Annotated in this window: 54 protein-coding genes (1 of these 54 cut by a window edge); 26 read left to right on the forward strand and 28 right to left on the reverse strand. The window is 70.5% G+C overall.

The genetic code is table 11. The features are described 5' to 3' along the window. Window positions 1-40: 40 nt before the first annotated feature. The 3 genes from JYK18_RS12345 (at window position 41) to JYK18_RS12355 (ending at window position 5644) form a co-directional block, all read left to right on the forward strand. Complete coding sequence (locus tag JYK18_RS12345; RefSeq protein ID WP_206802215.1) at window positions 41-1258, forward strand: MFS transporter; 1218 nt, start codon at window positions 41-43, stop codon at window positions 1256-1258. A gap of 89 nt (window positions 1259-1347) precedes the next feature. Then, window positions 1348-3399: a PhoX family phosphatase gene (locus tag JYK18_RS12350; protein WP_206802216.1), complete on the forward strand. Its 2052-nt coding sequence runs from the start codon at window positions 1348-1350 to the stop codon at window positions 3397-3399. Window positions 3400-3562: 163 nt separating this feature from the next. Then, entirely contained in the window at window positions 3563-5644 is a 2082-nt protein-coding gene (locus JYK18_RS12355) for a PhoX family phosphatase (RefSeq protein ID WP_206802217.1), read from the forward strand. 67 nt (window positions 5645-5711) lie between these two features. On the opposite strand, the gene JYK18_RS12360 is transcribed toward JYK18_RS12355, so the two are convergent. Then, on the reverse strand, window positions 5712-6452 hold the full coding sequence (locus tag JYK18_RS12360) for an ABC transporter permease (protein ID WP_206802218.1): 741 nt from the start codon (window positions 6450-6452) through the stop codon (window positions 5712-5714). 12 nt (window positions 6453-6464) lie between these two features. Continuing rightward, window positions 6465-7409 (reverse strand): ATP-binding cassette domain-containing protein, encoded by a 945-nt coding sequence (locus JYK18_RS12365; protein WP_206802219.1) that lies wholly within the window; start codon window positions 7407-7409, stop codon window positions 6465-6467. Window positions 7410-7564: 155 nt separating this feature from the next. On the opposite strand from JYK18_RS12365, the gene JYK18_RS12370 reads away from it, so the two are divergent. Further along, a complete protein-coding gene (locus JYK18_RS12370) occupies window positions 7565-7999 on the forward strand; it encodes a MarR family winged helix-turn-helix transcriptional regulator (protein ID WP_228004454.1) in 435 nt (144 codons plus the stop codon). Between the two features lie 27 nt (window positions 8000-8026). Here JYK18_RS12370 and JYK18_RS12375 read toward each other — a convergent pair whose 3' ends face one another. Then, window positions 8027-9343: an MFS transporter gene (locus tag JYK18_RS12375; RefSeq protein ID WP_206802220.1), complete on the reverse strand. Its 1317-nt coding sequence runs from the start codon at window positions 9341-9343 to the stop codon at window positions 8027-8029. A gap of 58 nt (window positions 9344-9401) precedes the next feature. On the opposite strand from JYK18_RS12375, the gene JYK18_RS12380 reads away from it, so the two are divergent. Then, window positions 9402-10085 (forward strand): SDR family oxidoreductase, encoded by a 684-nt coding sequence (locus JYK18_RS12380; RefSeq protein WP_206802221.1) that lies wholly within the window; start codon window positions 9402-9404, stop codon window positions 10083-10085. On the opposite strand, the gene JYK18_RS12385 is transcribed toward JYK18_RS12380, so the two are convergent. Then, entirely contained in the window at window positions 10057-10281 is a 225-nt protein-coding gene (locus JYK18_RS12385; RefSeq protein WP_206802222.1) for a hypothetical protein, read from the reverse strand. The two genes, JYK18_RS12380 and JYK18_RS12385, sit on opposite strands and share 29 nt — an antisense overlap. 114 nt (window positions 10282-10395) lie before the next feature. Here JYK18_RS12385 and JYK18_RS12390 point away from each other — a divergent pair, with 114 nt between their 5' ends. Then, window positions 10396-11478, forward strand: a complete 1083-nt coding sequence (locus JYK18_RS12390) for a histidine kinase (RefSeq protein WP_307795882.1) — start codon at window positions 10396-10398, stop codon at window positions 11476-11478. After that, entirely contained in the window at window positions 11466-12125 is a 660-nt protein-coding gene (locus JYK18_RS12395; RefSeq protein ID WP_206802223.1) for a response regulator transcription factor, read from the forward strand. Before JYK18_RS12390 ends, JYK18_RS12395 begins: the two co-directional genes overlap by 13 nt. On the opposite strand, the gene JYK18_RS12400 is transcribed toward JYK18_RS12395, so the two are convergent. Together JYK18_RS12400 and JYK18_RS12405 are read right to left on the reverse strand one after the other, a co-directional pair. Continuing rightward, complete coding sequence (locus JYK18_RS12400) at window positions 12122-12526, reverse strand: SRPBCC domain-containing protein (protein ID WP_206802224.1); 405 nt, start codon at window positions 12524-12526, stop codon at window positions 12122-12124. The two genes, JYK18_RS12395 and JYK18_RS12400, sit on opposite strands and share 4 nt — an antisense overlap. Next, window positions 12523-12915 carry a RidA family protein gene (locus JYK18_RS12405; protein ID WP_206802225.1) on the reverse strand — a complete coding sequence of 131 codons (393 nt, stop codon included), beginning with the start codon at window positions 12913-12915 and terminating at the stop codon, window positions 12523-12525. The genes JYK18_RS12400 and JYK18_RS12405 overlap by 4 nt, the downstream gene beginning before the upstream one ends. A gap of 63 nt (window positions 12916-12978) precedes the next feature. Between JYK18_RS12405 and JYK18_RS12410 the strand changes: the two genes are divergently transcribed. After that, window positions 12979-13914, forward strand: coding sequence for a YafY family protein (locus JYK18_RS12410; RefSeq protein WP_206802226.1), 936 nt, complete (start codon window positions 12979-12981; stop codon window positions 13912-13914). On the opposite strand, the gene JYK18_RS12415 is transcribed toward JYK18_RS12410, so the two are convergent. The 3 genes from JYK18_RS12415 to JYK18_RS12425 are packed head-to-tail and all read right to left on the reverse strand — an operon-like array spanning window position 13889 to window position 17625. Continuing rightward, the gene (locus JYK18_RS12415) at window positions 13889-15193 is read right to left on the reverse strand and encodes an amidohydrolase family protein (RefSeq protein ID WP_206802227.1); all 1305 of its coding nucleotides are present in this window, start codon (window positions 15191-15193) and stop codon (window positions 13889-13891) included. The genes JYK18_RS12410 and JYK18_RS12415 overlap by 26 nt on opposite strands. 21 nt (window positions 15194-15214) lie before the next feature. Next, window positions 15215-15868, reverse strand: coding sequence for a response regulator transcription factor (locus tag JYK18_RS12420; RefSeq protein ID WP_206802228.1), 654 nt, complete (start codon window positions 15866-15868; stop codon window positions 15215-15217). Next, window positions 15865-17625: a sensor histidine kinase gene (locus JYK18_RS12425; protein WP_307795883.1), complete on the reverse strand. Its 1761-nt coding sequence runs from the start codon at window positions 17623-17625 to the stop codon at window positions 15865-15867. Before JYK18_RS12425 ends, JYK18_RS12420 begins: the two co-directional genes overlap by 4 nt. Window positions 17626-17804: 179 nt before the next feature. Here JYK18_RS12425 and JYK18_RS12430 point away from each other — a divergent pair, with 179 nt between their 5' ends. Then, the gene (locus JYK18_RS12430) at window positions 17805-18506 is read left to right on the forward strand and encodes an ABC transporter ATP-binding protein (RefSeq protein WP_206802229.1); all 702 of its coding nucleotides are present in this window, start codon (window positions 17805-17807) and stop codon (window positions 18504-18506) included. Further along, window positions 18503-20722, forward strand: a complete 2220-nt coding sequence (locus JYK18_RS12435) for an FtsX-like permease family protein (protein WP_206802230.1) — start codon at window positions 18503-18505, stop codon at window positions 20720-20722. The genes JYK18_RS12430 and JYK18_RS12435 overlap by 4 nt, the downstream gene beginning before the upstream one ends. 61 nt (window positions 20723-20783) lie before the next feature. Here the strand turns inward: JYK18_RS12435 and trmB are convergent, their stop codons facing one another. The 6 genes from trmB to JYK18_RS12465 form a co-directional block, all read right to left on the reverse strand. Beyond that, window positions 20784-21479 (reverse strand): tRNA (guanosine(46)-N7)-methyltransferase TrmB, encoded by a 696-nt coding sequence (gene trmB, locus JYK18_RS12440; RefSeq protein WP_206802231.1) that lies wholly within the window; start codon window positions 21477-21479, stop codon window positions 20784-20786. 185 nt (window positions 21480-21664) lie between these two features. Continuing rightward, complete coding sequence (locus JYK18_RS12445) at window positions 21665-22159, reverse strand: hypothetical protein (RefSeq protein WP_206804189.1); 495 nt, start codon at window positions 22157-22159, stop codon at window positions 21665-21667. 399 nt (window positions 22160-22558) lie between these two features. After that, a complete protein-coding gene (locus JYK18_RS12450) occupies window positions 22559-23326 on the reverse strand; it encodes a hypothetical protein (protein ID WP_206802232.1) in 768 nt (255 codons plus the stop codon). Between the two features lie 25 nt (window positions 23327-23351). Next, window positions 23352-24293: an ATP-binding cassette domain-containing protein gene (locus JYK18_RS12455; protein WP_206802233.1), complete on the reverse strand. Its 942-nt coding sequence runs from the start codon at window positions 24291-24293 to the stop codon at window positions 23352-23354. 167 nt (window positions 24294-24460) lie between these two features. Then, window positions 24461-25117 carry a response regulator transcription factor gene (locus JYK18_RS12460; RefSeq protein ID WP_206802234.1) on the reverse strand — a complete coding sequence of 219 codons (657 nt, stop codon included), beginning with the start codon at window positions 25115-25117 and terminating at the stop codon, window positions 24461-24463. Continuing rightward, the gene (locus JYK18_RS12465; protein WP_206802235.1) at window positions 25114-26304 is read right to left on the reverse strand and encodes a sensor histidine kinase; all 1191 of its coding nucleotides are present in this window, start codon (window positions 26302-26304) and stop codon (window positions 25114-25116) included. The genes JYK18_RS12460 and JYK18_RS12465 overlap by 4 nt, the downstream gene beginning before the upstream one ends. A gap of 165 nt (window positions 26305-26469) precedes the next feature. Between JYK18_RS12465 and JYK18_RS12470 the strand changes: the two genes are divergently transcribed. Then, window positions 26470-28050, forward strand: a complete 1581-nt coding sequence (locus JYK18_RS12470) for a dynamin family protein (protein ID WP_206802236.1) — start codon at window positions 26470-26472, stop codon at window positions 28048-28050. Here JYK18_RS12470 and JYK18_RS12475 read toward each other — a convergent pair. Beyond that, window positions 28010-29194 carry an FAD-dependent monooxygenase gene (locus tag JYK18_RS12475; protein WP_206802237.1) on the reverse strand — a complete coding sequence of 395 codons (1185 nt, stop codon included), beginning with the start codon at window positions 29192-29194 and terminating at the stop codon, window positions 28010-28012. The two genes, JYK18_RS12470 and JYK18_RS12475, sit on opposite strands and share 41 nt — an antisense overlap. A 93-nt stretch (window positions 29195-29287) precedes the next feature. Here JYK18_RS12475 and JYK18_RS12480 point away from each other — a divergent pair, with 93 nt between their 5' ends. From JYK18_RS12480 to JYK18_RS12520, 9 genes are all read left to right on the forward strand, one after another. Continuing rightward, complete coding sequence (locus JYK18_RS12480) at window positions 29288-29986, forward strand: TetR/AcrR family transcriptional regulator (RefSeq protein ID WP_206802238.1); 699 nt, start codon at window positions 29288-29290, stop codon at window positions 29984-29986. Window positions 29987-30036: 50 nt separating this feature from the next. Beyond that, on the forward strand, window positions 30037-30516 hold the full coding sequence (grpE, locus tag JYK18_RS12485) for a nucleotide exchange factor GrpE (RefSeq protein WP_206802239.1): 480 nt from the start codon (window positions 30037-30039) through the stop codon (window positions 30514-30516). A gap of 14 nt (window positions 30517-30530) precedes the next feature. Then, window positions 30531-32387 carry a dynamin family protein gene (locus tag JYK18_RS12490; RefSeq protein ID WP_206802240.1) on the forward strand — a complete coding sequence of 619 codons (1857 nt, stop codon included), beginning with the start codon at window positions 30531-30533 and terminating at the stop codon, window positions 32385-32387. Next, on the forward strand, window positions 32384-32893 hold the full coding sequence (locus JYK18_RS46630; RefSeq protein ID WP_242579075.1) for a hypothetical protein: 510 nt from the start codon (window positions 32384-32386) through the stop codon (window positions 32891-32893). Before JYK18_RS12490 ends, JYK18_RS46630 begins: the two co-directional genes overlap by 4 nt. Before the next feature lie 107 nt (window positions 32894-33000). After that, window positions 33001-33705: a DUF6802 family protein gene (locus tag JYK18_RS12500; protein ID WP_206802241.1), complete on the forward strand. Its 705-nt coding sequence runs from the start codon at window positions 33001-33003 to the stop codon at window positions 33703-33705. Between the two features lie 500 nt (window positions 33706-34205). Then, a complete protein-coding gene (locus JYK18_RS12505; protein ID WP_206802242.1) occupies window positions 34206-36029 on the forward strand; it encodes a phosphoenolpyruvate carboxykinase (GTP) in 1824 nt (607 codons plus the stop codon). A gap of 157 nt (window positions 36030-36186) precedes the next feature. After that, complete coding sequence (locus JYK18_RS12510; protein WP_206802243.1) at window positions 36187-36801, forward strand: ABC transporter ATP-binding protein; 615 nt, start codon at window positions 36187-36189, stop codon at window positions 36799-36801. A gap of 7 nt (window positions 36802-36808) precedes the next feature. Continuing rightward, window positions 36809-38155, forward strand: a complete 1347-nt coding sequence (locus JYK18_RS12515; protein WP_206802244.1) for a hypothetical protein — start codon at window positions 36809-36811, stop codon at window positions 38153-38155. A 39-nt stretch (window positions 38156-38194) separates the two neighbouring features. Then, window positions 38195-38785, forward strand: coding sequence for an EndoU domain-containing protein (locus tag JYK18_RS12520; RefSeq protein ID WP_206802245.1), 591 nt, complete (start codon window positions 38195-38197; stop codon window positions 38783-38785). A 14-nt stretch (window positions 38786-38799) separates the two neighbouring features. Here the strand turns inward: JYK18_RS12520 and JYK18_RS12525 are convergent, their stop codons facing one another. After that, window positions 38800-39066, reverse strand: coding sequence for a helix-turn-helix domain-containing protein (locus JYK18_RS12525; protein ID WP_206802246.1), 267 nt, complete (start codon window positions 39064-39066; stop codon window positions 38800-38802). Window positions 39067-39243: 177 nt separating this feature from the next. On the opposite strand from JYK18_RS12525, the gene JYK18_RS12530 reads away from it, so the two are divergent. Further along, a complete protein-coding gene (locus tag JYK18_RS12530; protein WP_206802247.1) occupies window positions 39244-39405 on the forward strand; it encodes a hypothetical protein in 162 nt (53 codons plus the stop codon). 7 nt (window positions 39406-39412) lie between these two features. Here the strand turns inward: JYK18_RS12530 and JYK18_RS12535 are convergent, their stop codons facing one another. Together JYK18_RS12535 and JYK18_RS12540 are read right to left on the reverse strand one after the other, a co-directional pair. Further along, a complete protein-coding gene (locus JYK18_RS12535; protein WP_206802248.1) occupies window positions 39413-41029 on the reverse strand; it encodes an alpha/beta hydrolase in 1617 nt (538 codons plus the stop codon). A gap of 133 nt (window positions 41030-41162) precedes the next feature. Beyond that, entirely contained in the window at window positions 41163-42041 is an 879-nt protein-coding gene (locus tag JYK18_RS12540) for a septum formation family protein (protein ID WP_206802249.1), read from the reverse strand. Between the two features lie 170 nt (window positions 42042-42211). Between JYK18_RS12540 and JYK18_RS12545 the strand changes: the two genes are divergently transcribed. Both JYK18_RS12545 and mctP read left to right on the forward strand, forming a co-directional pair. Further along, a complete protein-coding gene (locus JYK18_RS12545; protein WP_206802250.1) occupies window positions 42212-42493 on the forward strand; it encodes a DUF3311 domain-containing protein in 282 nt (93 codons plus the stop codon). Next, window positions 42490-44133 carry a monocarboxylate uptake permease MctP gene (mctP, locus tag JYK18_RS12550; RefSeq protein WP_206802251.1) on the forward strand — a complete coding sequence of 548 codons (1644 nt, stop codon included), beginning with the start codon at window positions 42490-42492 and terminating at the stop codon, window positions 44131-44133. The genes JYK18_RS12545 and mctP overlap by 4 nt, the downstream gene beginning before the upstream one ends. Here the strand turns inward: mctP and JYK18_RS12555 are convergent. From JYK18_RS12555 to JYK18_RS12590, 8 genes are all read right to left on the reverse strand, one after another. Beyond that, a complete protein-coding gene (locus JYK18_RS12555) occupies window positions 44130-44738 on the reverse strand; it encodes a hypothetical protein (RefSeq protein ID WP_206802252.1) in 609 nt (202 codons plus the stop codon). The two genes, mctP and JYK18_RS12555, sit on opposite strands and share 4 nt — an antisense overlap. 31 nt (window positions 44739-44769) lie before the next feature. Further along, window positions 44770-45972, reverse strand: a complete 1203-nt coding sequence (locus tag JYK18_RS12560) for an RNA polymerase sigma factor (RefSeq protein ID WP_206802253.1) — start codon at window positions 45970-45972, stop codon at window positions 44770-44772. Further along, window positions 45969-46325, reverse strand: coding sequence for a YciI family protein (locus JYK18_RS12565; protein ID WP_206802254.1), 357 nt, complete (start codon window positions 46323-46325; stop codon window positions 45969-45971). The genes JYK18_RS12560 and JYK18_RS12565 overlap by 4 nt, the downstream gene beginning before the upstream one ends. Window positions 46326-46392: 67 nt before the next feature. Next, window positions 46393-47340, reverse strand: coding sequence for a bifunctional helix-turn-helix transcriptional regulator/GNAT family N-acetyltransferase (locus tag JYK18_RS12570; RefSeq protein ID WP_206802255.1), 948 nt, complete (start codon window positions 47338-47340; stop codon window positions 46393-46395). 330 nt (window positions 47341-47670) lie between these two features. After that, window positions 47671-47820, reverse strand: coding sequence for a hypothetical protein (locus tag JYK18_RS12575; protein WP_020669193.1), 150 nt, complete (start codon window positions 47818-47820; stop codon window positions 47671-47673). Between the two features lie 255 nt (window positions 47821-48075). Next, window positions 48076-49272: an ATP-binding protein gene (locus JYK18_RS12580; RefSeq protein WP_206802256.1), complete on the reverse strand. Its 1197-nt coding sequence runs from the start codon at window positions 49270-49272 to the stop codon at window positions 48076-48078. 223 nt (window positions 49273-49495) lie between these two features. Next, the gene (locus tag JYK18_RS12585) at window positions 49496-50242 is read right to left on the reverse strand and encodes a MerR family transcriptional regulator (protein WP_206802257.1); all 747 of its coding nucleotides are present in this window, start codon (window positions 50240-50242) and stop codon (window positions 49496-49498) included. Between the two features lie 71 nt (window positions 50243-50313). Continuing rightward, a complete protein-coding gene (locus tag JYK18_RS12590; RefSeq protein ID WP_206802258.1) occupies window positions 50314-51522 on the reverse strand; it encodes a GNAT family N-acetyltransferase in 1209 nt (402 codons plus the stop codon). 59 nt (window positions 51523-51581) lie between these two features. Between JYK18_RS12590 and JYK18_RS12595 the strand changes: the two genes are divergently transcribed. After that, window positions 51582-52619 carry a glycerophosphodiester phosphodiesterase family protein gene (locus tag JYK18_RS12595; RefSeq protein ID WP_206802259.1) on the forward strand — a complete coding sequence of 346 codons (1038 nt, stop codon included), beginning with the start codon at window positions 51582-51584 and terminating at the stop codon, window positions 52617-52619. A gap of 112 nt (window positions 52620-52731) precedes the next feature. Next, entirely contained in the window at window positions 52732-53301 is a 570-nt protein-coding gene (locus JYK18_RS12600) for a DoxX family protein (protein ID WP_206802260.1), read from the forward strand. 66 nt (window positions 53302-53367) lie between these two features. On the opposite strand, the gene JYK18_RS12605 is transcribed toward JYK18_RS12600, so the two are convergent. Continuing rightward, window positions 53368-54657: an acetyl-CoA C-acetyltransferase gene (locus JYK18_RS12605; RefSeq protein WP_206802261.1), complete on the reverse strand. Its 1290-nt coding sequence runs from the start codon at window positions 54655-54657 to the stop codon at window positions 53368-53370. Window positions 54658-54755: 98 nt separating this feature from the next. Here JYK18_RS12605 and JYK18_RS12610 point away from each other — a divergent pair, with 98 nt between their 5' ends. Next, window positions 54756-56009, forward strand: the 5' portion of a protein-coding gene (locus JYK18_RS12610; protein WP_206802262.1) for a 3-oxoacyl-ACP reductase. It continues 84 nt past the right edge of the window; 1254 of the gene's 1338 nt are visible here — the first part of the coding sequence; the start codon lies at window positions 54756-54758; its stop codon lies off the right edge, out of view.

Genomic DNA, 56009 nt, shown 5'->3' on the forward strand with positions numbered 1-56009 from the left:
TGGCTAAGTAATACCGTCGTGAGGAGGAGGCAACGCGCGGATGAGCGCCGGAAACCACGGGAGTCTGCTGGCCGCGATCAAGGGACAGCCCAAGCAGGTCTGGATCACCGCGTTCGCCGCGGTCATCGCCTTCATGGGGATCGGGCTGGTCGACCCGATCCTGCTCTCCATCGCCGAGGGCCTGCGCGCTTCCCCGTCCGAGGTGACCCTGCTGTTCTCCTCCTACCTGGGCGTGCAGGTGGTGGCGATGCTGTTCACCGGCGCGATGAGCGCGCGGTTCGGGGCCAAGCGGACCGTGCTCACCGGGCTCACGCTGATCGTGGTGGCCACCGCCCTGTGCGCGGCCGCCGGGTCGATCGAGCAGCTGGTCGGGCTGCGCGCGGTCTGGGGCCTCGGCAACGCCTTCTTCATCGCCACCGCGCTCTCGGTGATCGTCGGCGCGGCCACCGGCGGGCAGGCGGGCGCGATCCTGCTCTACGAGGCCGCGCTGGGCGTGGGCCTGTCGGTCGGGCCGCTGCTGGGCGCGCTGCTCGGCAACATCTCGTGGCGCGGCCCGTTCCTCGGCACCGCGGTGCTGATGGCCGGTGCGCTGGTGCTGTGCTCGCTGTTCCTCAAGAGCGACAAGGACGAACAGCGTCCGCGCGTCCGCCTGCTCGACCCGATCCGCGCGCTCGGGCACGGCGGTCTCCTGCGGACCTCGATCGGTTCGGCGCTCTACACCGCCGCGTTCTTCGCCGTGCTCGCGTGGTCCCCGTTCGTGCTGGAGTGGAGCGCGATCGCGGTCGGGCTGGTGTTCTGCGGCTGGGGCCTGTGCGTGGCGGTGGCCGGGGTGGTCTTCGCCCCGAAGCTGGCGGCCAAGCTCGGTGAACGGCACGCGACCGTGGTGGCCGTGCTGGCCTACGCGGTGCTGCTGGCGGTGATGATGGTGCCGAGCAAGCCGGTGCTGGTGGTCGCGATCATCGCCTCCGGCCTGGTGTCCGGCCTGCTGAACACGCTGTTCACCGGGACCGCGATGTCGGTCAGCGACGCGCCGCGGCCGGTGGCCAGCGCGGGGTACAATTTCCTCCGCTGGATGGGTGGCGCGGTCGCGGCCACCGTGGTCGGGCACGTGGCCGAGTGGTTCGGTTCGCCGCAGGCGCCGTTCCTGGCCGCCGCCGTCCTCTGTGTACTGGCGGGCGGGCTGCTGGCGATCAAGCAGCGCACCCCGGACTCGCACCGGGTCCCGGCCACCGCGGCACTGGTCGGGGAAGAATTCTGATGAACGACAGGTGAACAACCGACCAACGGAGGGATGGCCTCCGTTGGCCGGTTGGCCTAGCGTCGGACCCCCGAACCTGGAGGTCCGCGTTGAAGTTCCTGCCGTTGCTCACCGGCCACTCACCCAGCCGCGCGGCCGTCACCTGCACCTACCGCTGCGGGGACGCCTGCTTCCACGAAGTGCCCAACACCTCGGCGAACCCCACCTTCGCCGACGTGCTGGCCGAGGTCAGCCGCCGAGGCGCGCTGAAGGCGGGCGCGGTGGTCGCGCTGGCCACCGGCGGGCTGGCGGCCACGGCCGCCCCCGCGCTCGCCGCTCCCGATCAGGAGCAGGGCCGCCCCAAGCCGCCCCCCGGCCTGGACTTCCAGCGGGTCGAACCGAACACTTTGGACGCCGTGGTGGTGCCGGAGGGCTACGAACAGGGCATCGTGATCCGCTGGGGCGACCCGGTGCTGCCGGGCGCGCCCGCCTGGGACATCACGAAGCAGACCGGCGACGCGCAGGCCAAGCAGTTCGGTTACAACTGCGACTTCGCCGCGCTCCTGCCGTTCGACCACGCCGGCCTCGCGTCGCTGCTGGTGACGAACCACGAGTACACCACCGAGACGCACATGTTCCCCGGCTACGACGAGGACAACCCGACCGAGGAACAGGTCAAGGTGGCCTGGGCGGCACACGGGCTGACCGTGGTCCTGGTGACCCGGACGCCGTGGAGCGGGCAGTTCAAGCCCCAGCTGTCGCGGTTCAACCGGCGCATCACGCTGCACACGCCGTTCAAGGTGACCGGCCCGGCCGCGGGCAGCGACCTGCTCAAGACCTCCGCCGACCCGACCGGCACGGTGGTGTTCGGCACGATGAACAACTGCGCCGGCGGGGTCACGCCGTGGGGCACCATCCTGTCCGGCGAGGAGAACGTCAACCAGTACTTCGCCAACGCCGACCTGGTGGCCGACGAGCAGACCAGGAAGCGGCTCGCGCGCTACGGCATCAAGGGCACCGAGACCGTGCGGAAGTGGGAGCGCTTCGACTCCCGGTTCGACCTGACCCAGCAGGTCAACGAGGCGAACCGGTTCGGCTGGGTGATCGAGCTGGACCCGCACGACCCGGGGAGCACGCCGGTCAAGCACACCCACCTCGGCCGGTTCAAGCACGAGACGGCGAACATCCGGATCGCCGATGACGGCCGCGTGGTCGCCTACTCCGGTGACGACGAGCGCTTCGAGTACATCTACAAGTTCATCTCGAACGGCAAGGTCAAGAAGGGCGACAGCACGCACGCCCGCCGCCACAACATGACCCTGCTCGACGACGGCACGCTGTACGTCGGCCGGTTCACCGGTGACTCCCCGGCCGCCGAGATCGACGGCACCGGGAAGCTGCCCAGCGACGGCGAGTTCGACGGCAGCGGCGAGTGGATCCCGCTGGCCGCGGGCAACAGGTCCTTTGTGGACGGCATGACCGCCGAAGAGGTGTACGTGTTCACCCGGGAGGCGGCGGACAAGGTCGGCGCCACCAAGATGGACCGGCCCGAGGACATCCAGGCGCACCCGAAGACCGGCCGGATCTACTGCGCGCTGAGCAACAACGTCGAGCGCGGGAACCCCGGCAAGGAGGGCGCCACCGAGCCGAACCCGCGGCTGAACAACAAGCACGGCCAGGTGCTGGAGTTCGAGGAGGCGGGCGGCGACGCGCTGGCGCTCAAGTTCAGCTGGCGGCTGTTCCTGGTCTGCGGGGACCCGTCGGCGCCGGACACCTACTTCGCCGGGTTCCCGAAGGACCAGGTCTCGCCGATCTCCAGCCCGGACAACGTGGCCTTCGACCGGCACGGCAACCTGTGGATCTCCACCGACTCCGCCGGAGCGCTCGGCATCAACGACGGGCTCTACGGCGTTCCGCTGGACGGCAAGCAGCGCGGCAACCTCAAGCTGTTCCTGACCGTGCCGAAGGGTGCCGAGACCTGCGGCCCGATCGTCGGCGACAAGGTAGTCACTGTCTGTGTTCAGCACCCCGGTGAAGTGGACGGCGCGAGTGCCGACAACCCCGCCTCGCACTGGCCCGACGGCGGTTCCAGCGTGCCGAGGCCCTCGGTGGTGGCGGTCTGGAAGCCCGGGCGGCACGGTCTGTCCGATATCGGCGGTTGACCTCGGTTCACGGTGAATGACCTGGTCAACGTGGGGTGGCGCACGTTCTTGCGGGCGGTGCGCCACCCCGTGTTCGGGCGCTGTTCACCTTGAAGTCGGAGCGGGCTCTCCTTGGTCGCTTAACGTCACGGCGTTCCCCTGACTGGACCACCATGGAGGCACCGTGTCCGTCGAGCCCCAGCGGCTCCTGCCGTTGCTCACCTCGCACCCCGGCGGCCGCTCGTCGGTCACCTGTGAGTACCGCTGCGGCAACGCCTGCGCGCACCCCGAACCGAACACCTCCGACAACGAGTACTTCGGCGACGTCGCGAAGAACGTGCTTTCGCGCCGTGGCGCGCTGAAGGCCAGCGCGGTGATGGCCGCGGCCGCCGGCGGGTTCGCCGCGCTGTCCGGCACCGCCGCCGCTGCCCCGGTCGAAGCGCAGGGGCGCGGCAAGCCGTCGAAGAAGGTACCCGGCACCGACTTCGACCCGGTCCCGCCGAACACCAACGACGCGGTCACCATCCCGCCCGGTTACGACCAGAACGTGGTCATCCGCTGGGGCGACGCGGTGGTGCCCGGCGCGCCGAAGTTCGACTTCAACAAGCAGACCGCGGCCGCGCAGGAGAAGCAGTTCGGCTACAACAACGACTTCGTCGGGCTGATCCCGCAGGACCCGCTGGGCATCGCGAACCTGCTCGTGGCCAACCACGAGTACACCACCGAGGTGCACATGTTCCCGGTGGACCAGTACGACCCGAACAACCCGACCGAGGAGCAGGTCAAGATCGCCTGGGCGGCGCACGGCCTGTCCGTGGTGCAGGCGCTGCGCGACCCGGTCCGCGGTGGCCTGCGCGTGGTGCCCAGCTCGTTCAACCGGCGCATCACGCTGAACACCGAGTTCGAGGTGCGCGGCCCGGCCGCCGGTTCGCAGTTCCTGAAGACCTCCGCCGACCCGTCGGGCAAGGTGGTCCGCGGCACGCAGAACAACTGCGCGGGCAGCGTGACCCCTTGGGGCACCGTGCTTTCCGGTGAGGAGAACGTCAACCAGTACTTCGCCAACGCCGGTGCGGTGACCGACCCGGTGCAGGCCGCGCGGCTCAAGCGCTACGGCTTCTCCGGCGCCGCGAGCACCCGCAAGTGGGAGCGGTTCGACAAGCGCTGGGACGTGACCAAGGAGCCGAACGAGCCGAACCGCTTCGGCTGGGTGGTCGAGATCGACCCGCACGACCCGCACTCGACGCCGATCAAGCACACGCACCTCGGCCGGTTCAAGCACGAGGGCGCCGCGATCAAGATCGCCGAAGACGGCCGCGTGGTCGCCTACTCCGGTGACGACGAGCGCTTCGAGTACATCTACAAGTACGTGTCGAACGGCAAGTTCAAGAAGGGCAACAGCGCACACGCCCGCCGCCACAACTCGAGCCTGCTCGACGACGGCACGCTGTACGTCGGCCGGTTCACCGGCGACTCCCCGGCCGCCGAGATCGACGGCACCGGCAAGCTCCCGGCCGACGGCGAGTTCGACGGCACCGGCGAGTGGATCCCGCTGGCCGCCGGCAACAAGTCCTTTGTGGACGGCTTCACCGCCGAGGAGGTGTACGTCTTCACCCGGCAGGCCGCGGACAAGGTGCTGCCGACGAAGATGGACCGCCCGGAGGACATCGAGCCGAACCCGGTCAACGGCCGCGTCTACTGCGCGCTGACCAACAACTCCGACCGCGGTGCCGCGGGCAAGGGCGGCCCGGACGAGGCCAACCCGCGCAACGGCAACCGCAACGGCCACGTGATCGAGTTCGAGGAGGTCGGCAGCGCCACGGCGACCAAGTTCAACTGGCGCCTGCTGCTGGTCTGCGGTGACCCGAAGACGGCCGACACCTACTTCGGCGGGTTCGACAAGTCGCAGGTCTCGCCGATCTCGTGCCCGGACAACGTGGCCTTCGACCCGCACGGCAACCTGTGGATCTCCACCGACGGCAACGCGCTCGGTTCGCACGACGGGCTGTTCTCGGTGCCGGTGACCGGTCCGGAGCGCGGCAAGGTGCAGCAGTTCCTCTCGGTGCCGACCGGCGCGGAGACCTGCGGCCCGGTGGTCACCGAGAACCTGGTGCTGGTCGCCGTGCAGCACCCCGGGGAGAACGCGCCCAACTCGGGCAGCCCCACCTCGCACTGGCCCGACGGCGGCACCACCCAGCCGCGCCCGGCCATCGTGTCGGTGTGGCGCAAGCGGGACCGCCACCTCCCCGGCAAGATCGGCATCCGCTGACCCAGCCCAATGCTATGAGTGGGGCATTACTTGCAATGAACGCTAGTAATGCCCCACTCCTAGCGTTCTATTCGGTCGCCTTCCGCATGGTCGTGGTGCCCAGGTAGAGGCCGAGCGCGGCGATGGCCACCACCGCCACCGTCCCGTGCAGCACCGCGGCACTGGCCAGTTCACCACGGAACAGGGCCCGTTCGGCATCGACCACATAGGACAGCGGGTTGATCCTGGCCACCGCGGTCAGCCAGCCCGGTGCGCCCTCGATCGGCAGCAGCACCCCGGAAAGCAGCAGCAGCGGGAAGACCACCGTCTGGTGGATCGCCCAGAACAGCGACTCCTGCTTGCGCACCGCGATCGCCAGCGCGAACGACAGCGCCCCCATGCCGACGCCGAGCACCGCCAGCAACGCCAGTCCGGCGAGCACGCCCGCCGGGTGGAGGGTGAACCCCAGCGGTAGCACCACCAGGGTGATCAGCACCGCCTGCACCAGCAGCAGCACCACCTCCTTGAGCACCCGGCCGAGCAGCATCGCGGGCCGGCTGACCGGGGTGACCAGCAGCCGCTCCAGCGAGCCGCCGCCGCGTTCCAGCAGCAGCCCGAAGCCGGACGCCATGGTGCCGAACAACGCGAGCATCACCAGGATGCCCGGCACGAACCACTGCCACGGCGAACCGTCGCCGGGCAGCAGCGGGCCGAACAGCAGCAGGAACACCAGCGGCTGCACCATGGTGATCACCAGCCCCCACGGGCTGAGCAGGTTCGGTTTGATCTCCCGGCCGAAGACCACGCCGGTGTGGGTGAGCAGGTTCATCGGCAGAACTCCTTACGCGGCGTCGGATTCACGGAGGCTGCGGCCGGTCAGGCCGAGGAACACGTCGTCCAGGGTCGGGCGGCGCAGGTCGGCCGAGCGCACGGTGATCCCGTCCCGGTACAGCTCCCGCAGGAACCGGGGCAGCGCGGCGGTCGCCTGCCCGGCCAGCCGGACGGTCACCACGTTCCCGTCGACCAGCACCTCCTTGGCCGGCGGCGCCAGTTCCGCCGCCCGCGCCGGTTCGTCGACCACCACGGTGATCAGGTCACCGGCCAGGTTCGCCTTGAGGTTCTCCGCGGTGTCGTCGGCGATCACGCGGCCGTGGTCGATCACCAGCACCCGCTCGGCCATCGCGTCGGCCTCGTCGAGGTAGTGCGTGGTGAGGAAGATCGTGGTGCCGAACTCCCGGCGCAGCCGCAGGATGTGCTCCCACAGATTGGCCCGGTTCTGCGGGTCGAGCCCGGACGAGGGTTCGTCCATGAACAACAGCTTCGGCCGGTGGATCAGGCCGAGCGCGATGTCGAGCCGACGCCGCTGGCCGCCGGAAAGCGTGTTGGCGTAACGCTTCCCGAGTGCCTCCAGGTCGAGCATGGCGAGCAGTTCCCCGGCTCGCTTCCTGGCTTCCGCCCGGCTCAGGCCGTAGCAGCGGCCCTGGCTGAACAACTCGTCGGCGACCCGGAAGTAGTCACCGGAGCTCTTGCCCTGGCCGATGTACCCGATCCGTTCGCGCGCGGCGCCCGGATCGGTGCGGATGTCGAACCCCGCCACCTTCGCGGTGCCCGCTGTCGGCGGCAGCAGGGTGGTGAGCAGGCGCAGGCTGGTGGACTTGCCGGCGCCGTTCGGACCGAGGAAGGCGACCAGCTCGCCATCCTCGACGTCCAGGTCCAGTCCGTTCACGGCTGCCACGGTCTCCTTCTTGACCCGGAAATGCCTGGTCAGACCGCGGGCATGGATCATCGTTACTCCCTTGCTCAAATTTGAGCTGCCCGATTCGCGGGCAGCGCGAGACCGATCTCGGTAGGGGATTTGCCGGATTTGAAGCTCAAGAAGCTTAAATCGAATACGTCGGAAAACGTCAGGAGCCTTGACAGTCGACGTTTATTGTGAGCACCGTGAAGCCACCCATCCCGTACCTGCTCGCCTACGCGCACACGGTCGCGTCGCGGCAGGCGGCCGAGCGCCTGCGCCGGTTCGGGCTGACCGCGCGGCAGTTCGGCGTGCTCGTCCAGCTGCAGCTGGAACCGGAGCTGACCATGGCGGAGCTCGCGCGGCAGTTCGGCGTCAGCCGCCAGTCACTGCACGAGATGGTCGGTGAACTGGAGGACGCCGGGCACCTCTACCGGGTGCCCGGCGCCACCGGGCGGACCGTGCGGCTGGTGCTGACCGAGGGCACCGAGCGGCTGCTCGCCGCCGCCGAAGGACCGATGATGCTGGCCGAACGCGATCTCGTCGCCGGGTTGTCCGCCCGTGAAACCGAGGCGCTGCGCGGGCTGCTGCAGAAACTGATGGCCCGCGCCACCGACGACGAAAGCTGGCTCAGCTACTGAAGCTGTCGAGCTCGATCGCCTGCCCAGTCACTGAAGGGTCTCCCGCTTGATCCGCTTGCCCAGCACGATCGCCACGCCGGCGGCGGCGATCATGCACAACCCGACCGCCCACAGCCCGGTTTTCTGGCTCCCGGTGGCGTCCTTGAGCCAGCCGGTGATGTAGGGCGCGGCGAACCCGCTGATGTTGCCCAGCGAGTTGATCATCGCGATACCGCCCGCCGCCGCGGCGCCGGAGAGGAAGGTCGACGGCAGCGCCCAGAAGGTGGGCAGCGCCGAGCAGACCCCGGTGGCGCAGATGGTCACCGCGACCATCGCCAGCACCGGGTTGCCCAGGTACAGCGCCACCGGGATGGCCGCACCACCGACCAGCATCGGGATCGCCACGTGCCAGGTGCGCTCGCCGGTCCGGTCGCCGTGGCGGGCCCACAGCACCATCACCACCGCGCCGATCACGTACGGGATGGCGGTGATCAGCCCGGTTTCGGTGATCGAGAACTGCACGCCGAACTGCTGCTTGAACCCGCTGATGATGGTCGGCAGGAAGAAGCCGAGCGCGTAGAGGCCGTAGGCGATGCCGAAGTAGACGAACGCCAGCATCAGGATGCGCGGGTGGGTCAGCGCCTTCCGCAACGGCCAGTGGTGCTTCTGCTCGGTGCTCTCCTTCTCCGCGGCCAAAGTGGACGAAAGCCAGTCGCGCTCGCTCTCGGTCAGCCACTTGGCCTTCTCCGGGCGGTCGGTCAGGTAGAACCAGGTGACGAAGGCCAGCAGGATCGCGGGCACGCCCTCGACCAGGAACATGAACCGCCAGCCGGACAGGCCGAACACCCCGTCGCCGCCGGAGATCAGCAGGCCGGAGACGGTCGCGCCGACCGCCGAGCTGATCGGCACCGCGGCCATGAACATGGCCACCGCCTTCGCGCGCTGCGCGGCGGGGAACCAGAAGGTCAGGTACAGGATGATGCCGGGGAAGAAGCCCGCCTCGGCCACGCCGAGCAGGAACCGCAGGATGACCAGCGTGGTCGCGTTCGGCACGAACGCCATCACGGTGGCCACCACGCCCCAGGTGATCATGATCCGGGCCATCCAGCGGCGGGCGCCGAACCGGTGCAGCGCCAGGTTGCTCGGTACCTCCAGCAGCAGGTACCCGAGGAAGAAGATGCCCGAGGCGAACCCGAACACGGTGGCGGTGAGCCCGAGCTCCTCGTTCATCCCGTTCGGCGCGGCGAAGCCGATGTTGACCCGGTCGAGGTAGTTCACGAAGTACAGCAGGCAGAGGAACGGCATCAGCCGCAGCGCCACCTTGCGGAGCACGCGGTCGCCCGGATCGGTCTTCGTCGACTTCATGATCGACCATCACAGGCCCGTCTCGCCCGTGAGTCAAGAGGCTCCTACCGTGGGGCCCATGACAGATCTGCCGCTCGCCTTGGTCACCGGCGCTTCACGGGGCATCGGCGCCGCCGTCGCGCACGCGCTCGAACCCACCCACCAGGTACTGCTCGGCGGTCGTGACGCCGCCGCGCTCGCCGAACGCGCGGCCGAACTGCCCGGCTCGCGACCGTGGCCGGTCGACCTGGGCGACTTCCACGCCATGCGGGACGCCGTCGAGGGCATCGACCGGCTCGACGTGCTGGTGCACTCCGCCGGGGTCGCCGATCTCGGCACGGTCGAGCAGGCCACCGCCGAGGACTGGCGGCGCAACTACGAGGTGAACGTGGTGGCCGTCGCCGAGCTGACCCGCCTGCTGCTGCCCGCGCTGCGGGCGGCGAAGGGGCACGTGGTGGTGATCAACTCCGGCGCCGGGCTCACCGCGCGGCCGGGCTGGGGACCGTACGCGGCCAGCAAGTTCGCCGCGCGTGCCTTCGCCGACGTCCTGCGCGCCGAGGAGGAGCCGAACGGCCTCCGCGTCACGTCCGTCCACCCCGGACGGACCGACACCGACATGCAGCGCGCGATCGTGGCCGGCGAGGGCAACGAGTACGACCCCGACAAGTACCTGCGGCCCGACTCGGTGGCGATGGCGGTGCTGGCCGCGGTGTCCGCGAGCCCGGACGCGCACCTCACCGAAGTCGTCGTGCGCCCGCGATGACCACCACGCCGACCACGCCGACCAGCAGGTTCGCGAAGACCTCGTAACCACGCAGCAGCTCGATGTGCGGGAAGACGTACCGGTTGAAAGCGTTCAGGAACGGGCCCAGGATCGGCTGGTAGGCGAGGTGGTCGATGGTGCCGCTGATGCCCATCAGCACCAGCAGCCCGCCGACGGTTTCCACCGGTTTGCGCATGACCACGACGCTAGGGAACGGGCCGCCGTGCCCGGCTCCGCCGAAGGTACCGGCACGAGCGACTTCGGTACCGGATCCGGCCGCTCGCGCGGGAAACCTGGGTAGGTTCCGTGCGTGAGCACCCCCCGGAGCCGCCGCGACTGGATCGTGGACAGCGCGTTGTTCGTGCTGGCCGCGGCGTTCGGGCTGTGGCTGGCCACGGCGCGGACGCAGTGGTGGCCGATGCCGGAACCGGCGTGGCTGTTCGTCCTCGACCAGATCGCCGGTGCGCTCGGGTGCGCCGCGTTGTGGTTCCGCCGCCGCTGGCCGGTGCGGCTGGCGGTGGTGCTGATCGCGCTGTCGACGTTCTCCGAACTGATCGCCGGGGCGGCGATGGCGGCGTTGTTCACCGTTGCCGTGCACCGCCCGCCGCGGGTCACCGGGCTGCTGTTCGCCGGCGGCCTGGTCGCCGCGATCGGCTTCCAGTTGCTGCGGCCCGATCCGGACGCGCCCGCGTACCTGATGCTGGCCTTCGGCCTGGTGGTGCAGAGCGCGGTGGTCGGCTGGGGCCTGGCCATCCACCACCGGCGGAACCTGCTGGTCTCGTTGCAGGAACGGGCGGTCCGCGCGGCGCGGGAGGAGATCGCCCGCGAGATGCACGACGTGCTCGGCCACCGGCTTTCGCTGCTCAGCGTGCACGCGGGCGCGCTGGAGTACCGGCCGGACGCGCCCGCCGAGGAGATCGCGCGGGCGGCCAAGGTGATCCGGGAAAGCTCGCACCAGGCGCTGCAGGACCTGCGCGAGGTGATCGGCGTGCTGCGCGCGCCGGTGGATGAGCGACCACAGCCGGGGGTCGGCGACCTGACCGCGCTGGTGGACGAATCGCGGCTCGCGGGCATGCGCGTCGAGTTCAGCCGGGAACTCACCGGCGAGCCGCCGGACACGCTCGGCCGGGCCGCCTACCGGATCGTCCAGGAGAGCCTGACCAACGCGCGCAAGCACGCGCCCGGCGCGGTCGTCGAGATCGAAGTGGACGGTGCGCCCGGCGACGGCCTGCGCGTCGAGGTGCGCAACGCGTCGACGGGCGGGCCGGTCGGGGACGGCCAGGGGCTCATCGGCCTGACCGAACGCGCGGCGCTGGCCGGCGGGCGGCTCAGCCACGGACCGGACGCCGCCGGTGACTGGCGGGTCTCGGCCTGGCTACCGTGGCCGCCGTGATCCGGGTTCTGCTCGTCGACGACGATCCGCTGGTGCGCGCCGGGCTGCGCCTGATGCTCGGCGGTGCCGAAGACCTGGCCGTGGTGGCCGAAGCCGGGGACGGCACCGAGGTGCTCCAGTTGGTCGAGGCGCACCGGCCCGACGTCGTGCTGATGGACATCCGGATGCCCGCGATGGACGGGCTCACCGCCACCGAGGCGCTGCGCGCCCGGCCGTCGGCGCCGGAGGTGCTGGTGCTGACCACCTTCGACGCCGATCACCACGTGCTGCGTGCGTTGCGGGCCGGGGCCGCCGGATTCCTGCTCAAGGACACCCCGCCGGGCGAGATCGTGGCCGCGGTCCGCCAGGTGGCGCGGGGCCACCCGGTGCTGTCGCCGACGGTGACCCGGCGCCTGATGGACCGGGTCGCCGAGTCCGATGTGGACCGTCGCCGGGCCGGGGCGGTGAAGCGGCTGGCCCGGTTGAACGAGCGCGAGCGCGAGGTCGCCGTCGAGGTCGGGCGCGGCCGGTCCAACGCGGAGATCAGCGGGACGCTGCACCTCGGCGTGTCCACGGTGAAAACGCACGTCTCGGCGATCCTGACCAAGCTCGACCTGAACAACCGCGTGCAGATCGCGCTGCTGGTGCACGACGCCGGCCTGCTCTAACGGTCGAGGGCCGCCACGATTTCGGTGACCACGGCCTTCCAGTGCGTCCGCTGCTGCTCGCGCTCGGTCGCGTCGGCCAGTCGTTCCTGGTGCACGCCGAGCCGCGCGCGGCCCTCACCGGCGGAGGTCACCGTGAGCTGGAGTGTGGTGTTGTGTGTCCAGCCTGACGGCCGCCAGGTGAGCCGGAGGCGGTCGAGTTCGCGGAAGCTGCGCACCTCGCCCTGGACCCCGGCCTCGGTCTCGTACTCGGTCCCGCGCGCGATCGTGACGCCCTCGCCGAGCCAGATCGCCACGCCCTCCGGTGAGGTGATGAAGTCCCACACCACGGCGACCGGGTGGTCCACCGTCTTCGACACGCCGATCTGCCAGCCCGCGTCGCGCGTGCGCCCGACCGGGCTCATCGGGTCACCGCCGCGACCGCGCTGACCTCGAGCAACGCGCCGGGCACGGCCAGCCCGGCCACCCGCGTGACCACCACCGGCGGGGTGGCACCGGCCAGTTCGGCGGCCGCGACCGGATAGGCGGCGCCCAGGTCGACGCCGTCGGTCAGCATGATCGAGAGCATCACCAGATCCTGCACGGTGGCGCCGCCCGCGGCCAGCGCGGTGTGCAGGTTCCGCATGGTCTGCCGGGTCTGGGCGGCGGGGTCGTTCCCGCCGACGAGCTTGCCTTCGCCGTCGACGGCGTTCTGGCCGCCGACGTAGACGGTGGTCGCGCCGGGCGGCACCACGGCGACGTGGGTGAACGCGGGCGACCGGACGAGTCCCTCGGGACGGAGCAGCTGAGTCATGAACCCAGTCTGCGTCGCTACCCGGACAACTACTGTCAGGGTTTCCCGGCAGAATCTCCCTCCATGAGCACCACGAATCGGCGGCTCGAGACGCTCGCGCTGCTCCAGGCGCATCCCGGCATTTCCGCTCCGAAGCTCGCGGAGCGGCTCGGCGTCACCGAGCGGACCGCCCGCCGTGACGTCGCCCAGCTGCGCGAACTCGGTTACCGCATCGACGGGGAGGCGGGCCGGGACGGCGGTTACCGGCTGGCGTCCGGGCGCACCATGCCGCCGCTGCTGCTCGACGCCGACGAGGTCGCGGCCGTCGCGGTCGGCCTGCGCACGGCGATCGCCGTCGACGGGCTCGAAACCGCGGCGACCACGGCACTGGCCAAGCTGACCCAGGTGGTGCCGTCACGCTGGCGGGCCCGGCTCACCGCGCTCGCCGACGTTCAGGCGCAACCCGCGCACTCACGCCGCCGGGCCGGACGCGACGTACTCGTCCCGCTCGCCCTCGCCTGCCGGGCACACGAAGCCGTCCGCATCCGTCATTCCGGGAAACCCGTCGATGTGCAGCCACACCGCCTGGTCGCGTTGCGCAACAACTGGTACCTCGTCGCCTGCCCGCGCGAAGCCGACCGCTGGCGCACCTACGCGCTCGACCGCATCGAGCAGGTCCAGCCGCTGGGCACGCGGTACGCGGTCCCCGAACCACCCGAAGACCCCGGTGCGTTCGTCTCCGACGCGCTCGCGCACGGGCCGTGGCGCCATCGCGTCCGCGCGCGGGTGCACACCTCGCCCGACCTGGTCCACGAACTGGTCGACCCCAGCGTGGCCGCGGTCGTCGAGATCGACGACACCGAATGCGAGCTGCACTTCGGCACCGACGACCTCGACTGGGCGGCCCGCTGGCTCGCCTACCTCAACCTGGACCTGGACGTGCTCGAACCGGCCGAACTCACGGGACGGCTGCACGCGCTCGGCGAGTGGCTGCTCAGCGCAAGCGAGCCGAGGTCGTAGCCACCGCCGCCTGCGCCTCGGCACGGTCCACTTTGGTCGATTCGCCGTCGGCGACGACCTGCTCACCGGCCACCCACACCTCGCGCACGCGCCGCGAACCCGCGCCCCACACCAGGTTCGCCAGCAACTGCGAGTCCGGCACGTCGAGCCCGGTGGCGAACGCCGGGTCGTCCAGGTCGACGTGCACCAGATCCGCCCAGCGCCCGGCCTCCAGCGCGCCGATGTCCGAGCGGCCCAGCGCCTCGGCCCCACCGCGGGTGGCGAGCAGCAGCGCGTCCGCCGCGCTCAACGCGGTCGAATCCCCGGTCGCCAGCCGCGACATCATCGCCGAGAGCTGCACCTCTTCCCACAGGTCCAGGTCGTCGTTGCTGGCCGGGCCATCGGTGCCGAGGCCGACCGGCACCTTCGCCGCCCGCAGCTCGGCCAGCCGCGCGATGCCGGAGGCGAGCTTCGCGTTCGAACCCGGGCAGTGCGCCACCCCGACCCCGTGCCCGGCGAACAACGCGATGTCCTCATCGGACAGGTGGATCGCGTGCGCGGCGACCATCCTGGTGTCCAGCAGGCCCACCTTGGCCAGCAGCTTCGGCACCGAACCGTGCTCCGCGCGCTGCTTCTCGTCCTCGGCGCGGGCCTCGGCCACGTGGATCTGCACCAGCGCGTCGCGGTGCACGGCCGATTCGGCGGTCAGCCGCAGCGCCTCCTCGGGCAGCGTGTACGCCGAATGCGGGCCGTAGCTGATCTCGATGCGCTCACCGGGGCCGAAGCGCAGGCCGTCGGTGTCGATCCAGGCGTCGATCTCGGCCAGCTGCCCGCGCCAGTCCATCCCGGGCAGGTCCATGATCGGCGCGCCGATCGACACCCTGGCCCCGGTGGCCAGCACCGCGTCGGCCAGCTGGTCGCCGTGGAAGTACATCTCGGCGCTGGTGGTGACGCCGTGCCGGAGCATCTCGACCGAGCCCAGCAGCATGCCGGTGCGGATGTCCGCCGGGCGCAGCCGCGCCTCGGCCGGCCAGATGACCTCGCTGAGCCAGCGCAACAGCGGCAGGTCCGAGCCCATGCCGCGCAGCAGCACCATCGGGCTGTGCGCGTGCGTGTTGACCAGTCCGGGCAGCAGGATGCCGGTCAGCTCGGTGCGCGGCGCGTCGCTCTCCGGCGCGGTGGCGGCGGGGCCGCAGTGGGTGATCCGCCCGTCGTCGCCGACGTCGACCACCGCATCGCGCAGCACGGAACAGGCCGGATCGGACGGCAGGACGACGGGAGCGTGGAAACGACGGCGCATCGCGGGATTCTAGACGGTGGTTCAGTCGTCCATGAGACCGGAACGCCACGCCCAGGCGGCGGTCTCCACCCGGTTGCGCGCGCCGATCTTGCTCTGCACCGAAGCCAGGTGCGTTTTGACCGTGGACAGCGACAGGAACAGCTCGGTGCCGATCTCGGTGTTGGTCAACCCGCGGGCGGCCGCCTTCGTCACGTCGATTTCGCGCGCGGTCAGCGACTCCGACGGCGGATCGATCTGCTTCCGCGCCGGTTTGCTGTCGAAGTGCTTGAGCAGGCGGACGGTGATCTGCGGCGAGACCAGCGCGTCGCCGCGGTCGGCCGCGCGCACCGCCTCGATCAGCAGCGCGGGCCCGGCGTCCTTGAGCAGGAAGCCGCTGGCGCCGTTGCGCAACGCGGTGTGCACGTACTCGTCGAGGTCGAAGGTGGTCACCACGACCACCTTCAGCGGGTCCGCCACCTCCGGCCCGGCGAGCTGCTTGGTCACCGCCAGCCCGTCCAGCTCCGGCATGCGGATGTCGAGCAGGCAGACGTCCGGCCGCAGTTCGCGGGCCTGGCGCACGGCGTCCACGCCGTTCGCCACGTCGGCCACCACCTCGATGTCGTCCTGCGCGTCGAGGATCATGCGGAACCCCATCCGCACCATTTCCTGATCGTCGGCGATCAGCACCCGGATCATTCCGCTCCCTGTTGAGCCGCCAGTGGCAACCACGCCTCGACCAGCCAGCCGCCTTCCGGCGCCCGGCCCGCCGACAGCCTGCCGTGCAGCAGCGCGACCCGTTCGCGCATGCCGACCAGACCGTATCCGCCGGAGATCTGCGCGCCGCGCTGGCTCTCCCCGCGCCCGTTGTCACTGACCCGGATGTGCAGTTCGCCCTGCTCCTCGCGCACCGAAACCCAGGCGACGCTGGCGCCGGCGGCGTGCTTGCCGATGTTCGTCAGCGACTCCTGCACCAGCCGCAGCGCCGACCGCGCGACCTCCTGCGGCAGGTTGTCCGGCAGGTTCAGCTCGATCTTGGTGAACACCCCGTGGTTCGCCGCCTCGACCATCTTGTGCAGGTCGGCGGCCAGGCTCATGGTGGCCTGCTCGCTGAAATCGGTGGCGCCCGCGGGGTTGTCGCCGCGCATGCTGCGCACCAGCCGTCGCATGGCCGCCAGCGCCTCGGTGCCCGCGCTCTCGATGCGGTCCATCGCCTCCACCGCGATCTGCGGGTTCTTCCCGGCGACCATCTTCGCGGCCTGCGCCTGCACCACGATCCCGGTCACGTGGTGGGCGACCACGTCGTGCAGTTCCCTGGCCAGCGCCATCCGCTCGGCGGTCTGCGCGTCGGTGACCGCGGACTGCACCACCTGCTTGCGCTCGGAGTCGCGGGACCGCAGGAACAACCCGGTCGCGATGGAGATGCCGAGCACCAGGAAGGCGGACAGGATGTGCGGCTGGAGGTCGTCGAAGTCGAGGGTGGGGCCGTCGCGCCGGACGTTGGCCATCGCGCTGAGCGCGACCGCGCCGGAGAGCACCAGGATCGACGGCCAGGCCCGGGCGGTGGTGGTGTGCCGGATCAGCAGCACCACCATCACCGCACCGGCACCGACCTGCCCGATCGGCACCCCACCGGCGAGCACGTAACTGGAGTGGTCGCGCAGCACCAGGCGGGTGGCCACGGCGGAGACCAGCATCAGCCCGGCCAGCACGTACGCCGAGAGCACCGGCCGCCGCTTCCCCACCATCGCCAGCGCGCCCGCGGCCAGCGAGCAGAGCAGGGTCGGCGCGGCCCGCGGGCCCACGCTGACCGCCTCGCCGAGTTCCATGAACAACAGCACCGACAGCAGGCCGACCAGCGGCCACTGCCCGCTGAACAGGTCGCCGAGCTTGCTCTTGCGCTGCTGCTGCGCCGGGCTCCTGGCGCCGATGCCGAACAGCACCGCGGCGAACAGCAGGCCGGCGCCGAACAACCCGTTCCGGCCGTCGGCCAGCGTGCTGACCGGATCGTTGTTCGCCCGGGCGGCGATCCCCAGCAGACAGGCCACGACCAGGGAGAACGTCCCCGCGAAGGCCACCCCGGGATGGGCCGCGCGGACCACGAAGATGACCAGCTCGACCCCGGCGACGATCTCCGCGAACGAGAGGTTCTCCAGCACCGTCGAGTAGGTCGGCACCCCGGCCAGGTTCAACACCAGCGACGAGCACACCAGCACCAGCGCCCCGGTGAACGCCGCGGCCACCGGCTGCGTGCGGGCCCAGATCGCGCAGGCGGCCATCAGCACGATGCCCGGCACGATGGCCAGGTCGTGGAAGCGCGGCCCCACGTTGTCGAAGGCGGCCGAGCCGATGACGGCGACGTCGCAGAGGACGGCCGCGAGCAGCACGATGCCGGGCACACCGAGCCACCGCAGGAAGCCGGTGACGCGCACGGCGAGCTGGTCGAGGGTGGGCACGGAAGCGACGGTAGAGGATCGCGCGCGGTGCGCACCTTGGCCGCCTGGCCATCTCCCCCTCGGCCGATCGGCCGAGGTTCGCCGAGCGGGCTGTGGCCGTCTGCCCGAAGTACCGGGACCACCGGCTGGGCGAGTCTTCTCGGCAACGACGAAGGTCCGAGAAACCAGGGAGAAATCCGGTGCAGAATCCACAGTGGACGAACGACGGCGCACCCGTGCTGTCCGGCCGCGGGCTGGTGAAGCGCTACGGCGCCCAGTACGCGCTGGCCGGGGTGGACATCGACGTCCACGCCGGGGAGGCGATCGCCATCGTCGGGCCGTCCGGCTCCGGCAAGACCTCGCTGCTGCACGTGCTGGCCGGCATCCTCAAGGCCGACGACGGCGCGATCCACCTCGGCGGCCAGCGGGTGGACCAGCTCAGCGAGACCAAGCGCAGCGAGCTGCGGCGCACGGAGTTCGGCTTCGTGTTCCAGTCGGGCATGCTGGTCGCCGAGCTGACCGCCGAGGAGAACGCGGCGCTGCCGCAGCTGCTCGCCGGGGCCGGGCGCAAGGAGGCGGTGACCGCCGCCCGCGGCTGGCTGGCCCGGCTCGGCCTGGCGGGCAAGGAGCAGCGGCGCCCGGGTGAGCTGTCCGGTGGTGAGGCGCAGCGCGTGGCGATCGCCCGCGCCCTCGCGCACCGGCCGAAGGTGATCTTCGCCGACGAGCCGACCGGCGCGCTGGACACCCGGACCGGCCGCGACACGATGAGCGCCCTGCTGGCCACCGCGCACGAGACCGGGGCCGCGGTGATCGTGGTGACGCACGACCGCGAGCTGGCCGAGTCGATGCCGCGCACGGTGGCCATCCGCGACGGCCGGATCGACGTGCGGGTCGCGGCATGAACCCGTTCCAGATGGCCGTGCGCGTGCTGCGCGGCGACCGGCGGACGCGGGTCTCGGCGATCCTCACCGGCGTCGGGGTGGCCGTGGCGACCGCGCTGGTCCTGCTGCTGATCGGGCTGCCGTTCGGCACCCAGGCGCGGGCCGAGCGCGCGCTGTGGCAGCAGCAGGTGTTCAGCGAGCAGGCCGACGGCGTGGCGAACCTGTCCAAGGCGATCTCGCAGGACTACTTCGAGGGCAGGGAGATCACCCGCGTCGACGTGGCGCAGCTGTCGCAAGTGGACAAACTGCCGCCGGGGATCGACCGGCTGCCCGGTCCCGGCGAGGCGCTGGTGTCGCCGGAACTGGCCCAGCTGATGGACTCGCGGATGGCCTCGCAGCTGTCCGACCGCTTCGGCACCGGGCAGCGGGGGCTGCTCGGCGAGGAGTCGCTCGCCTTCCCGGAGCAGCTGGTCGCGCTGGTCGGGCACGCGCCGGAGGAGATGCCGCAGAACGCGATGCCGGTTCAGGGCTTCCCGACGACCGGTGCGGAACCGGATCCGCTGCTGCAACTGCTCTCCGGTGTCGGCGTGGTGGTGCTGCTGGTGCCGAGCCTGGTGCTGGTCGCGTCCTCGGCCCGGCTGACCGCCGCCCGCCGTGAGCAGCGGCTGGCGGCGCTCCGGCTGGCCGGGGCCACGCCGAAGCAGGTGATCGGCATGGTCGCCGCCGAAACCGCGCTCGCCTCGGTGGCCGGTGCGGTGCTCGGCCTGGCGGTGAGCCCGCTGGTGAACCTGCTGGCCACGGTGGTCCCGTGGGCGGGCGGCACCTGGCAGGCCGACGACTTCGCGCTGCCGCTCCCGCTGAGCATCGGCATCGCGGTGGCCCTGCCCGCGCTGGTGCTGCTGGCCGCGGTCGCCGGGATGCGGCGGGTGGTCACCGCCCCGCTCGGCGCCACCGGCGGGCACACCAAGAAGCCGCTGCACTGGTGGCGCCTGCTCGCGCTGCCCGCGGCCGGCCTGTTCTTCTTCTTCGCCATCTCGACCGCCAAGGAGAACGGCGGCGTGCTGATCGTGCTCGGCGGGTTGTTCGTGCTGGTCGGCTCGGCGGCGGTGATCGGGCCGTGGGTGACCTCGGCGGTCGGCGGCATCTTCGTCCGGGTGTGGCGGAAACCGGCCGGCCTGCTCGCCGGGCGGCGGCTGCGCGACGACCCGAAGGGCGCCTACCGGGCGTCGGCTGGTGTGGTGCTGGCGGTGTTCGCCGGTTCGATGGCGCTGACCCTGCTGCCGAGCCTCGAATCGCTGGCCGGTGGCGGCCGTTCCTTCCACGATTCGGTGCTCTACCTGGACTCCGACGCGGCGGGTGTGCAGCAGATCGCGGACAAGGCGAACGGCGAGCTGGCGCGCTACGGCGTGCCGGAGCGGGTCACCCCCATTCCGCAGGTGTCGCTGGGGACCTCGCCGGACAGCGGCCGGTACGCGCTGGTGCTCGACTGCCAGAACGCGCGCAGCCTGCTGCGGTTCGACCCCGGCACCTGCGACGGCAAGCCCGCCGTCTACTCGGCGACGCCGATGGATCTGACCGGCTTGCAGGTGTCCGACGGGCAGAGCGCGGGCAAGCCGCTGCCCGATGGCACGGTCTCGCGGTCGGTCGCGGCGCGGGGTGACGACCGGTTCAGCTCGGTGTTCATCGACCCGTCGGCGGTGCCCGAGGGCGTGCAGGCGCAGTACTACACGCTGGCCGCGCCGACCACCCCGGCAACCCGCGAGGTGGTGCGAACGGCACTGGTCAACGCGGCCGCCGGAACGCAGATCAACAGCCGTGAGCTGATCCTGGGCAACCAGCAGATCGAACTGGCCGACCTGCGCCGGGTCACGGTGATCGGGCTGGTCGCGGCCGGCGTGCTCGCCGGGTGCAGCGCGGCGATCGCCACCGCGGGCTCGGTGATGGACCGGCGGCGCACCTTCGGCGCGCTGATCGCGGCCGGTACCCCGGTGCGCACGCTGGCCAGGGCCCTGCGGACGGAGGCGGCGCTGCCCGCGCTCGTCGCCACGATCGGCGCCGGGGTGGTCGGCGCGATCGTCGGACTCGGCCTGTTCAGCATGGTCGACGACGGGCCGGTGGTGTTCAGCCCGTGGATCCTGGCGCCGGTGGCGCTGGGCGCGCTGGTCGCCGTACTGGCCGCTTCGGTGTGCACCCCGGCCCTGAACCGGGTGCGCGCCGAACCCCTCGCCGACGAGTGAGGGATTGCTATGAGTGGGGCATTACTTGCGTTGATTGCAAGTAATGCCCCACTCATAGCGTTCAGCGGCGTTCGAAGATCAGGTCGTGGCTGATCCGGTTCTCCTCGACCGCGCGGTTCTCGAACTTGGTCACCGGGCGCCAGTCGGGCCGCGGCGCCCAGCCGTCGTAGCGGTTCACCAGGGTCGGCTCGGCCGAGCAGACCTCGAGCATCTGCTCGGCGTAGTTCTCCCAGTCGGTCGCCAGGTGCAGCGTGCCGCCCGGCTCGAGCCGCGAGGCCACCAGCGCGACGAAGTCCGGCTGCACCAGGCGCCGCTTGTGGTGGCGCTTCTTCGGCCACGGGTCCGGGAAGAAGATGCGCACCCCGTGCAGCGAATCCGCCGGGACGTGCTTCGTCAGCAGGACGACCGCGTCGCCGTTGATCAGGCGCAGGTTCTCCACGCCCAGCTTTTCGGCACGCAGCATCAGCTGGCCGAGGCCAGGCTCGTACACCTCGACGGCGACGTAGTTCAGCTCCGGTGCGGCCGCGGCGAGCTGCGACGTGGTCTCGCCCATGCCGGAACCGATCTCCAGCAGGACCGGCGCCGACCGGCCGAACCACGCGTCGAAGTCGACCGGTCCCTCGTCCAGTTCGGCCACCTTGCGCCCGAGCGAGGGCCAGTGCTCTTCCCACGCGCGTTGCTGCCCGACGGTCATCCGGCCGCCGCGCTGCACGTAACTGACCACGCTGCGCAACCGCGGCTGGTGTTCGCTTTCCACCCGGCAAACTTAGAGGGCGCGCGAACAGGGCGTGGCGGCGCCCGTCGCGCCGAGGCGGTCCCTGGCGGCACCGCGCCGACATCGAAGTACGGTCCAGTACGGCGATGCCTGCGCGGCACCGCCAGGAACCACCTCGATCACGACGGCCATCCACCGACCCTCTTCGCGCGCCCTCTAACTGCCGGTCAGCGCACCGCTTCGAACTCCCCCAGCCGGGCGCGCAGCCCGGCCAGCCCGGACACCGCGATCGGGTTCGGCGTGGGGCCGCTGTGCGCGGGCAGCACGTCGATCCAGCCGGGGTGCCGGTCGGTGTTCAGGATGGTCGTCGGGATCCGGTGCCCGGCGGAGCCGCCCTCCGAGGGCATGAACTCCCAGTACCCGGACTCACCGTCGGCCGCCCAGGGCACGTATTCCCAGCCGGGGCGGCGGCTGAGCAGCTGGGCGATGCGGTCCTCCACCCGGAAGCCGCTCTCCCGCGAGTCCAGTTCACCGGCCACCACCGCACGCAGCCACCAGGGCGCGGGGACCACGTCCCCGCCGGCCGCGGTGGCGCGGTACAGCGCGAGCACCTGGTCCTCCGGACCGCGGTGCACCCACGCACGCCGGATGTCGGACGGTTTGCCTGCCCCCGCCACGATGCGGGGCAATTCGATCGCCTGCGACCATTCGAGGCCCACCATCGGCTCGAGCCGGGGCTGGGGTGAGGCCGGTCGCTGGGCGGGGATGCTGCCTTCGACTCCTCGATCGGTTTCCACCACCGTCAAGGGTCACCTCCGTAGAGTTCCGTGACGGGTTCACTATTGAAAATGCCTGGTCAGCGGCCGGATGTCCGCTTTCTGTGAGCGAACCCACAGCGCTTTTACGTGGTCTTAACCCGGCTGCGCGCAGTAGTGCGTGTTCAGTATGTCGTTGAGATCTTGGAATTCGTTACTACCCGTTTACGGCGTCATCCGGTGATCTTTTTTTCCGCACACGAAAGGACCCGAGTCGCCCCCCGAACGGCGACCCGGGTCCCTTCCCCCGATCCGGTCTGCGCACCCCCGTGCCGCGGAGCCGGATTTTTTCCCCTGTAGAGGTCTTTACGCGTCCCGCTTCTTCGCCGTGGCGATGGCGATCACCAGCATGATCACCGCGAAGCCGGCGAAGTAGGCCAGTGCCCACCCCGGGCTCAGCGTCGAGGACGACAGCGGCGGGCCCGCCTCGGCGCCCAGCGCGCCGTTGGCCGAACCGTCCCCGGTGACGAACTTGTGCGCCACGTTGAACGGCATCCACTTGTGGATGTCGTCGCCGACCGACGGGATCAGCGGGACCAGGCCCTCGACCGCGAGGTTGTAGATCAGCAGCAGCGAGATCGCGCCGGCGCTGTGGCGGATCAGGATGCCGACGGCCACCGCGACCACCGCGGCCAGCGCGAACACCGGGCCGATGCCGGCCACGTTGATCCACTCGGCGGTGGTGTTCAGCGCCAGGTCGGCCTCGGGCTGCAGCAGGTTCGCGATGCCCCAGGAGCCGAACCCGGCGATCTCCCCGACCACCAGCGCCAGCAGCGCGACCACCACGGTCTTCGCCAGCAGCGCCGAACCGCGGTGCGGCACCGCCTGGAAGGTGGTGCGGATGGTGCCGAAGCGGTACTCGGTGGTGACCGCCAGCGCGGCCAGCACCATCACCACGGCCAGGCCGAAGGTGTACCCGAACTCGGCGCTGCCCACCGTGACGAACTCGATGTTCTCGGTGGTGCCGGTGATCAGCGCGGCGAACCCGATGGTGACGACCAGCGTGATCAGCGCGCACCACCACGGTGAACGCGTGGTGAACAACTTGATGCGCTCGACTGCGAGCAGAGTCATGGCTATCCCCGAATCCTCGAAAAAGTCACTGACCGCTCGGCGCGAGCACCTGCGCCGCCTCGGTCTCCAGTCCGGTGTGGTACTCCACGGAGTCCCCGGTGATCTGCATGAACGCCTGCTCCAGCGAGCCCTGCAGCGGGCTCAGCTCGTGCAGCACCAGATTGTGCTGGGCGGCGATCTCGCCGATCTTCGCACTGTCCAAATCGGACACGATGAGCGCGCCGTCGTCCTCGGTCACCTGCGCGCTGGCGTTGACCAGCAGCTGGCCCAGCTGGCCCTGCTGCGGGCTGCGCACCTTCACCGTGTTCTCCGACGCCCGCGCCACGAAGTCCTTTGTGGAGCTCTGCGAGATCAGCTTCCCCTTACCGATCACCACCAGCTCGCTGGCGGTCAGCGCCATTTCGGAGAGCAGGTGGCTGGAGACGAAGACCGTGCGGCCCTCGTCGGCCAGCCGGTGCATGAACTTGCGGATCCAGAGGATGCCCTCCGGGTCGAGGCCGTTGACCGGCTCGTCGAACAGCAGCACCTCGGGGTCGCCGAGCAGGGCGGCGGCGATGCCCAGCCGCTGCGACATGCCGAGCGAGAAACCGCCGGCGCGCTTGCCGGCCACCGAGGTCAGGCCGACGGTGTCGAGCACCTCGTCCACCCGGCTCGCGGGGATCTTGTTCGACTTCGCCATCCACGCCAGGTGCGCGCGGGCGGAGCGGTTCGGGTGCACCCACTTGGCGTCCAGCAGCGCGCCGACCGTCCTCAGTGGATTCTTCAGCTCGTGGTAGCGCTTGCCCCCGATGCGCACGCGGCCCGCGGTCGGGTTGTCCAGCCCCAGCATCATCCGCATGGTGGTGGACTTCCCGGCGCCGTTCGGGCCCAGGAAGCCGGTCACCCGCCCGGCGGTCACGCTGAACGACAACTGGTCGACGGCGAGCGTCTTCCCGTACCTCTTGGTGAGGCCTTCTGCCTCGATCATGTCTCCTCCTCGGCAGCGGATCGCCGGATGCGAGACCCATCGTTTCCCGGCGCCGCACCGTCGCGCGTCATCCCTGGGAGCCAACTTCCCACCCGACTGCAGTCGTAGCTTGGCCTGCCCGGAGGTAGTAGGCGATCGGTGATCCCCCTGAGGGGACCCTGAATTCGCTAAGAAACACCCGGACGGGTCAGGCCGGTCTCGTACGCGAGCACCACCGCCTGCACCCGGTCGCGGAGATCGAGTTTCGCCAGAATGCGCCCGACGTGCGTTTTCACCGTGGCCTCGGACAGGAAGAGGGCCTCGGCGATCTCGGTGTTGGACATTCCCTTGGCGATCAAGACCAAAACCTCGCGCTCCCGTTCGGTGAGCACGTTCAGCACGGAGGCGTCCCGCAACGGCGCGCCCCCGGTGCCGACGAAGCGGTCCAGCAGCCGCCGCGTCACCGACGGCGACACCACGGCCTCCCCGCCGGCCACCGACCGCAACGCGGAGACCAGGTGGTCCGGCGGGGTGTCCTTGAGCAGGAAGCCGCTGGCCCCGCCGCGCAACGCGGCGTAGACGTACTCGTCCAGGTCGAAGGTGGTCATCACGAGCACGCGCGCGGTCCCGGCGTCGACGATCAGCTTGGTCGCCTCGACCCCGTCGAGCACCGGCATGCGGACGTCCATCAGCACCACGTCGGGCCGCAGTTCCGCGGCCAGGCGCGCGGCCTCCTCGCCGTTGCCCGCCTCACCGACCACGTCGATGTCGGGCTGGGCGCCGAGCACCATGCGGAAGCCGACGCGCATCAGTTCCTGGTCGTCGACCAGCACCACCCGGATCACGAGTCCAACCTAACCGGCAGCGTGGCGTGCACCCGCCAGCCACCACCCGGCCGGGGGCCGACCTCCAGCTTGCCGCCGAGCACGTTCGCCCGTTCGCGCATGCCGATCAGCCCGTTGCCGCCGGGCAGCTGGGCGGTCATGGCCGGTGCGCCCGTCGCCGCCGTGGCGCCTCGAGCCGGTACCGGCACCGGCCGCACGCCGTTGCCGTTGTCGGTCACCTCGATCCGCACGCCGTCGGCCTGGCGGTGCACCTTGACCACCGCCTTCGCGCCGGGGCCGCCGTGCTTGAGCGTGTTCGTCAGCGACTCCTGCACGATCCGGTAGACGCCGAGCGACACCCCGGCGGGCAGGTCGTCGAAGTTCTCGTCGACCTCCACCTCGACCGGTACCCCGGCGGCGCCGACCCGCTGGGCCAGTTCGGTCAGCGAGCTGGCGTTGGGCTGCGGCACCCGCGGTTCGTTCTCGGCGTCCTCGTTGCGCAGCACGTCCAGCAGCCGCCGCAGCTCGGCGAGCGCGCCGCGGCCGGTCTCGGAGATGGTCTGCACCGCGCGCTCGGCCAGGTCCGGGTTGGATCGGATGGCGTAGGAGGCGCCGTCGGCCTGCACCACGATCACGCTGACCGCGTGCGCGACCACGTCGTGCAGTTCGCGCGCGATCCGGCCGCGTTCGTTGGCCACCGCGATCCGGGTGGCCTGGTCTCGTTCGGTCTCCAGCAGGTGCAACCTGGCCTCCACTTCCGCGTGGTACGCGCGCCGCGCCCCGACGAACTCGCCCAGCAGCCAGCAGAAGGCGTAGGCGAGCACGACCAGGATGAGGTTGATCATCAACTCGTCGGTGCGCTGCACGAACAGCTGGATCGTGCTGGCCGCCATGGTGATCAGCAGGTACAGCGCGCCGTGGCGCCGTCCCGCGTAGACGACCAGGGTGTAGACCGCGATCATGCCGGCGAAGAACCCGGCGATGCCCAGTTCGAGCCCGCCGTGCACGGTGCCGATCAGCAGTGCCGCGTAACCCGCCCACACCGGCCGCTTGCGCCGGAACACCACCGGCAGCACGACCAGGAAGTCCACCGGCACGGTGACGTACCACGGGTGGACCGCCAGCCCGGTTTCCTCGCTGGCCGACACCACGAAGAGCAGCAGGTCGAACAACAACAGCAACAGGGCTATGCAGCTGTCCCCGACCATCGGGTGTTTCCGTAACCAGAGACTGAGCCGGCGCACGGAATCAAGCGTAGGTCCGCTGGCCGGAAGGCCGCGTCGCCCGCCGGGACCACCTTCGATGCGACCGCAGGATGACGGGCATGATTACCCCCGACGGCAGTCAGCCCGCGGCATCGGGGAGGGAAGCGCGTGACGGCACCGGCGGAACAGGGTGGGCGCCTCGCGGGGCCCCTGTCCACCTCGGTCGGCAACCTCTGCCACCGGCTGCAGTCCCAGGTCTCCGCGCGCACCGCGGCCGGGTTCGCCGAGGTGATGCGCCGGCTCGGCGCGCCACTGCAGGTGGCCGTGGCCGGCCGGATCAAGTCGGGGAAGTCCACCCTGGTCAACGCGCTGATCGGGCGCCGGGTGGCGCCGACCGACGTGGGCGAGTGCACCCGGTTGGTCACCCGCTTCCAGTACGGCACGGTGGACCGGGTCGAGGTGGTCTTCCTCGACGGCCGCAAGCAGGTGCTCCCGTTCGCGCCGGACGGCAGCATCCCGGCCGAGCTGGGCGTGAACATCGACGAGGTGTCGCACCTGGAGGCGTACCTGACCAACGCCGTGCTCCAGGGCATGACGGTGATCGACACCCCCGGCCTCGGCTCGCTCGACGCCGCGTCGGTGTCGCGCACCGAGGAGCTGCTCGGCGCGGCCAAGCACCGCAAGGGCGAGGACGGCGACGAGGAGGGTTCCGACGAACTCGACGACACCTCCCGCAACGCCGTCGCCGGGGCCGAGGCCGTGCTCTACGTGGTCACCCAGGGCGTGCGTGCCGACGACCAGCAGGCGCTGGCCGCCTTCACCGCCGCCACGGCCAGCCGCGAGGCGGGCCCGGTGAACGCGATCGCGGTGCTCAACAAGGCCGACACGATCGCGCCCGAGTCGGTGGACGGCGCCGGTGACGACGTGTGGAAGGCGGCGACCATGCTCGCCGAGAAGCAGGCCGCCACGCTGAAGCCGCGGGTGGCCGACGTGCTGCCGGTGATCGGCCTGCTCGCCGAGTCCGCCGAGTCGGGTGCCTTCACCTCCGCCGACGCCGACGCGCTCCGCCAGCTCTCCGAGGTCGACGGCGCCTCGCTGGAGACCATGCTGATCTCCGCGGACATCTTCACCACCTGGGAGTGCGACGTCCCGTCCGGCATCCGGCTGCGGTTGCTGGAGAAGCTCGACCTCTACGGCATCCGCAGCGCGATCGACGCGATCCGCGCCGAACCGGAGCTCACCGCGGGCGCGTTGCGGCGCAAGCTGCTCGACGCCTCCGGCCTGGCCGCGGTCCGCGCCCGGCTGGCGATGGTGTTCGCCGCCCGCGCCGACGGCATCAAGGCCGCCGCCGCGCTCGCCTCGGTGACCGCGCTGGCGCACGCCTCCGGTGACCCGGCCGAACGCCAGCGCGTGCACGACGCGATCGAGGTGCTGCTCGCCAAGCCGGAGGCGCACCAGCTGCGCCTGCTGGAGGCGCTGACCCTGGTCGCCTCCGGCGCGGTCGACATGCCGGAGGACCTGGCCGAGGAGGTGCTGCGGGTCGGCAGCAACGCCGACATCGGCGCGCAGCTGGGCATGCCCGGCCGTCCCCGGCCGGAACTGGCGGCCTACGCGCTCGAACGCGCGGGCTGGTGGCGGTCGTTCGCCTCCTTCGGCGCGACCCCGGCGCAGAGCCGGGTCGCGCACGTGGTGCACCGGGCGTACTTCCTCATCTGGCAGCAGATACGGACCGATAGTCCGGCAGGCTGACGTTCTGGCTGATCTCCTCGCCCGCCTTGAGCATCAGCTTCATCAGCAGCTTGTTGCTCATCGACTTGTCCCGCAGCCAGATGGCGAAGGCGGAGCTCGGGGCGAAGAACCGGCCGGTGCGATCGCCGCCCTGCTGGCACGCCGTGGCGAAGTCCCGCAGCAGGTCCTCGTAGCGGGTGAAGGCGGTGCGGTGGTCGGACCTGGCCAGTTCCCCGGCCAGCACGTAGGCCGCGACCATCGCCGTCCCGGTGCCCATGCCGCCGAGGGTGGCCCCGCACGCGGCGTCGCCGATCAGCCCGATCCGGCCGGTCGACCAGGAAGGCACGTCGGCGCGGCTGATCGAATCGAAGTACAGCTGCTCCGCCGCGGGGAGCGTGGCCACGATCTCCGGCACCCGCCAGCCCATCCCGGCCAGCCCCTCGGTGATGAGCCGTTTCTGCTGGTCGACGTCCCGCCGGTGGTACGTCAGCTCCGGTGACGCGAACACCACGTAGGCCCCGGCCATCGCCGGGTCCAGGTGGTCGATTCCCACCCCCGCGTACTTGCCGGGGGCGGTGTGCCCGAGCGAGGTCTCGCCCAGCCAGGACGGGGTCGGCAGCTCCCAGCCCGCGACGTAGTACCCGAGGTGGCTGACGAACCGCTCCTCCGGCCCGAAGGCCAGCCCGCGCACGTTCGAGTGCAGCCCGTCCGCGCCGATGACCAGGTCGAAGGTGCGTTCGAGCCCGCTTTCGAAGGTCACCTCCACGGCGTCGCCGGTGTCGGTCAGCGAGCTGATGGAGTCGCCGAAGACGTACTCGGTGGTGTTCGCGCTGTGCTCGCGCAGGATCGTGGACAGGTCGGAGCGCCGGATCTCCACCGCGCCACCGGCGAACTCGATCGGCAGCTCCAGCCGCACCCGGCCGCGCTTGTCGACGAACCGCGACGGCATGCCGCCGGTCTGCCGCTCGCGGATCTTCTCGAGCACGCCCATCCGCTCCAGCACGGTCAGGTGCGCTTCCCCGCGGAAGTCCACCGCGTACCCGCCCTCGCGCGGGGCCGGGGCCACCTCCACCACGGTCGGCCGGAAGCCGTAGTGGCCCAGCCAGTAGGCCAGTGCCGGTCCGGCCACGCTCGCGCCGGAGATCAGCACGTTCTTGCCGCTCATCTCGTCCCCCAAAACAGTATCCCATGGAAACAGTTATTACTGTGTACAGTGGAAGCAGTTTTGTTGGCAAGTCCTTTTTCGCGAGGAGCACCCGTGACGGTGATCGACGGCGTGGCCGGCGCGAAGCTGCTGTGGGAGCCCCGCACCCCCGGCGCCCGCGGCCCGAAACCGGTGCTCAGCGTGGATCGGATCGTCGCGGTGGCCACCGAGTTGGCCGACGCCGAGGGCCTGGCCGCGGTGTCCATGCAGCGGATCGCCGACGAACTGGGCTTCACCAAGATGTCGCTCTACCGGCACGTGCCGGGCAAGGCCGACCTGGTCGCGGTGATGACCGACCGGGCCTTCGGCGAGCCGGTCGACCTGGCCGACGGCGACTGGCGCACGCAGCTCGGCGAGTGGTGCGGGCGGATGTACGCCGCGCTCGACCGGCACCCGTGGCTGCTCGACAGCTCGCTGTGCCCGCGGGTGTGGGGGCCGTACGAGCTGGGCTGGGTCGATCGCGCGCTGGCCGCGCTCGACGGCACCGGCCTGACCGGCGCCGAACGCCTGGACGCGGTCGCCACGCTGTCCGGGCACCTGCGGGCCATCGCCGAGCAGGCCAGGAACTCGGCCACCCCGGAAGCCGATTTCTCCCGGACTCTCGGCGCGCTGATGGCCGCGCACGGCGAGCGCTTCCCGGCGATGGCCGCGGCGGTGGCGGAGTCGGCCGATGGCGGTCAGGACAACGCGCTGGCGTTCGGCCTGGAGCGAATCCTCGACGGACTTGCCGTACTCATCGACGGCCGCCGGTAGCACTGGGCTATTTTTCCCCGGACAACGTTCGGGGTGTGGGGGTGGCAGGGATGTCGTTGTGGTCCCGCAAGAACGACCGGATCGACGTGAGCGACGCCGACGACGAGCCGACCAGCAAGATCGCCGCGACCAGCCTCGCCGAAATCATCGAGTCCGTGGACGGAACCGCCGCGCGGCCCGCCGCGTCGGAACCCGATGTGGAGCCCGTAGGAGTGATCGTGCCCGGCGGGGACGTGGACCAGGCGTCCGTCGAACGGCAAACGCTGATCCAGCTGTGCCTGTACGCGCTGGACCGCGCACGCAGTGGCGGTGTGGTGGAACGCCTGGAACAGGGCCTGGCCGAGGTCGGCGTGCGGGCGTTGCGCCCGGACGGTGAGCGCTTCGACCCGGCGGTGCACGAGGCGGGCGGCGCGGTGCCGACCGAGGACCCGGCGCTGGACGGCATCGTCGCGGAGACCGAGGTGGTCGGCTTCGCCGACCGCGACCGGCTGCTTCGTGCCCCGATCGTCACCGTGTACACCCGGAAGTAGATAGCCTTTGGTGCGTGACCGCACCAGCCGCACTCGGATCCGTCGGTAAGCCCACCCTGCCCGCGCAGGTGAAGCAGGCCAGGGAAACCCTGCTGACGCTGCTGCGCGAGCTGGACCCGCAGGCCGCCAGGTGGGTGGAGGACCTGCGCAAGGCCCGGCCGAAGAAGCCCTCCGTGGTGGTCGTCGGCGAGACCAACCGCGGGAAGAGTTCCCTGGTCAACGCGCTGCTGGCGATGCCGGGCCTGTCCCCGGTCGACGCGAACGTGGCCACCGCGACCTACCTGGTCTTCGAGCACGCCGAGGCGTGGTCGGCGCAGGCCTGCTACCCCGGTCAGCTGGCCCCGGTCGGGGTCGAGATGAACGAGCTGATCCGCTGGGTGTCGGCGGGCCACGACCTGCCGGAGGGCCAGCTCCCGCCGCGCTACGTCGAGGTGAGCGGCCCGGTCCCGCTGCTCGAACGCGTGTCCATTGTGGATACCCCCGGCGTGGGCGGGCTGGACTCGATGCACGCCGAGCTGGCGATGGAGGCGGCGGCCAACGCCACCGCGCTGCTGTTCGTGGTGGACGCCTCGGCGCCGTTCACCTCCAGCGAGCTGAACTTCCTGCGCAGCATGGGCGACCGCGTCGAGACGGTGTTGTTCGCGCTGACCAAGACCGACCAGTTCCGCGGCTGGCGGCAGGTGCTCGACGCCGACCGCGAGCTGCTCCGCGAGCACGCGCCCCGCTTCGCCGATTCGGTGTTCCACCCGGTCTCGGCGCGCATGTTCGAGATGGCCGCGAAGGCACCCAACGAGCAGGCGATGACCATGCTGCGCGAGCGGTCCGGCGTGGCCGAGCTGCAGGCCGCGATGCAGGAGATGCTGGTCGGCCGGTCCGCCATGCTCGGGGAGGCGAACACGCTGCGCGCGCTGTCCAGCGCACTCGCCGAGCAGCACGCGAAGCTGCAGGGCGAGCGCCGCGCGCTGTCGGCGGGCGAGGCCGAGGCCGAGTCGCTGCGCGAACGCCGCGACCAGCTCGCCGCCGAGCGCCGGTCGTCCACCCGCGGCTGGCAGCTGCGGCTGCGCGGAGAGATCCAGCGGACCAGGGTGGAGATCGGGCACGAGGGCAACCGCCAGATGCGCGACGCCCAGTCCTACTTCCGCCAGCAGATCGACGCGGCCAAGCGCGAGCAGATCCAGGAGCTGCCCGGGCAGGTCGACGTCGCGCTGCAGACGATCTCCCAGCGCATGTCGCTGGCCCTGGCGCAGCGGCTCAACCAGGTGACCGACGTGGCGCTGGCCGAACTGTTCTCGCCGGAGGAGCTGGACGTCATCCGCGCGCAGTTCGCCAGGGCGGGCGGCCCGCCGGTGGTGCTGCGGCCGCCGGACAAGCGGCCGCCGACCGCCGAGGACAAGCTGCTGGTGTTCATGGGCGTCTCCGGCGGGGTCGGCGCGGGCAAGCTGGTGGCCGCGCCGCTGGCCGGGTTCGCCCTGTTCAACCCGGTGGTGCTGCCCGCCACCATCGTGATCGGGCTGGGCGCCGGCTGGTGGATGGCCAGGACCCGGCGGCACGCGGCGGACAAGCAGCACATGAAGCAGTGGCTGGTGGAGTCCATCGCGGACGCCCGCTCCACGCTGGACCAGCTGGTCGCCGAGCAGCTGATCGAGGCGGAGCAGCAGCTGTCGCTGGCGCTCGACGAGGCGCTCGGCCGCCGGATCGAGGCGATCGAGGCCGAGCTGAAGGAAGTCGACAAGACGATCAAGATGGGCACCCAGGAGCGCGCGAAGAAGCTCAGCCTGGTCACCAAGCGGATCACGCAGGTGAACGAGGGCCGGGAGCGCGCCGAGGGGTTCCTCTCCCGGATCCGGACGCTGAGGGACAAGACATCGTGAACCAGCCGCCGCAGCAGCCGTACTACGGACAACAGCCCTACGGTCAGCAGCCCTACGGCTATCCGCCGCAGCCGCCGCCGAAGAAGAGCCGGACCGGGTTGATCATCGGGCTGGTGGTCGGGCTGGTGGTGCTGCTCGGCGGCGGCACGGTGCTGCTGGTGGTGCTGCTGAGCGACAGCGGGACCAGCGGTGATCCGCGCGAGACCGCGCAGCAGTACGTGAACGCGGTGAACAACAAGGACGCCGAGAGCATCGTGGCGCTGAGCTGCTCGCTCGGCCCGCAGTACGTGGACGGCATCCGCGAGGAGCTGACCACCAAGGGAGTCGAGATGACCCTGTCGCCGGAGGAGGGCACCGAGTCCGCCGCCAGCGCCGGGTACTGGATCGACGGCAAGCTGGCGAACCCGGACAGCTACGAGGACGGCGAGTTGCGCTACCGTCTCAGCCTCGGCACCACCAACGACCGCTGGTGCGTGACGCTGGGGGCGCTGGGGCTGCCTTCGTAGTGACCGGCTGTTGTGCCCGGGAACCGAACCGGCCTACGGTGAGTCATAACCGCTGAAGACAACATCCTTGAACTGCCGGGGCGACTCCTGGCGAAGGGGGAATTCCCGTGTGGGTCGACGAGAGCGGTGGCACCGACACCACCGACACCGCTGCCGCGGACGAGATGACGGTGACCGTCGACGGCGAGGAGTACACCGCTGACGTCAACTTCGACATGAACGAAGACGGCGTCAACGACACCGCGACGATCGAGACCGACGACGGCGGCGTCCAGGCTTTCGTCGACACCGACGCCGATGGCGACGCCGACGAGTTCATCGAGCTGGACGCGCAGGGCGAGGTCGTCTCGCACGCGGCCTACGACGAGGCCTCCGGTGACTGGATCGATGTCAGCTCCGGCGGTACCCCCGGTGACGACACCGACCCCGGCACCCAGACCGGGAGCGAAGGCGGGATCACCGCCGACCTGCCCGAGGGTGAGGTGGAGGTCGGGCCGGCCACCGTGGACACCGACAACGACGGCATCAACGACACCGCGATCGTCGAGGACTCCTCCGGCAACACGATCGGCTTCACCGACGTCGACGGCGACGGCGACGCCGATCTCGCCGTGGTGATCGACTCGAGCGGTGCCTCCACCACCTACGAGCACACCGGCGACGGCGAGTGGACCGAGACCGGCAGCTCCAACCTGGTCGACTCGGCCGCCGCCCCGACCAGCGACGCCGCCTGGGGCGGCGACGGCTCCCAGCCGGTGGAGGGGGTCGCCAAGATCGACTCCAGCACCGGCCAGTGGATCAGCCCCAACTGATCCACCCGGTTCCCGGCTCGACCGTCCTTTTCGCACCGGCCCGGCGCCCTCGTGGCGCCGGGCCGGTTGCTTTTCCGGGCCCCGCCCCGGTCTCGCGCAACTCGTGGACCACTGGTCCGCGATTCGCGGATTGCCTTGTCCTGGCAGACAATCGCGCTCCGGCGAAATCGGGCAAAACGCAGCGATAACGCGCGTTCGAGTGAGACGCAGAGCACCTTTTTCGGGTCGCGGAACCGCCCCGGACCAGGGCGGAGACAGGAAGAACTTCGCGGTTCGGCCGTTCCGGCGACAACTGAATCGATTCCCTTATCGTTCCTGTGAGAGAACCGACAGGCCACCTCTCGGTTACTCGGCGTCCATCCGGTTACTCTCCAAGAATCCCCAATCCAGCACACCGGTTCCCGCAGCCGGTGTGCGAAGCCATTCGGTCGCCGGCGAAGGAGCCCGCCCCGGACGCAAGTTCGGTGTGTGGGCTTTTTCGTCGGAGTTCAGGAGAAGAGATGACTGCAGTAGCCATCCCCGGACTCGACGCCGCCCCGACCACGCACAGCAAGGTCCTGGCGTGGGTGCGGGAGGTCGCTGAGCTGACCACGCCCGACCGAGTGGTGTGGGTGGACGGCTCCGAGGAGGAGTCCGCGCGGATCAACGCCGAACTGGTCGAGGCGGGCACCTTCGTGCCGCTCAAGGCCAAGCCCAACTCGTTCTGGGCCGCCTCCGACCCGGACGACGTCGCGCGCGTCGAGGAGCGCACGTTCATCTGTTCCGAGCGCGAGGAAGACGCCGGGCCGACGAACAACTGGGCGCACCCCGGTGAGATGAAGGCGACCATGACCGAGCTGTACCGCGGGTGCATGCGTGGTCGCACGATGTACGTCATCCCGTTCTGCATGGGCCCGCTCGGCGACGACGACCCGAAGCTCGGCATCGAGATCACCGACTTCGCCTACGTGGTCGCCTCGATGCGGGTGATGACCCGGATGGGGAAGGCGGCGCTGGACAAGTTCGTCACCGAGGACGGCACCGAGCGCGAGTTCGTGCCCGCGCTGCACTCGGTCGGCGCCCCGCTGAACCCGGGCGAGCAGGACGTGCCGTGGCCGTGCAACAAGACCAAGTACATCACCCACTTCCCCGAGGAGCGGATGATCTGGAGCTACGGCTCCGGCTACGGCGGCAACTCGCTGCTCGGCAAGAAGTGCTACTCGCTGCGCATCGCCTCGGTGATGGCCCGTGACGAGGGCTGGCTCGCCGAGCACATGCTGATCCTCAAGCTGATCTCGCCCGAGGACAAGGCGTACTACATCGCCGCGGCCTTCCCCAGCGCCTGCGGCAAGACCAATCTCGCCATGCTGCAGCCGACCATTCCCGGCTGGCGCGTGGAGACCCTCGGCGACGACATCGCCTGGATGCGCTTCGGCGAGGACGGCCGCCTCTACGCGGTCAACCCCGAGTTCGGCTTCTTCGGCGTCGCGCCGGGCACCAACTGGCACACCAACCCGAACGCCATGCGCACCATCGAGCAGGGCAACTCGGTGTTCACCAACGTCGCGCTGACCGACGACGGCGACATCTGGTGGGAGGGCATGGAGGGCACGCCCGAGCACGCCACCTCCTGGAAGCAGCAGGAGTGGACGCCGGAGTCCGACGAGAAGGCCGCCCACCCGAACTCGCGCTACTGCACGCCGATGTCGCAGTGCCCGATCCTGGCGCCGGAGTGGGACGACCCGAAGGGCGTGCCGATCTCGGCGATCCTGTTCGGCGGCCGCCGCGCCACCACGGTGCCGCTGGTCACCGAGTCGCGCGACTGGCAGCACGGCGTGTTCATGGGCGCCACCATGTCCTCGGAGAAGACCGCCGCGGCCGCGGGCAAGGTCGGCGAGGTGCGCCGCGACCCGATGGCGATGCTGCCGTTCCTCGGCTACCACGCTGCCGACTACTTCAAGCACTGGATCTCGCTGGGCAAGGAGGCCGACGCCACCAAGCTGCCGAAGATCTTCTACGTCAACTGGTTCCGCCGCGGCGACGACAAGCGCTTCCTGTGGCCGGGATTCGGCGAGAACTCGCGCGTGCTGAAGTGGGTCATCGGCCGGATCGAGGGCCAGGCCTCGGCCACCGAGACCCCGATCGGCTTCGTGCCGACCGCCGACGACCTGGACATCGAGGGCATCGAGGAGCCCAAGTCCGACGTCGAGGCCGCGCTGCGGGTGGACAACGAGGAGTGGCGCCAGGAGCTGCCGCTGATCGAGGAGTGGTTCGCGAAGATCGGCGACAAGGTGCCGTCCAACCTGCACGACGAGCTGGCTTCGCTGCGTCAGCGCCTCGGCTGAGGTACCCGAGCTGAAAACGGCCCGCCTGCTCCAGGCGGGCCGTTTTCGCGTTCCGGGGCAACCCCGTTGATTGTCGGCCTGAATAGCCCTTTTGGACATATTTTCGGCCAAAAGGGCTATTCGATTCCGACTCCAGAATCGCGAGTATGGTCGGCCCATGGGGATCATCACCGAATCCATGGGAATCCGCGTGGGCAGGCAATGGCTGTTCCGCGGGCTCGACTGCGCGGTGGGTCCAGGTGAGTGCCTCGCCCTGGTCGGCCCGAACGGCGCCGGGAAATCGAGCCTGCTGCGCGTTCTTTACGGTATGCAGGCGCCCGCCGAAGGAAGGGTCGAGGTGGCCGGGAGAATTCCCGACGAGCGCAGCGTGGAGTTCCGGCGGCAGGTTTCGGTGCTGCTGGACGATTCCGACGTGTTCGCCGAACTGACCCCGGTGCAGCACATCGAACTGCTCGCCGGGAGCTTCGGTACCGAAGTGGACAGTGCGCGGTTGCTCGCGGAAGCCGGCCTCGACGAACGGAGCGGGGTGGCCGCGGGCAGCCTGTCGGCCGGGCAGCGGCGGCGGCTGATGCTGCTGGGGGCGACCGCTCGCCCGTTCGAGGTACTGTTGCTGGACGAACCCGAGCGCGCGCTCGACGCCGACGGCCGCGACTGGCTGGCGGGACTGGTGCGGCGAGCCAAGGAGGGCGGTGCCGCGATCGTGCTGGCCACCCACCACCAGCCCCTGCTGGAGACCGCGGAGTCGGTGATCACCCTGCCGGGCGCCGAATGACCGCCGGATGACCACCACGGCGACCCGGGTGCGGATCCCCGGTCGCCCGCGCTTCGGCGGGGTGTTCGCCGGGGACACCACCAGCTTCCTGGTCGTTTTCGGACTCGGCGCGCTGGGCACGGCCTTCGGCAAGCTGCCGTGGTGGCGGGAGGTCCTCCTCGGTACGGGGTCCGCTGTGGACACTGTGGACCCTTCGGTACCGGCCGCGCTGGTGCTGGTGCTGTCCGGGCTCGCCGCCCGAGCCCAGTTGCGCCGCGGGTACCGCTGGGCCGACCCGGCCGAGCTGACCTGGCTCGCGGTGGACCGCGTCCCCGTGCTCGGCGCGCGGGTCTGGCGCGTGTGGCTGGGCTGGCTGCTCGCCGTCGGGTACGCCACCACGCTCGGCGCCGCTGTCTACCGCGCGCCCGTCGAGACCTGGATCGCCGCCGGGCTGCTGCTCGCCGGGAGTTCGGCGCTGACGCTGGCGGTGGCGCGGCGCCCGGTGGAGACCGGGGTCGCGGCCGGGCCGATCGCGCTGGCCGGTGCCGGGGTGGTGGTGGCGCTGACCTCGCCGCCGCCGGAGGTGCTCTCGGCCTCCGGGGTGGTCCTGCTGCTCGTGGCGGCGGTGTTCGCCTGGGGCTCCGGTTCACCGCTGCGACCGGTCGCCGCCCGGATCGCCGGGCGGGTGGAACTGGTCGCGGCGTGGCGCGAACGGGTGGTTCGGCTCGTCGCGGTGAGTTTCCTCGATCCGCTGCTGATGCTGCCCGCCGCGCGGCCGGTGGCGGTGCGGGTTACGTCGATCTGGGGACTCGCGCTGGCCGGGGTGCTCGGCAGGCGGCGGTACGCGGTGAACGCGGTGCTGCTCGCGGTCGCCGCCGGGGTGGCCCGGTTCGCGTTCCCGGCATTGCCCGAGGTCGCGGTGGTCGCGGTGGCGGCGTACGCGGCGCTGATGCCGTTCGGCGGCGGGCTCGGCGAACTCTGGCGCGGCCCCGGCCTGCGCCGCTGGATCGACGAGCCCGACCGGCGGATCCGCGCCGCGTTCGCGCTGGTCTTCGGTGGCCTGGTGCTGGCGTGGGCGGCGGTGTTGGCGCTGGTGGTGGCGGTGCTCGGGGTGCCGGTCGGGCCCGCGGCGTGGGCGGTGCTGCCGCTCGCCGCGGCCGCGGTCCTGCGCACCGCGTCGCGACCGCCCATCAGCTACGACAACATCGGCGTCACCGACACCCCGTTCGGCCAGACCCCGGTGCGGCTGATCACCCAGGCGGTCAGGGGACCCGACCTGGCCGTGCTGGGCGCACTGCTACTCAGCGTGTCACCTTTCGGCCCGGTGGTGCTGGGGGTGATCTTGGTCCTCACCACGTGGTCCTGCCTGCGCTGAGCACCCGGGTTAGTCTCGGATCGGCGAAGGGAGGTCACCGTGGGTGGTGGGCATGCTGCGGGGACCGGGCGGCGGGCGACCACCGAGTTCCCGGCGAACTGGTCCGGGAGCCGGATCCTCGAACTGATCACCGACGTGGCCAACCGGCCGGACGAGCCGCCGCGGCGGCTGCGCAACGGCCGCTGGCGGGCGGGCGGCGTGCGCGAGGGGGTGTCCATCGTGGTGCTGGTCGAGCCGAACGGCCGGGTGCACACCGCGTTCCCGACCGCCGGGATGGGCGTGGTGCGCAATCCGGACACCGCCGCCGACCCGGCCAACCCGACCGTCGCCGACCTCACCGAGAGCCGGGTCAGCTTCTACGCCGAGAAACTGCTGGCCCAGCTGGCGAACCGGCTGGCGACCTGGGAACTGGCGCACTACCACGAGTTGTACGTCGCCGGTGAGTGGGAAGAACTGGTCGACGTGCTCGCCGCGCACCTGGTCGCCGAGCACCTGCCGCTGTCCGTGGACGAACTGGCCGACTTCGAGCGGCTGATCAACTCCTACGACATCCCGCAGGCAGGCTGCCGCTTCCTGAACGACCGCGAGCGCGTGCTCGCCGCACTGCAACCGGGACCGGTCCCGCGCTAGCAGCCGTGCCCGCGCTAGGAGACCCTGGTCAGCGGTTCGGCCGGGTCGACGGCCTCGCGCAGGGTGTCCAGCGGCAACCGGACCGCCGAGGCGATGGCGGCGACGGTGAAGAAGGCGGGCGTCGGGATGCGCCCGGTCTCGATCTTGCGCAGGGTCTCCACCGAGATCCCGGCCTCCGCGGCCACCTCGACCATGCTCCGGTCGCCCCGCGCGGCGCGCAGTTCGGCGCCGAGCCGCTCGCCGCGTACTCGCTCTGCCTCGGTCAACGGAACCCGCACCATGCGACCCAGCCTACCTGTCCACATCACCCACAGGGTGTGGACAAGTCTGTGCACAGGTTGGGGGTAACTTCCCTGCAATCTGAATGACACCCAAAATCTTGTATCCGGACGCCCATCCCGCACGTCTCTCTAGTTACGGCCCCACCCGAAACCATCCCCAGGAGGAGGTCGACGGTCGTGATCGCAGGTTTGGCGCTGCTGGTGCTCGGGCTCGGCGTGACGCTGCTGGTACTGGCCAGCGGAGCGCTCCACCACGAACAGCCCTGCATGCGGGCGGAGAAAAGCCCCGCCGAGCGTGAACTCGGCGGGGCCCTGATCCCTCGGCCGCGGAGCGGCTGACCAGCTGTTACGCGCCGGCGGGCACCGGAAGCGGCATGCCCGGCAGGCTCTGGTCGTTCGGCACCTTGCCGTCCACCAGGTAGTCCTCGACGACCTTGTCCACCGGCGCGTTGCCACCGGCGTAGATGCCGTGGTCACCCTCGTCGGTGACGGTCAGCAGGCGCGAGTTGGCGAACGCCTGGTGCGCGCGCTGCGCGCCCTCGAGCGGGGTCGCCGGGTCGTGCACCGACTGGACGATGACCACCGGCGGCACGCCCTGGCCGTTGACCTTGGGCAGCGCGATCGGCTTGTTCTTCCAGAAGATGCACGGCTGGATCAGCCAGCCGGCGCCCAGCAGCGGCAGGTCCTGGTCGATCAGCTTCTGCGACTGCTTGATCACGCTGCTGCGGTTGCCGGTCCACGGGCCCTCGTTGCACGGGATGGACCAGAAGCTCGCGTCGTAGGCGTCGTCGTAGTCGGTCGGCACCATCAGCGGCTGCGGCCCGATCACGTCCTTGCTCGACTGCTCCGCCTTGACCTTCCGCGCCGCCGCCGACTTCTGCTCGGCGGTGGTGCTGCCCTCGGTCAGCGTGCGCACGGCCACCAGGTACTCGGCGAGCACCGGGAAGTTCCGCTTGCCGTAGAGGTAACCGGGGATGGTCGAGTCGAACTTGGCCGCGCTGACCTTCTCGCCGTCCAGCTCGACCGGGTTCTGAGTGAGCGAAGCGCGGACCTGCTCGTAGGTCTGGCGGGCGGCCTCACCGGTGCTGCCCCAGTGGTAGACCGAGTCGTACTTGGCCAGCCACGGCAGGAAGTCCTGGCGCCAGCGGCGCTCGAAGCCCAGCGGCTGCCAGTCGAACGACTTCTGCCAGGTGGTGGTGAACTCGGTGGCCGAGTCCAGCACGAACCGGCCGACGCGGGTCGGGAAGTGGGTGGCGTAGTGCGCGCCCATCCAGGTGCCCGCCGAGTACCCGACCCAGTTGATCTTGTCGCGCTTGAGCAGCACGCGCAGCAGGTCGATGTCGCGGGTGGTCTGGTAGGTGTTGATCAGCGGGCCCAGCTCGCCCGACTTCACCTGGCACGAGTTCGCCGCGTACTTGGTGGCGTCCAGGATCAGGTTCAGGTTCGGCTTGGACCGGTCACGCGGGTCCAGGTCACCGCCGGTGCCGATGGCACCACCGCAGGTGATGTTGGTGCTCTTGCCGGTGCCGCGCGGGTCGAAGCCGACGACCTCCTGGCTGGCGCGCAGCTTGGTCTGGTTGCGCAGCCGGGTCGGGAAGCTGCGGCCGGGCGCGCCGGGACCACCGGGGTTGGTGATCACGCTGGCGGTGGCCTCGCCGCCGGTGGCCTTGAGGCGGCTCACCGCGATGGTCAGGTCGATCTTGTCACCGGTGCGGTCCCAGTTGCGCGGGGTCTGGTACGTCGCGCACTCGATCCCCTCGGCGCCCGGCGGCGGCGCGGTGGGCAGCTCGTCGCCGGTGCAGGTGTGCCAGTTCAGCACCTGGTCCGCGTACTGCGCCGGGATGTTGGTCGAGTTCAGCGGTTGCGCCCCGGTCGCGGCCGGCTGGGCCAGCGCCGGGGTGACGCCGGCCAGCAGGCCGCCCGCCACCATCGGGACGACCACGGCTGTGCGCAGTCTTTTCATGTGTTGCCCCACTTGTCTCTTCGGTGTACCGGTCACTCTTTTGCCCGTTTCCGGGCCGCGAAAAAGTCAATGGCGGGTTATTGATATCGGCCTGCCACGCCCGGCGGCAACGTCCGTTAGTCGGATTCGTGGTTCAGCCACCCGGCAGCGGTGCGGCGCCGATGTTCCGTAACTTCTTGGTCACGGCGACATCGGTTTGCGCGAAGCAGGTCAGGTTGGTGAATCCCTGCTCCCACTCGGTCTGGCTGGGCCAGCGCCAGGTCGCGACCACGTCTTCGCGGGTGGCCGTACCGAGGTATTTGGTGAGCGTTTCACCGCAGACCGGCCGGGCGGCCGCATTGAATTCCTCCGGGCTCGGCAGCGGGTCGGTGGGTTTGCCCATGGTGACCACGCGGAGACCCTCCGCGTGGTGCGGTTCGGTGCAGGCGATTCGTTTCACCGCGCCGTCCAGCGGTTTCACCGACGAGCACACCTGGAAATCGAAGAACTTCTCCCCGGTGAGCGCGCCTTTGACGGTGCCGGTGCGTTCGACCGCTTTTCCGTCGGTGTCCAGCTGCGCCACCCCGCACCGGTACCAGCGGTTCCCGGCGGCCCAGTCGTCGGCGGGCGCCCAGAGCATCCAGGCGGCCAGGGTGGTGGCGTCGAAGTCGGTGCTGCCGAGGTACTTCGCCGCCTCGGCGCGGCAGTCGGGCAGGGCCGCCTTGAAGATCACGTCCGCCTCGGGGCGGGCGGCGGGCAGGTCCGCGCCGAAGGTGCCCGCCTTGGTCACCTCGACGTGGTGCGGTTTGGCGCAGTCGACCGGGGCCTGGCTGCTGCCGAGCACGCACTGCCCCGGCTCGGCCACCGGTTCGTTCGACGGGGCCTGCGCCCGGCTGGGCGCGGGCTCACCCGCGCCCGTGCGCCCCGCCACGGCGTGGCCGCCGACCTCGGTGGCGCACGCGGAGACCACGAGCGCGGCGGTGAGCAGCCCGAAGGTCAGCCTCCGGCCGGTCGATCGTGCCAGCGATGCCATTCCAGCCACCCCCGCTCAGGTTCGCCGCCCGACCCTATCCGACGGGTTTTCCCCAGCTTGCGGCTGTCGGGAGCAAATCGATACCGGACACGGGTGACGTGGGGAGGCGGAGGTTCTAAGGTCAACGCGATCTCCGCCGGAGTGCTCGCAGAGGAGTTTGGTGAGGCCACATGTCGACCGGTAAGCCCGGGGGCCGGGTTTCGGGGCTGGTGTTCAGCCCGTGGAACCTGCTGCTGATCATCCCGTTGTGGGTCGTGATCACCCCGCTCTACAACTTCGAAGAACCCCGGCTGTTCGGGATGCCGTTCTTCTACTGGTTCCAGTTCGCCGGCATCGTCGTCGGCGTGCTGTGCACCAGCGTGGTCTACCTGATGACCAAGAAGAAGCCGACCACCACGACCGGGACGCCCGAGTCCGATGTGGACGAGTTGGACGAGGGGAGCGCCCGGTGAACGGCATCCAGTGGGTGGAACTGATCGTCTTCGCGCTGCTCTTCGCGCTGGTCACCGTGCTGGGCTTCGTCGCTTCGCGGTGGAAGGCCGGGGACACCCTCGACCACCTCGACGAATGGGGGCTCGGCGGGCGCAAGTTCGGCTCGTGGATCACCTGGTTCCTGATCGGCGGTGACCTCTACACCGCCTACACCTTCGTCGCGGTGCCCGCGCTGCTGTTCGGGGCCGGCGCGACCGGCTTCTTCGCGCTGCCGTACACGATCATCGCCTACCCGATCGTCTTCCTGCCGCTGCTGCGGTTGTGGTCGGTCTCGCGCTCGCACGGCTACGTGACGCCCGCCGACTTCGTGAAGGGCCGCTACGGCTCACCGCTGCTGGCCACGCTGGTCGCGATCACCGGCATCGTCGCCACCATGCCCTACATCGCGCTGCAGCTGGTCGGCCTGGAGTCGGTGCTGCGGACGCTGGGCTTCAACGCCAGCGGCTTCCTCGGTCACCTGCCGCTGCTGATCGCGTTCATCATCCTGGCGGTCTACACCTACCAGTCGGGGCTGCGCGCACCCGCGCTGATCGCGTTCGTCAAGGACATCCTGATCTACATCGTCATCCTGGTCGCGGTGCTCTACCTGCCGAGCAAGCTGGGTGGCTGGGAGTCGATCTTCAGCGCGGCGGACGCCAAGTTCGACGCCTCCCCGTCGCCGTCGGACGGCATCTTCCTCAACGCGAACAACCAGCTCCAGTACGCGACGCTGGCCTTCGGCTCGGCGCTGGCGCTGTTCCTCTACCCGCACTCGGTGACCGGCGTGCTCGCCTCGCGCGGGCGCAGCGTGATCAAGCGGAACATGTCGGCGCTGCCCGCGTACTCACTGCTGCTCGGGCTGCTGGCGCTGCTCGGCTTCGTGGCGATCGCCGCCGGGACGAAGGCGATCACCAACGAGGCCACCGGGCGGCCGGACGGCAACACGATCATCCCGCAGCTGTTCGCCGACCAGTTCCCGTCGTGGTTCACCGGCATCGCCTTCGCCGCGATCGGCATCGGCGCGCTGGTGCCCGCCGCGATCATGTCCATCGCCGCGGCGAACCTGTGGACGCGCAACGTCTACAAGGAGTTCCTGAAGAAGGACGCCACGCCGAAGCAGGAGGCCAAGCAGGCCAAGCTCGCCTCGCTGATCGTCAAGTTCGGCGCGGTGGCGTTCATCCTGTTCATCGATCCGCAGTTCTCCATCGACCTGCAGCTGATCGGCGGGGTGATCATCCTGCAGACGCTGCCCGCGGTGGCCCTGTCGCTCTACACCAGGTGGTTCCACATCTGGGGGCTGGTCGCCGGCTGGATCGTCGGCATGGGCTGGGGCATGATCCTGCTCTACAACATCCCCAACCCGGCCACCGGCAAGGCGCACTTCGGCGGTTCGGCGCTGCCGCTGGACAAGCTGAACCTGTTCGGCTGGCAGCCGTTCGCCGGCTCCCAGGTGCAGATCTACGTGGGTGTGGTGGCGCTGGCGGCGAACCTGGTGGTGGCGGTGCTGGTCACGGTGGTGGCCCGGCGGCTCAAGGTGGTCAACGGGACCGACCAGACCAACGACGCCGACTACCACGTCGACGAGGACGACAAGAACCTGCGCGCCGTCGGCGTGCACTAGGTCTTCAGCGCCGGGGTCGTGGGGGCCTCCACCCGCACGACCCCGGCCGAGACCAGGTACAGCACCACGCCGTTGAGCAGGTGCCAGAGGAAGTGCGTGCCGGCCGGGAAGCTGCCGCACACGCTGTGGTCGGCGGTGCGCAGGCCGAGCGAGACGGCGAAGACCCCACCGGCGATCGCGAACCGCGGCCAGTGCCGGGTCCGCGCGAGCAGCGCGGCGAAGAGGAACATCCCCAGCAACGCGGACAGGTACATGCCCCCGCCCAGCGCGGCGACGCCGATCGTGACGGCGAGGAACGCGGGCGCGGCGAGCCAGGCCCACCGCCACGCCACGCCCAGGAACAGGTGCGTGAACGCGACCGCGTAGTACAGCACGAAAACCAGGATGAACCCGGTGTCGGCGGCACCCGCCCAGCCGGTGGCCAGCGCGTGGAACGCGGTGCTCGCCAGGCAGATCAGCCCGACCAGCACGGCCAGCGTGCGCGCGACCGGTCCCCTGGCCCGCCGCCAGATCAGGATCGCGGCGATCAGGAACGCCACGTTGCTCACCGTGTTGAGCGGCTCGCCCCACAGCCCGGGGGCCACGCGCTCGCAGTAACCGTCCACGAACGCGGTCTACCAGCGCGAGTTCACCGGCTCATGTCTCGCAGGTGGCCAACCGGCGACGCAGGAACCGGTGCTGCGGTTCGGATCCCGGCAGCTCCAGCGCGCGGCGGTAGTAGCGAGCAGCCTTCGCCGGTTCACCCGCTCGCAGCCACAGCGCGCCGAGCGCGGCCGGGAGCAGCGGGTAGGTGGCCAGTTTCGGCTCGGCTTCGAGCAGTTCCAGTTCCGCGATGCCGGTCGACGGCCCCTCGGCCATGGCCAGCGCGATCGCCCGGTTCAGCCTGCCGACCGGGGACGGCCGGAGCGCGAGCAACTGGTCGTACAGGCCGACCACCCGGGGCCAGTCGGTCTCGGCCGCCGTGTGGCAGACCGCGATGGCCGCCTCCACGTGGTAGGCCGACAGTTCGCGGCCGGTGCAGGCGGTGGCGAACACCTGCGTGCCCTCGCTGATCATCGCGTGGTCCCAGCGCGAACGGTCCTGTTCGGACAACAGCAGCAGGTCGCCGTCGGCGTCCACCCGCGCGGGCAACCGGCTCGCCTGCAACAGCATCAACGCCAGCAGCGCGCGGGCACGCGGGGTGTCGGTGCGCGGGTCGGCCAGCAACAGCCTGGTCAGCCGGACGGCTTCGCCGCACAGCTCACCGCGGATCGCGTCCTGCCCGCTGCTGGCCTGGTAGCCCTCGTTGAACAACAGGTAGAGCACCGCCAGCACGCTGTCCACTCTGGACTCCAGCGCGTCGTCGGGCGGCAGCGCGAAGGACCTCCCGGCGAGCCAGCGCTTGGCCCGCACCAGCCGTTGCGCCACCGTGGCCGGTTTGGTCAGCAGCGCCGCGGCGATCTCGCCGACGCCCAGCCCGCCGACGGTCTTCAAGGTCAGCGCCACCTGCGCGGGCACCGGCAGGTCGGGGTGGCAGCAGAGCACCATCATGGTCAGTTCGTCGTCGGGACCGGCAGGCTCGTCGAGCCGGTCGATCAGCAGCGGGAGCTTGGCGCGCAGGGCGTCCTCGCGGCGGAGGAGGTCGATCGCGCGGTTGCGGGCCGCGCGGAAGAGCCAGCCGCGCGCGTTGTCCGGCACGCCGTGGTGCGGCCAGGTGCGCAACGCCTGCTCGATGGCGTCGGCCACCGCCTCCTCGGCGAGGTCGAGCCTGGCCGGGCCGAGCGTGCGGGCCAGCGTGGCGGTGATCTGGCCCGAACTGTGCCGGAACAGGTGCTCCACCACGCCGGCCGCGGCGCTCATTCCTCCGAACAGCTCTCGTCCGCGATGCGGCGCACCTCGATCGGCCCGAACCGCAGGTGCGGGTGCGTGCCGAAGATCTTGGCGGCCTGGTCGTAGTCGTCGGCGGTGATGGTGATGTACCCGCCGACGATCTCGGCGGACTCGGTGTGCGGCCCGTCGGTGGTGCTCAGCGCACCCTCACCCCGGAGCACGCGCCCGGTCCTGGTCAGCGGGTGGCTCGCGCGCAGGCGGCCCTCCTGGTCCATCCGGTTCGTCCAGTCCAGGTACAGCTCGAGCACGCGCTGCGACTCGTCGGGGCTGAGGTTCTCGACGCTGCGCTCCTCACGGCGGAGCAGGCCGATGTAGTCGGGCATGGTTGCCTCCCAGGTCGTCGGTGCTCAGGAGACGAACGAGCCCCGGCCGAAATCGACACCGCACCCTTTATAACTTCAGCCGCCAGGTCTGGCCGGTGAGTTCGGGCCCGAAATCGCTGGTCGGCTGCTCGTCGACCAGTTCGAACCCGGCCGCCTCGTAGATCCGCCGCGCCGACCCCAGCAGGCTCACCGTCCACAGCTCCATCGCGGTGTACCCGACCGACTTCGCGAACGACACGCACTCGCTGACCAGCCGCCCGCCGACGCCGTGGCCGCGTGCACTCGGCTCCACCAGCAACAGCCGCAGCTTGGCGGTCTGCTCGTCGCCGCCCCGGGCACACACGATCGACCCGACGCGCTCGCCGTTCAACTCCGCGATCCACGCCGCCTCGCGCACCGGGTCGCGGTGGGCGAGGTAGTCGGCCACCACCCGCGCGACCAGTGCCTCGAACTGGTCGTTCCAGCCGTACTCGCGGGTGTAGAGCGCGCCGTGGCGATGAACCACCCAGCCGAGGTCGCCGGCGCGAGGCGCGCGCAACACCACCGTCGAATCAGGCTCCCCACCCACGATCCGGCTGATCGTCGCCATCGCGCCGAGCAACTCGACCTGCCGCTGCTCCCCGAACCGCGCGAGCAGTTCGCCGATCTTCTCGGAACTGCGCTGGTCCAACAGCGCGAACACCTCGCGCCCACGCTCGGTCAACCGCACCACCTGCCGACGCGCGTCCTCCCCACTGCGCTCCCGGTGAACCAGTCCGCGCTCCCCCAACCGCCCCAGCAACCGACTCGCATACCCCGCGTCGAGCCCCAGCACCCGGCGCAACTCCCCGACCTCGGTCCACTCGCGCCGCGCAAGCTCGAACAACACCCGGGACTCACTGAGCGAGTACTCGGCATCGACCGGCCCCTCATCCAGCACCCCAATCACCCGCGTGTAGAGCCGGTTGAACGCCCGAACCTCTCGCACCCTGTACACTTGACCACCACAACAAAACCCCCTGACAAAGTCAACCATTAACGCAACAGGGGGCCTCACACGAAAGGGGCGGAAGAGGCTGACGTTGGTTCCTCACCAACGGGCCCAGCGCTCGCCAAGGCGAGGAACTCGCACCGTGGGGGTCCGGGGGGCTCGGCCCCCCGGGAAACACGCAGCTCACGGCCATGGTGCGGGGCGATGCGAAGCGAGCCCAAACACGTGGAAACCCCGTGATGCTGCCAGGTCGGGGGTCCGCCAGCATCACGGGGTCAATGGGGGTATCGACGCCATGTCTTGTGGCGTTACACCCCAGTCGTAGTGTGTTCTACGTCACTCGTGTGGGTGAAAATCCACCCTGCTCACGAGGGGTCAGCGCATGTGGGGCTGACGGGCCTGGGCGATCGCGATGAGCTCCTGACGAACGGTCGCGGTGGCCGCGGTGTCGATCGCCCGGTTCAGCGCCCGGCGAGTGCGAGCCTCGGCGCGGCGGGCACGGAGCTTGGCGGCGATGTTGTTCATCGGTGTCTGCATCCCCTTCAAGGGTTTCGCTGGATCTCTCGGCTTACGTGGTCTAGTATGCCCGACTTCGCCCAAGATTGCCAATGATTATCCGGTGATCTGGCGCACGAGCCGATGAATCGTCGGCAAACAACACTCCACACCCAACGAACCTCAGCTGTACGTAATCCATCGGGCTCTATCGAACTCTCTAGCTCCAAAGCTAGAAAGGTGCAGACAGACCTATCCACCACCAGAAAGCGGAAACGGGCTGGCTCAGTCGTCGATGCGGCTGAGCAGGTAGTGGCCGAAGTGCGGCACGGTGAAGGCGATCCGCCCTCGTTCCGCCGAGTACACCAGGCCCTTCTTCATCAGGCTGTCCCGCGCCGGCGACAGGCTGGAGGGCTTCCGCCCCAGGTAGACGGCCACGTCCGAGGTGCTCGCGGCCTCGTCGCGGCCCTGCGTCAGCTCGGCCATGGCGAGCAGGTACTCGCGTTCGGCCGGGGTGGCGCGCTCGTAGCGCGAGCCGAAGAACCCGACCGCCAGCTCCGACTCCGCCTCCGGCGCGGCGACCTGCACGTCCTTGACCGTGATCGGGTCGTCCGGCGCGGCGTCCCAGGCGGCCTTCGCGTAGGCCTGGATGAAGTACGGGTACCCGCCCGAGGCGTCGAACAGGGCGTCCAGCGCTTCCGGCTCGATCCCGGCGTCTTCCCGGTCGATCGGCGCGAGCACCGCGCGGTCGGCGTCCTCCCGGTCCAGCCGGTCGATCCGGGCGTACCGGAAGAGGCGCTCCGAGTAGGACTTCGACGCCGACAGCACCGCGGGCACGTGCGGCAGCCCCGCGCCGACGACCACCAGCGGCGCCCCCGACTGCGACAGCTCGTGGCACGCCGCGCACAACGCCGAGACGTCGTCCGCGCCGAGGTCCTGGATCTCGTCGATCAGCAGCGCGACCCCGGTGCCCACGTCCGCGGCCAGCTCGGCCACGTCGGTGAACAGCTCCACCAGGTCGATCTCGATGTCGCCGGAGTCGGCGCGCCCCTGCGCGGCGGGCACGTCGATGCCCGGCTGCCAGCGGTCCCGCAGCTTCGCGTCCGGCTTGGCCGCGCGCAACGCGAACGCCTTGAGCACGCCCAGCACCGACTCCACCCGGTCGGGCGCGCGGTGCCGGACGGCCAGATCGCGGATCGCCCGGTGCAACGCCGCCGACAGCGGCCGCCGCAGTTCGGCGTCCGGCCGCGCCTCGATTTTCCCCGCGCCCCAGCCGTGCCGGACCGCCATCGCGCGCAACTCGCCGAGCAGCACCGTCTTGCCGACCCCGCGCAGGCCGGTCAGCACCAGACTGCGTTCCGGACGTCCCCGCGCCACCCGCTCCAGCACCACCTCGAAGGCGTGCAGTTCGCGCTCCCGCCCCGCCAGCTCGGGCGGGCGCTGGCCGGCGCCGGGGGCGAACGGGTTGCGGATGGGGTCCACTATGAAACCGTATCGGGCTTTCTAGCGTTCCACCGATAATGACCCAGAAATCCCGAGGCGTGTCGTGGTGGAAGGGCCCTTCGAGGTGGAAAGCGTGCGCGAAAGCGGGTTCAGCCTGAGCAGCATCCCCGAGGAGGCACCGTCGGACATCACCTACGGCGCGAAGACCGAGTTCGTCTCGTGCCGGGCGTGATCGGCCAGGTCTGCAGCCCTGGCCGCCGGTCTAGTCGGTGAGGTTGCGCTCCCCGTAGACCTTCATCGCGTCGCGGATGTACTCCGCGTTCCCCGTGCCGTGCTGGTCGTAGACGGCCGTGAACCGCTCGTCGGCCACGTACATCTCACCCAGGCCGATGAAGTAGCCCTTGCTCACCTCGACCGTCTTCGCCAGCCAGGCGTGGTGGCGCCGGGTGATCGCCTGGGCCACCTCGCCGTCCGCGGGCTCCCCCGCCCGCAGCGCGTCGGCGAAGTCGCGGGCGATGTCGACCTGCTCCTGCTGGAACGCCTTCTTCTCGGCGTCGCTGAGTGACCGCCACCAGCGGTCACCCCGCTCGTAGGCGTCCTTGCCCCAGCGCTCGATGACCTCGTCCTTGTACTGGGCGTTGTCGAACCCGTCGAAAACCTCTTCCGCCATCAGTTGCTCACCTCCTTCCGTTTTCCGCAGGGTCGTCCGCACCGACTCGATCTGCCGCCCGATCCGGTCCCGTTCCCGTTCGAGCAGTTCGAGGTGGGTGCGCAGGGCCGCGGTGGTGTCCTGCTGCCCGGCCAGCACCTCGGCGATGGCGGGCAGCCCGAGCCCCAGCTCCCGCAGCAGCAGGATCCGCTGCAGGCGCACCAGCGCGCGGTCGTCGTAGTAGCGGTAGCCGTTGCGGCCCACCCTGGTCGGCTCCAGCAGCCCGACCTGCCCGTAGTGGCGCAGGGTGCGGCTGGTGGTCCCGGCCGTGCGCGCGATGTCCTGGATCGACCACTCCACCGCGTCCCACCTCCCCGTTCGCTGGTGTGTTCCACGGTAGAAGTTGACGCAACGTCAAGGTCAACCCGGAATCAGAAATTCGTCCCGCACCACGGCGTCCGGTCTGCGCGGAAGAGGGCATCCGCCCTGGTCAAAGCCGGTTTCTCCAGTACGCGGATCCGGCCGATCGCGGCCAGGGCGCTCGCCGGCCAGCCACCGAGGTAGAGCATCGCGAGGGCGTCCGCGTCCAGCGCCAGGTCCGCCTCGGCCGAAGTGCGCTCCACACCGTCCGGGCCGATCCGGTAGCGGCCCTCGTTCTCCGGCAGCCGGGGGTCGCGCACGTCGAACACCACCGGCTCGGCGGAACCGTAGGTCCTGGACGCAAGCGCTTGCGGCACGTCGACCAGGCGCAGCCACAGGTGGTCGGCGACCCCGGTGACCGCCGCCGCCCTCGGGTTCTCCAGCATCAGGTCGACCGGCTCGTCGACCGGACGGCCCTTCGCCAGGATCTTCGCCACCAGGTCGACCGACAGCAGGAACCGCCACAACCCGGCGAGCGCGCCCGGGTTCGCGGCGTGCAGGTCGAGCACCTCCAGCCCCTTGACGGGCTGCTCGACGGTGCCGAGCGTCGCCAAGCGGTACACCGCGAACGCGTCGTCGGTGCCCTGGTCGTCGCGGTGCACGGCGACCAGGCAGTCGTCGCGGTCGAGGACGCGGTCGTGCCCCCACCGCCACCACGGCTCGTCGCGGGTGATCATGCCCGGGCGGTACAGGCCGATCGCCCGGTACAGCGCCCGCGGCAGGGGCCGCGCGTCGGTGTCGGAGAGCAGGCGCACCGATCCGGTGACCGGCAGGTCCGCCCGCACCCGCGCCCGCGCGCGGTCGACCACGACCTGCTTCGCCTGGCACGAGATGCCGTAGCCGAACCGGCCGTAGATGGTGGCTTCGCTCGCGTGCAGCGCGGCCACCGGTTCACCGCGCTCACGGCAGTTGCGCAGCTGGGTGGTCAGCAGTTCGGTGATCACCCCGCGGCGCGTGCGGTCCGCGCGCACGCCCACCCACGCCACCGCGGCCGCGGGCACCTGCCCACCGGGCACCGCCAGGTCGACCGCGGACGAGGAGGTCATGCCGATCGGTTCGCCGTCCTCGTACGCGCCGAAGGTCCGATCGGCGCTCAGCAGGTGCTCGCCCACCGCCCACTGCTCGTCGGTGAGCGGCCGGTAGTGCATCGCGCGGGCGGCCGTGTTCTGCGTCGGACGGCGTTCGTGCTCCTCCGGGTGCCGGACGGTGAAGTCGGTCATGGTCATGATCCTTCCAGGGTTCACCTCGAAGACGCCTGGGACTGGAAAGCTCGCCGTCCATGAGACTCCTCCCCAAAGCGCTGGTCGCGGCGGTGGCCGTGACCGTGCTCGGCGGTACCGTCGCGCAGGCGCACCCCCGCAAGGAATTCGACATCCAGGCCCACCGCGGTGGGCTCGGGCTGACCGTGGAGGGCACGCTCGCCGCCTTCTCCACCGCGCTCGAACTCGGGGTCACCACGCTGGAGCTGGACATCCAGATCACCAAGGACGGGCGGGACGTGGTCACCCACGACCGCAAGACCAATCCGGCGAAGTGCGCCGACACCCAGCCGGCCTTCCCCGGTGACCCCGCCTTCCCGTACGTCGGCAAGTACGTGAAGGACCTCACCTTCGCGCAGGTCCGGACGCTCGACTGCGGTTCGCAGAAGCAGCCGAACCACCCGGACCAGCAGCTCTCGCCCGGCGCGAAGATGCCGACCCTGCGCGAGGTGTTCGACCTGGCGCGGAAGTACCACGCGTGGGGCATCCGGTTCAACGTGGAGACCAAGGTGGAGGCGGCCGCGCCGCACGAGACCGCGCCGCGTGAGCAGTTCGTCGAGCGGGCCGCCCGCGAGATCACCTTCTCCGGCTTCGCGCACCGCACCACCGTCCAGAGCTTCGACTGGGGCGCGTTGATGCTGATGCGCCGGACCGCGCCGTGGCTGAAGACTGTGGCGCTGACCCAGCCGGAGTTCCTCCAGGTCGGGCAGCCGGGCAAGTCGCCGTGGCTGGGCGGGCTGGACATCGACGACTTCGGCGGCAGCCCGGTGCGCGCGGTGAAGTCGTTCGGCGCGAGCGCGCTCTCGCCGGTGCACGGCAATCCGCAGGGTGGTTCGGTCAACGACCCCAACTACGTCCCGTTCACCACGAAGGCGCTGGTCGACGAGGCGCACCGGGCCGGGCTGAAGGTCGTTCCGTGGACCATCAACGACAAGCCGACCATGCACAAGCTGATCGACGACGGGGTCGACGGCATCATCACCGACTACCCGAACCGGCTGCGGGAGGTCGCCGCCGAGCGCGGGTTCGCCCTGCCGCGGGCCTATTCCGTTCGCTAACCGGGTATGGGGCTTTCTAGTTCTGACACTAGAAAGCCCCATAGGCGGGTAGGACCGGGCGGATGTGGGTACGTTCGAAGCAAGCTTGACTTGTTGTCGGAGAGGTGACCCCGTGATTCTGCGTCGATTGGCCCGTCCCCTGCTCGCGTCGATCTTCATCAGCGGCGGCATCAACGCGCTGCGCCAGGCGGAGGGCCACGCCGAAGCCGCCAAACCGCTGCTGGACAGCACCGTCGGCCGCTACGCCGACAAGCTGCCCGAGCAGGTCCCCACCGACCCGGTGACGCTCGTCCGGGTGGATGCCGCGCTGAAGATCGCCGCCGGTTCGCTGTTCGCGCTGGGCAAGGCGCCGCGGCTGTCCGCGCTGGTGCTGCTCGGCAGCCTGGTGCCGACGACGGTGGCCGGCCACCCGTTCTGGGCGGAGAAGGACGAGCAGGCGAAGCAGCAGCAGCTGATCCACTTCCTGAAGAACGCCGGCCTGGCCGGTGGCCTGATGCTCGCCGCCGCCGACACGCACGGCAAGCCGTCGCTGGGCTGGCGCGCGAAGAAGGCCGCGAAGGTGGCCGGGCGGCAGGCCCAGACCTGGCAGAAGACGGCGGGCAAGCAGGCCCAGTCGCTGCAGAAGACGGCCGGGAAGCAGACCCGGAAGGCCCGGAAGCGCGCGAAGCAGCTCACCAGCTGAATGCTATGAGTGGGGCATTACTTGCAATCAACGCAAGTAATGCCCCACTCATAGCATTGGCGCCGGCTACTTCTCCAGGATCGCGGTGATGCCCTGGCCGCCCGCCGCGCACACCGAGATCAGCCCGCGTCCCGAGCCCTTCTCGGCCAGCAGCTTCGCCAGGGTGGCCACGATCCGCCCGCCGGTCGCGGCGAACGGGTGCCCGGCCGCCAGCGACGAGCCGTTCACGTTCAGCTTCGACCGGTCGATCGAGCCCAGCGGCGTGTCCAGCCCGAGCTTCTCCTTCGCGAAAGCCGGGTCCTCCCACGCCTTCAGCGTCGCCAGCACCTGCGACGCGAACGCCTCGTGGATCTCGTAGAAGTCGAAGTCCTGCAGGGTCAGGCCCGCCTGCTCCAGCATCCGCGGCACCGCGTACGCGGGCGCCATCAACAGGCCCTCGTCCCCGTGCACGTAGTCGACGGCCGCGGTCTGCGAGAAGGTCAGGTACGCCAGCACCGGCAGCTTCCGCGCCTTCGCCCACGCCTCGGTCGCCAGCAGCACGGCCGACGCGCCATCGGTGAGCGGGGTCGAGTTCCCCGCGGTCATCGTGCCCTCGGGTCCGCCGAAGGTCGGCTTCAGCTTCGCCAGCTTCTCCACGCTCGAATCCGGCCGCAGGTTCTGGTCCTTCGACAGCTTCAGGAACGGCGTGAGCAGGTCGTCGAAGAACCCGCGGTCGTAGGCGGCGGCCAGGTTCCGGTGGCTGGCGGCGGCGAGTTCGTCCTGGTCGGCGCGCGAGATGTCCCAGACCTTCGCGGTCAGCGCCGCGTGCTCGCCCATCGACAGGCCGGTGCGCGGCTCGGCGTTGCGCGGGATCTCCGGCACGATGTGCCCCGGCCGGATCTTCGCGGCCAGCTTCAGCCGCTCGCCGACGGTCTTCGCCGCGTTCAGCTGGACCAGGATCTGCCGCAGGTCGTCGTTCACCGCGAGCGGCGCGTCGCTGGTGGTGTCCACGCCACCGGCGATGGCCGAGTCGATCTGCCCGAGCGCGATCTTGTTCGCCACCGTGACGATCGCCTGGAGGCCGGTGCCGCAGGCCATCTGCAGGTCGCTGGCCGGCGTCTCCGGCGACAGCTTGCTGCCCAGCACGCACTCGCGGGCCAGGTTGAAGTCGCGGGCGTGCTTGAGCACCGCACCCGCGGCCACCTCGCCGATCCGCTCGCCCTGCAGGGAGTAGCGGCTGACCAGGCCGTCCAGCGCCGCGGTCAGCATGTCCTGGTTCGAGGCCTGCGCGTACGGGCCGTTCGACCGGGCGAACGGGATCCGGTTGCCGCCCACGATGGCGACCCTGCGGACCGGCGGTGCCTTCTTCGTGGCCATCTTTCCTCCGAGGCGAGTTTGTGAGGTACTCCGTAGGGTAACCTACTCGCTAGTAGGTTAGGTTGCACAGTGACACCGGACGCACGAGAGGGACGGTCATGGCCGACAGGTACCAGCAGTTCGCGAAGAGCCAGCTCGGGCGGTTCGTGGTGCCGCGACTCGGTTTGCCCAACCCGTACCCGCTGCGCCGCTACCAAAACGGGCAGCCGCCGCTCGACGGCCCGGCCCTGCTCGGCGCCGCCCCCGGCGGACGGCTCGAAAAGGCCGTGTCCACCCAGCTCGCCGACGCGGGCATCGAGGTCGTCACCACCCCGGCCGAAGGCAAGCACGGCGCGCTGGTCTTCGACGCCACCGGCATCACTGAGCCCGGCCGCCTGCGCGAGGTCTACAAGTTCTTCCAGCCGGTGATCCGCCAGCTCGTGCCGTCCGGCCGGGTGATCGTGCTCGGCACGCCGCCGGAAGCGGTCGAGGGTCGTGAGCGCATCGCCCAGCGGGCGCTCGAAGGCTTCGTCCGTTCGGTCGGCAAGGAGCTGAAGCGCGGTGCCACCGCCCAACTCGTCTACGTGGCCGAGGGCGCCGAGGAGGCCACGGAGTCGACGCTGCGCTTCCTGCTCTCGGCGAAGGCCGCCTTCGTCGACGGCCAGGTGATCCGCGTCGGCACCCACGGCAAGGCCGCCACCGCCCCGGAGAACTGGGCGAAACCGCTGGCGGGCAAGGTCGCGCTGGTCACCGGCGCCTCCCGGGGCATCGGCGCGGCGATCGCCGAGGTGCTCGGCCGCGACGGCGCCCACGTGATCGCGCTCGACATCCCGGCGCAGGGCGGCGACCTGTCCAAGGTGGCCAACAAGGTCGGCGGCGCTTCGCTGCAGCTGGACATCACCGCCGCCGACGCGCCCGAGAAGCTCGCCGACTACCTCAAGCAGCGCCACGGCGGCGTCGACGTGGTGGTGCACAACGCCGGCATCACCCGCGACAAGACGCTCGGCAACCTCACCGAGGGCCACTGGGACGCGGTGCTCTCGGTGAACCTCGCTTCGCAGCTCGCGGTCAACGACAAGCTCCTCGCCGACGGCGTGCTCAACGACAACGGCCGCATCATCGGTGTCTCGTCGATCGCGGGCATCGCCGGGAACCTCGGCCAGACCAACTACGCCACCAGCAAGGCGGGCGTGATCGGGATGATCGACGTCGGCGCGCCGGAGCTCGCGGCCAAGGGCGGCACGATCAACGCGGTGGCGCCCGGGTTCATCGAGACCAAGATGACCGCGGCCGTGCCGGTGATGATCCGCGAGGTCGGGCGGCGGCTGTCCAGCCTGGCCCAGGGCGGGCTGCCGGTGGACGTCGCGGAAACC

Source organism: Amycolatopsis sp. 195334CR (assembly GCF_017309385.1).
GTDB lineage: Bacteria > Actinomycetota > Actinomycetes > Mycobacteriales > Pseudonocardiaceae > Amycolatopsis.

What these genes read in the sequence shown, in the direction of transcription:
- JYK18_RS12515 (WP_206802244.1), top strand. Translation starts at nt 36,809, where the DNA reads ATGACCACCACGGCGACCCGGGTGCGGATCCCCGGTCGCCCGCGCTTC.
- JYK18_RS12365 (WP_206802219.1), bottom strand. Translation starts at nt 7,409, where the DNA reads ATGATCCATGCCCGCGGTCTGACCAGGCATTTCCGGGTCAAGAAGGAG.
- grpE (WP_206802239.1), top strand. Translation starts at nt 30,037, where the DNA reads ATGTCGTTGTGGTCCCGCAAGAACGACCGGATCGACGTGAGCGACGCC.
- JYK18_RS12565 (WP_206802254.1), bottom strand. Translation starts at nt 46,325, where the DNA reads ATGCCCGACTACATCGGCCTGCTCCGCCGTGAGGAGCGCAGCGTCGAG.
- JYK18_RS12450 (WP_206802232.1), bottom strand. Translation starts at nt 23,326, where the DNA reads ATGACTCTGCTCGCAGTCGAGCGCATCAAGTTGTTCACCACGCGTTCA.
- JYK18_RS12510 (WP_206802243.1), top strand. Translation starts at nt 36,187, where the DNA reads ATGGGGATCATCACCGAATCCATGGGAATCCGCGTGGGCAGGCAATGG.
- JYK18_RS12595 (WP_206802259.1), top strand. Translation starts at nt 51,582, where the DNA reads ATGAGACTCCTCCCCAAAGCGCTGGTCGCGGCGGTGGCCGTGACCGTG.
- JYK18_RS12420 (WP_206802228.1), bottom strand. Translation starts at nt 15,868, where the DNA reads ATGATCCGGGTGCTGATCGCCGACGATCAGGAAATGGTGCGGATGGGG.
- JYK18_RS12545 (WP_206802250.1), top strand. Translation starts at nt 42,212, where the DNA reads ATGTCGACCGGTAAGCCCGGGGGCCGGGTTTCGGGGCTGGTGTTCAGC.
- JYK18_RS12525 (WP_206802246.1), bottom strand. Translation starts at nt 39,066, where the DNA reads ATGGTGCGGGTTCCGTTGACCGAGGCAGAGCGAGTACGCGGCGAGCGG.
- JYK18_RS12415 (WP_206802227.1), bottom strand. Translation starts at nt 15,193, where the DNA reads ATGCGCCGTCGTTTCCACGCTCCCGTCGTCCTGCCGTCCGATCCGGCC.
- JYK18_RS12360 (WP_206802218.1), bottom strand. Translation starts at nt 6,452, where the DNA reads ATGAACCTGCTCACCCACACCGGCGTGGTCTTCGGCCGGGAGATCAAA.
- JYK18_RS12405 (WP_206802225.1), bottom strand. Translation starts at nt 12,915, where the DNA reads ATGACTCAGCTGCTCCGTCCCGAGGGACTCGTCCGGTCGCCCGCGTTC.
- JYK18_RS12605 (WP_206802261.1), bottom strand. Translation starts at nt 54,657, where the DNA reads ATGGCCACGAAGAAGGCACCGCCGGTCCGCAGGGTCGCCATCGTGGGC.
- JYK18_RS12540 (WP_206802249.1), bottom strand. Translation starts at nt 42,041, where the DNA reads ATGGCATCGCTGGCACGATCGACCGGCCGGAGGCTGACCTTCGGGCTG.
- JYK18_RS12475 (WP_206802237.1), bottom strand. Translation starts at nt 29,194, where the DNA reads ATGAGCGGCAAGAACGTGCTGATCTCCGGCGCGAGCGTGGCCGGACCG.
- JYK18_RS12535 (WP_206802248.1), bottom strand. Translation starts at nt 41,029, where the DNA reads ATGAAAAGACTGCGCACAGCCGTGGTCGTCCCGATGGTGGCGGGCGGC.
- JYK18_RS12465 (WP_206802235.1), bottom strand. Translation starts at nt 26,304, where the DNA reads ATGGTCGGGGACAGCTGCATAGCCCTGTTGCTGTTGTTGTTCGACCTG.
- JYK18_RS12410 (WP_206802226.1), top strand. Translation starts at nt 12,979, where the DNA reads ATGAGCACCACGAATCGGCGGCTCGAGACGCTCGCGCTGCTCCAGGCG.
- JYK18_RS12375 (WP_206802220.1), bottom strand. Translation starts at nt 9,343, where the DNA reads ATGAAGTCGACGAAGACCGATCCGGGCGACCGCGTGCTCCGCAAGGTG.
- JYK18_RS12400 (WP_206802224.1), bottom strand. Translation starts at nt 12,526, where the DNA reads ATGAGCCCGGTCGGGCGCACGCGCGACGCGGGCTGGCAGATCGGCGTG.
- JYK18_RS12445 (WP_206804189.1), bottom strand. Translation starts at nt 22,159, where the DNA reads ATGGTGGGCCTCGAATGGTCGCAGGCGATCGAATTGCCCCGCATCGTG.
- JYK18_RS12345 (WP_206802215.1), top strand. Translation starts at nt 41, where the DNA reads ATGAGCGCCGGAAACCACGGGAGTCTGCTGGCCGCGATCAAGGGACAG.
- JYK18_RS12590 (WP_206802258.1), bottom strand. Translation starts at nt 51,522, where the DNA reads ATGACCGACTTCACCGTCCGGCACCCGGAGGAGCACGAACGCCGTCCG.
- JYK18_RS12505 (WP_206802242.1), top strand. Translation starts at nt 34,206, where the DNA reads ATGACTGCAGTAGCCATCCCCGGACTCGACGCCGCCCCGACCACGCAC.
- JYK18_RS12575 (WP_020669193.1), bottom strand. Translation starts at nt 47,820, where the DNA reads ATGAACAACATCGCCGCCAAGCTCCGTGCCCGCCGCGCCGAGGCTCGC.
- JYK18_RS12380 (WP_206802221.1), top strand. Translation starts at nt 9,402, where the DNA reads ATGACAGATCTGCCGCTCGCCTTGGTCACCGGCGCTTCACGGGGCATC.
- JYK18_RS12435 (WP_206802230.1), top strand. Translation starts at nt 18,503, where the DNA reads ATGAACCCGTTCCAGATGGCCGTGCGCGTGCTGCGCGGCGACCGGCGG.
- JYK18_RS12385 (WP_206802222.1), bottom strand. Translation starts at nt 10,281, where the DNA reads ATGCGCAAACCGGTGGAAACCGTCGGCGGGCTGCTGGTGCTGATGGGC.
- JYK18_RS12560 (WP_206802253.1), bottom strand. Translation starts at nt 45,972, where the DNA reads ATGAGCGCCGCGGCCGGCGTGGTGGAGCACCTGTTCCGGCACAGTTCG.
- JYK18_RS12455 (WP_206802233.1), bottom strand. Translation starts at nt 24,293, where the DNA reads ATGATCGAGGCAGAAGGCCTCACCAAGAGGTACGGGAAGACGCTCGCC.
- JYK18_RS12570 (WP_206802255.1), bottom strand. Translation starts at nt 47,340, where the DNA reads ATGGTTGACTTTGTCAGGGGGTTTTGTTGTGGTGGTCAAGTGTACAGG.